This window comes from Ancylomarina sp. 16SWW S1-10-2, assembly GCF_009669305.1.
Classification (GTDB): domain Bacteria; phylum Bacteroidota; class Bacteroidia; order Bacteroidales; family Marinifilaceae; genus Ancylomarina.
This window is the reverse complement of sequence record NZ_SADB01000017.1, coordinates 57,672-99,073: the sequence shown is the minus strand read 5'-3', so window position 1 is coordinate 99,073 and position 41,402 is coordinate 57,672. Positions and strand designations below refer to the sequence as shown.

Below are 41,402 nucleotides of genomic sequence, written 5' to 3'. Positions count from 1 at the left end.
AATAATGCAATGGCAGAAAGATTAAATGGAAAAATACAAGAACTTAAATTGACAGCGAGAGGCTACAGAACCTTCTCTAATTTTAGAAGCGCAATTCTCTTTTTTTACGGTGGTTTAAGTCTCTATCCACTAAAATGGTAGTAGAACCATTTAAAATTATTATTTTCGTAAGACTAATCAGTACACAATCATATGCTAAAAAAAGAACGCTTTGAAAAGATGATAACTTGGTTTCAAGAGAACATGCCTATTGCTGAAACCGAGCTCCGTTATACCAATCCATACGAGTTGCTTGTTGCTGTCATTTTATCAGCACAATGCACCGACAAGCGAGTGAATATGATGACGCCAGCTCTTTTTGAGAAATACCCTACGGCATTCGATTTATCTCATGCCACACAAGAGGATATCTTTAACTATATACGTTCATGTTCGTATCCAAACAATAAAGCAAAACACCTACTAGGAATGGCTAAAATGCTTGTTGAAGATTTTAAGGAAGAAGTACCTGATGATATCAAAGAGCTTCAGAAAATGCCTGGTGTTGGTCGAAAAACGGCTAATGTTATTGCTTCAGTTGTATTCAATAAACCTGCAATGGCTGTAGATACACATGTTTTTAGAGTATCAGCACGTATTGGATTAACTACTAATGCAAAAACACCTCTTGAAACCGAGAAGCAACTCGTTAAATTTATACCCGAAAAATTGCTTCCAATTGCACACCATTGGTTAATTTTACATGGTCGTTATGTTTGCATTGCTCGTAAACCAAAATGCAAATCATGCGGTTTAAAAGATTTATGCAAATACTATATTAAAGAAAATAAGAAAAAACAATAATGTACAGCTACAAATACCCACGTCCAGCACTAACGGTTGATTGTGCTATTTTTTGTCATCACAACAACATCAACTATGTCTTATTAATTGAACGAGCACAAAATCCTTTTGCAAATCACTGGGCTTTTCCAGGAGGCTTTGTCGATATGAATGAAGATATAGAACACGCAGCTTACCGCGAACTTAAAGAAGAAACTGGCTTTGATGATTGTGAACTCGAGCAATTTAAAACCTACGGAGGTGTTAATCGAGATCCGAGAGGAAGAACAGTATCAGTCGTGTACAAGGGAGAACTGAAACATGAAAAACTCCCATCAGTAACTGGTATGGACGATGCTAAAGAAGCTAAATGGTGGCCCATAGACGACTTACCAAAATTAGCCTTCGACCATGATTTAATTATGTCAGAACTACTAAATTTGTAATAAATCATTTGAGGATGTGATAATTAATATTCATCCTCATTTTTTTACTTTTTCCTTTACACTTACCTTTCTTCTCCCGAATACTATCGGAATTCACTTTTTTATTTCTTTACTTTTCCACCTTTCCAATCTTCCTCTTTTGACTTTTCAGGACTTTTTCACTCTTTATACTTTTTAACTTTTTCACCTTTTCACCTTATCCTTTAACCTTCAATCCCTTTACACTCTGTTCTAAATACAACTGACTATCAGGTCCCAGATTAAAAAGTAAATCTAGAATACTCAAGTTCTCAATAAAGCCAAACTTATCACTAAATACTTGGTAATATTCTTTTGATTCAAAGGAAGGATCAATAATAGATTTTGAGGCTTTAGGATGAATTCCGTCACGAAAATCAACAAGGTTTCCTACATCTTCAATATAATCATCAGTCGTCCTTATTGTAGATTCTAAGTCAATTAAAGAAATAACTTGATTTTGAATTTCCATATTAAAATCTAGAAGAAAATCCCACTTTCTATCGAAAAAGCGAGCAAAATCGTCAATATAAAATTCGTAAAAAGGCGATGAATTATAGGCTGATTCTATGCCTTTCCAATGTAATTTTTGCCAATTGGTATCATAAGAAATTCGCACATCCTTAGTCAATATTTTCTTACTACTTGCCTTTAGAACTGGCACGGATAAGGCTAAAGCTCCATTTGCAGCAAATATAGTACATCGATTTCTATAGGACTGTTTCGAATAATTCTCAAATTGCTCAATTATCACATTAGGAAATTGAATCAACTTGCTATAATATTGAATTGGAGCAAAGTATGCAGTAGATAACAGGACAGTATTTTCCATCTTCTTTTTCTTGATTTTGTGCGAAGCTACAAAAATATGAAACTGACACAAAGAACATCTACAAATTATCACAAATTTTAATTTGGTATATATCTTGCACCCACATATTAAAAAAACCGGCTCAAATTAAAATTTGAGCCGGTTTTTTATATATTTCGATTAAGCCTAAGCTTTCTTATTCAATTCCCATAAAAAATCGATTCCATCTAATCTTACTCAAGAATGATTTGTCTTTATCAAGAGATAACCAAACGAAAGATGCTTTTCCTACAATATGATCTTCAGGAACATAACCCCAATAACGAGAGTCAGCTGACATATGTCTATTATCTCCCATCATCCAATAATAATCCATTTTGAATGTATAAGATGTAGCTAATTGATCATTAATATAAATACCATCATCCTCAACCTCAAGTTTGTTACCTTCATAAGCAGAAATTACACGATCATATAAAGGCAAGTTCTTTTTAGTTAATTCAACGGTAACACCTTTCTTAGGCAATACAAAAGGTCCAAAATTATCACGATTCCAATTGTAATCCTTGCTAAATGGAAACACATCTCCATACATTCCTTGCGGATCAAGTAAACGTGTAACCGAAATAACATTATGAAGTTTTTTAAGTTCTTCAACATCGGCAGTCGTTAAGGGTAAAACATATTCAGTCGTACTTATTCTATGTCTATCATCCTTTGCTATATTAAATTCCTCAAGTTTTCTAGGATTTATTGAAGTACCATTCGTTTTAACATTATAGTTAAACTGCATATTCTCAATACTTCCTTGAGGTTTGCCATTTACATACATCTGTGCATCTATAGACAACAAAGTATCTCCTGGTATACCAACACATCGCTTAATATAATTCTCACGCTTATCAACTGGACGAGAACGAATATCGAAACGTTGTCTCATATATTTAGAAGCTATTTTTTTATAAGCTCTATCAGATTGCAATAAACGACCTTTCATCATATCATCCTTCTTAAAATCGTTACTTAATGAACGAACTTGAGAATGATAATCAGGATTTTCAAATCCAACTCGGATTGTATCTCCTGCAGGGAAATTAAAAACGACAACATCATTACGCTCCACATCACCAAATCCTGCTAATCTGTGATAAGGCCATTCTATCAATTCTGAATAAGACTTAGTAGACGTTGTTCCTGGCATTGTATGGTGAGCAAATGGAAATGATAGTGGTGTGTTAGGCACCTTAGGTCCATAAGCCATTTTACTTACAAAAAGATAGTCACCTACCAACATCGATTTCTCCATAGAAGAAGTCGGAATAGTGTAAGCCTCGATAAAAAACATACGAATAAGCGTTGCTGCTACAACTGCAAATATTAAGGCATCAATCCATTCTACTACGAAACTTTGCTTTTTAACGCCACGCTTTTTCCAAAATGCCCAATGCACTTTTTTACTTATATAAACGTCAAATAGAATTGGAAAACCTAACAAAAGCCAAAAGTTACCAATCCATAACATCATTAAAAGATAGGTAAAAGCAGCTAATGAAAACTTAAACCATTTATTCTTTAAAAGTCCCTTCATAGAGCAAATATTTTATTTAGAAGTTTTATTTCAATTTGATTTTGTGCGAAACTACAAAAATTAATCTTTAGAGCTTTAACAAATCCTTCATTCCAAAGAAACCCGTTTTTCCAGGCATAAACTCCGCAGCCAATACAGCTCCAAAGGCAAAACCCTTGCGACTGTAGGCTTTATGTTGAATTTGAATTTCATCAACTTCGGAGTGCCAAGTAATACTGTGAGTTCCTGGTACTGCACCATGACGTCTAGCCACAATGCTCATTTCTGAATCCTTAGTACTCAAACCTTCAATCCAAGAATCCTTTACAGGATTATTCTCAAATACACCTTCTGCCAAAGTCAAAGCAGTTCCACTTGGTGAATCCAATTTATGAATATGATGAATCTCTTCCATGTCCACATCATACTGATCAAAACCAGTCATTAGTTGAGCCAATTTTTTATTTAACTCGAAAAATAAGTTGACACCCAAACTAAAGTTCGAAGCATAAAAGAAACTTTTGCCTCCATCACATCGTGATTTAATATCTTCAATTTGATCTAACCAACCTGTTGTACCAGATACAACTGGAACTCCGGCTTCAAAGCAGATCATATAATTATTATAGGCTGAATCAGGATTAGTAAATTCGATTACGACATCGATTCCTTTTAGATTTTCAACAGTTAAATCAGACTGGTTATTCTGATCTATAATTAAAGCAATCTCGTGATTACGATCTAAAGCAATACGTTCAATTTCATGCCCCATTTTTCCGTAACCAATCAGTGCAATTTTCATATTTTCTTAAATTTAAACCCCATTCTATGTTTCATTGGTTTAGAATGAGAAATGGCTAATAATTTTCATTTTAAGACCCTATCTAATTGTAATTAATACAAAATTAAAGAACAAGCCCATACTTATTATAATAAACATCAAAAATAACAAATCAAAACAAGATTGCTATGTTTTGAATGCTTAATAAAACTTAAGTTCTCAAGTTTTTCGACAAGTAGGGCTTATCACACCTTGAATGAAATATTTAGCCTTTGAAATATTTCTAGTTCTAATACACATATTTTGAAGCATAAATCTTATATTCAAAAGGTGAAATAATAGTACGATATAGTTTATTGAATCATTTAAAATTTCAATTAAATGATTCCTTATAATTAGACTATAGATTTAAATCAAAATCAAAAAAATGAACCATACAATAACTTGCTTTCTTCCTGCTGGGAATCGTGAAGAAACCCTATCCACTATAAACGAATTAAAAGATTCAAACCTGGTATCTAATATTTACCTAATTGGTCAAGTTGATTATAAAATTGATAAGGTTGAATTTCTGAATTCAAAATCCTTATTCGCTGGAGAAACAATTCATGAAATTGCTGCAAAATCGAACGCTGACTTTACTTTCATCTACACAAAAACAAGTTCGTTAAAATTAGGTCAATTCGCTCTTAATCGATTTACACAAGTTGCTAAAGATACCCAAGCAAGCTTCACCTATTCTGATTCTAAAATTATTAAAAATGGTAAAACAGAGAATCACCCTGTAATCGATTATCAGGAAGGAAGTTTGAGAGATGATTTTGATTTTGGTTCATTGATTTGTATCAATACAAAAGCTCTAAAAAAAGCAATTACATCAGTCGACAAAAACAACAAGTATGCAGGCTTTTACTCACTCCGACTAGCACTCTCGGAACAAGCTGATTTGATTCGAATTCCAGAATATTTATATACCGAAGCAGAACTAGATACGAGAAAAACGGGTGAGAAAATATTCGATTACGTAGACCCAAAGAATCGTGCTGTACAAATAGAAATGGAAGAAGTTTGTACTGAATTTCTTAAGCGAACTAATGGTTATTTGAAACCAGAATTTGTCGATATAGATTCTAAATCTGAACATTTTGAACTAGAAGCTTCAGTTATTATCCCTGTACTCAACCGGGTTAAAACACTTGAAGATGCAATAAAATCAGTTCTCTCACAAAAAAGTGATTATCCATTCAATCTAATCATTGTCGATAATCACTCAACAGATGGCACAAGGGAGCTCATTCAAAAATATGCGAGTCAGGATAAGCGAATCATACACCTAATTCCTGAACGTAATGATTTAGGAATTGGAGGCTGTTGGAACGAAGCCGTACACCACAAATCATGTGGACGATTCGCCATTCAACTTGACAGTGATGACTTATACGCTGATGTAACAACTATTCAACAAATTATTGAATGTTTTCACAAAGAAAAATGTGCGATGCTTGTGGGAAGCTATCAAATGGTCAATTTTAAACTAGAAGAAATACCTCCAGGTTTAATCGACCACAAAGAATGGACACCTGAAAATGGGAGAAATAATGCCTTACGAATAAACGGACTTGGTGCACCACGAGCTTTCTATACGCCCGTTATACGAGAAACACCATTACCAAACGTTAACTATGGTGAGGATTATGCATTGGGTTTAGCCATATCAAGGAAATACCAAATTGGTCGTATTTATAAGTCTCTATATCTGTGCCGTCGTTGGGACGAAAACTCTGATGCTTCACTTAGCATTGAAAAAATGAATGCTCATAACACTTATAAAGATCGTATCAGAACCATTGAATTGAAAGCTAGAAAAAATATTAATCAATAGAAGCATGAGTGAAAAATCATTAAATAAAAAAATCCTATTAATCTATGGAATAATAGCCTCGGTAATGGGATTTTTCACAAAACTCATATTAAGGCCATTAGTTCATCAATATGAAATTAATGATTTTGGTTTCAACGGATATGGCCCCAATTTATTCATGGCAATTGGGATGACGATGTTTGCAGCTTACTTCACTAAGAAAAAACCTATTGTTACAATGGCATCTGTATCATTAGGTATCTTAGCATATGAAACAGAACAAATATGGACAAGCAAGACTTTCGATTATGCCGATATTATTGCAACTCTACTAGGCTTTGGACTATCAGTATTAATTTTAAATGTAACTTCTAAAAAATCAAGGATCAAGCTTTAATAAAAAAGTATGAAAAATAGATATTTATTACTGACTACTGTTTTCTTCTTATTCCTAGCTTCTTGTCAAGCTAAAATGGAGAAAAAAAATATGGGACAAGAACTAACTGAAGATTGCCAAGTAGATTCTATTGATTTAGATATTTTGAATTCATTAAATCAAATAGCTAAGAACTTACAATACGATTCTTTGACAACTGAAGATCAAATTATTGAAATTGGTAAACTGTTTCTACAAACACCATATGTTGGAGGCACATTGGAAAATAATGTAAATGAAGAACTAGTTATCAATCTCCATCAACTTGATTGTACCACTTATCTTGAGAATGTATTAGCCTTGTCTCAAACACTTAAACAATCACAAGTTAGCACATCTAATTTTTCTAAGAACATAGAATTAATTCGCTACCGAAATGGACAACTAAATGATTACACATCTCGATTACATTATTTTACCGATTGGATTATCAACAATGAAAAGAAGAGATTAGTCAAAAATATCACTCAAGAAATTGGTGGAGAACCTTATTTTAAAACAATCAATTTTATGAGTTCACATGTCAGCTCGTATCCGGCATTAGTTAAAGACTCATCTCTCATCGAAAAGATAAAAGAAACGGAAAAAAGACTTAATTCACAGCAACACTTTTATATTCCTGAAAATAAGATTCAACAAGTAGAAGATAAAATTCATAATGGCGATTTTATTGCTATCACTACAAGAATAAAGGGTTTAGACGTTTCTCACACAGGAATTGCAATTCATATAAACGAGCGTTTACATTTAATGCACGCTTCAAGCAATGCAAAAAAAGTTGTTATTTCAGAATTACCATTAGCTGAAAAGATTCAGAAAAACAGCTTGCAAACGGGGATTATAGTCGTGAGAGTTATATCGAAACAATAAGTACTGACTTAATTATTTTCTCTTAAAGAGAATCACCAATATATAAAGGAGAATTAATGCAAAAAATCAATAAGGAAAATTTACAAAGCTTCTTTCAAGAACAAAAAGAAAATTGGCCTTTAGCCAAAAACAACTATAATGGACTAGAAAAAGTAGAAGAAAAAGAATTTCAATTTGAAGGATTTAAAATAAAAGTTCAATTCAACCCTGAACGAATAAAATCTACTTCTGCCAAAGTCGACAAAGAAGCCATTGAGAAAAGAGCCTGCTTTTTATGCGAAAAAAACAGACCCGAACTTCAAACTAAAATTGAATTAGAAAATGGCTATTCTCTTTTGGTAAATCCCTTCCCTATTCTAAAACAACACTTCACAATTCCCCAAAATGAGCATATCGATCAGAATTTTATAAATCATATTGGTGATATGCTCAATATGGCTGAATGCTTAGAGGGCTATTCTTTCTTTTATAATGGACCAAAATCAGGAGCTTCAGCACCCGATCACATGCATTTTCAAGCTGGTGAAAATGGTTTTATGCCAACAGACTCAGAATATATTAATCTTAAAAAAAATAATGGGAAACTAATCACTTATAATGATCGCATTAAAGTCTATAGTTTCAATCATTACCTGAGAAAGATGATTAGTATTGAAGCAGATAGAGCTCAAGATATTGTAAGTACTTGTAAAATACTATATTCTTCTTTCGAAAAGCTTCAAGCTGAGGAGAAAGAACCTTTATTAAATGCGATATGCATTTACAAAAACAAGAAATATTGCCTTCATATTTTTCCACGAAAATTGCATCGACCATCTCAGTTTTTTGCTGAAGGAAATGATCAATTATTGATTAGTCCTGGAGCCGTAGATATGGGTGGCGTTATTATCACACCTCGAAAAGAAGATTTCGATAAAATCACAAAAGAAGATATCATTGATATTTATAAACAAGTTAGTTTAGATGATTTCGCTTTTGACAAACTCTGTCAGAATTTCACAAAACTAGTTATGCTTTAAATTGAAACAAACCACATGCAAGAACCAACAATACGAGTAGGCATTATGTATAAAAGAGAGATTTCATTCCAATTGAATGGAACTTACACGCTTCTGCAAAATAATAAAGCTTACACTGGCAAACAGAGCATTAAATATCAAAATGATAAAATAGCATTCGACGGTTTAACTTTTGAACCAGAAGAACTTATTTTTATACCTAAGGACTATGTAAACAGTTCTTTTGAATTATTCGATGTAACTATAGGCATAAATTTTCATTGGGAACGTAAAGAAAACCAATCATTCAAAGGAAGTATCCATTTCATTTGTGAAGATGATAAACTAACGGCTATAAATGTTCTGAAACTCGAAGATTATTTAGTTAGTGTCATCTCTTCTGAGATGAAAGCAACAAGTAGTTTGGAACTTCTAAAAGCACATGCCATAATTTCTAGATCGTGGCTACTAGCCCAAGTTTTAAAGAGTGAAAACATACATTCTTCAACTCAAACTTATCAATCTGTCACTGAAAATTCTAATGAACGAATAAAATGGTACGACAGAGAAGACCATCAAAACTTTGATGTATGTGCTGACGACCATTGCCAACGCTACCAAGGTATAACCAAACAATCAAGTCATGCTGTTATAAAAGCTATTGAAACAACACGAGGCATCGTTTTAACAAGTGATGGAAATATTTGTGATGCTCGTTTTTCTAAATGTTGTGGTGGTATTTCAGAAACTTTTGAGAATGTTTGGGAACCCAAAGCTCACAAATACCTTCAAGCTATTAGAGATGGAAAAAAAACTGATCTAAAATTAGATTTAAAAAATGAATCTACGGCTAAAAGTTGGATTCTAAGCTCACCAGATGTTTTTTGCAATACGATCGACAAAACCATTCTATCTCAGATTTTGAATGACTATGATATGGAAACGCCAGACTTTTTCCGCTGGAAAGTTCGCTATACTCAAGATGATTTATCTGAACTAATCAATAGAAAAACAGAAAAAGATTTTGGAAAAATAATCGATTTAATTCCAATTGAAAGAGGCTTATCTGGACGAATTATCAAACTAAAAATCGTAGGTGAAAAAATGAATTTTATAATTGGTAAGGAATTAGAAATCAGAAAAGTATTATCAGAATCACATCTTTACAGTTCAAATTTCATCCTCGAAAAGGAACACTTAACAGGTGATTTTATTTTAAAAGGTGCTGGATGGGGACACGGCGTAGGTCTATGTCAAATAGGTGCAGCTGTGATGGGAGCCAATGGGTACAGCCATAAAGACATACTGTTGCATTATTTCACAGGAGCTGAATTAGAAAAAAGATACTAATATGAAGAAAGATACGAGATCCCCTTGGGCATGGATTCCATCACTTTACTTTGCAGAAGGACTTCCTTATGTCATCGTATTGACAGTAGCTGTTATTATGTACAAGCGTTTGGACATTTCTAATACAGATATTGCCTTATACACATCTTGGTTATATCTTCCATGGGTAATTAAACCTTTTTGGAGTCCCATTGTTGATATTATAAAAAGTAAACGCTGGTGGATTGTTGCCATGCAAACACTTATTGGTGCGGCACTGGCTGGAGTCGCTTTTACCATACCCACAACAAATTTCTTCCAAGCTTCGCTAGCTTTCTTCTGGCTTTTAGCATTTAGTTCAGCCACACACGATATTGCTGCAGATGGATTTTACATGTATGGCCTAGATAAACACAAGCAGACTTATTTTATAGGAATAAGAAGTACTTTCTATCGTATTGCCATGATTACAGGACAAGGACTCTTAATTATTCTTGCTGGCTATCTTGAAGAGATAAAACTATTTGGACAAACCGAGAAGAGTATACCTTTAGCATGGTCGTTTACCTTTATAATTATCACAATTGGCTTCCTAATTATAACCCTTTATCACAAGTTTGCTTTACCTAAACCCATTGATGATAAGGATAAAAACATAAAAAGCTTTACTGATGTTTTCAATGATTTTGGAGAAACCTTTAGATCTTTCTTTGCAAAGAAAAACATAATGACCACTATTGGAATGATCCTTTTCTATCGACTGGGAGAATCGCAATTAGTAAAAATGGCATCACCCTTTTTACTAGATGGTAAAGATGTTGGCGGTCTTGCTTTAACCACATCCGAAGTCGGTATTATTTATGGTACAATTGGTATTATAGCTCTAACTATAGGTGGTATTTTAGGTGGCTATCTAGCATCAAAACAAGGTTTAAAATTTTGGATCTGGTGGATGGTTTTAGCCATTAATCTTCCCAATCTGGTTTACGTATTTCTATCGCAAAGCTTACCTGATTCATTTTTGCTTATTAGCATATCGGTAGCCATTGAACAATTTGGCTATGGTTTTGGTTTTACAGCCTACATGCTTTATCTGATTTATGTTTCAGAAGGGAAAAACAAAACAGCTCATTTTGCATTTTGTACAGGCTTTATGGCTTTAGGAATGATGTTACCTGGAATGGCTTCTGGGTGGATACAAGAAACTATTGGTTACCAACATTTCTTCATTTGGGTTATGCTGTGTACTATTCCTAGTTTTATAATGGTGAAAATGATTAAGATAGACCCTAAATTTGGAATCAAAACCCAATAGAATCCTCATCTTGTAGAATAATAAAAAATAAATCTTAATGTTTTACTAATAACAAGAGTACTTATTTATGAATCCTCTCTTTCAATACATCATAGGCGAATCAGTAAAACATCAACTTAAAGATAAACATCAAGCCACATCTTCTAAGGAAATCGACAATATACTCATTAAGACTAAAGTAGAATACACGCACTTAATTAGAGAAAGTATTTTCATCCTAATTGGTATAGTATCTGCATGTTTCGGTCTAAAAGGTTTTCTTCTACCCAACGCATTTATAGATGGAGGCGTTACAGGCATATCACTTATTATAAGCGAATTAACCAACATACCCTTATCAATCTTATTAGTTGCCATTAATATTCCATTCTTACTTATGGCTTTCTCTACCATCAACAAACAGTTTGCCATAAGAAGTATTATTGCCATTTTCCTGCTTGCCATATCGGTTCACTTTATTCCTGTTCCGACTATCACCGATGATAAATTATTAATTGCTATTTTCGGAGGATTTTTCCTAGGAGCAGGAATCGGATTGGCAATACGTGGAGGTTCAGTCATTGATGGAACTGAAATACTAGCCATATTTATCAGTAAAAAATCATCATTAACAATAGGAGATGTTATCTTAGTTTTTAATGTATTTATATTTCTAATAGCTGCCTATATATTTAATATTGAAACAGCAATGTATGCCATGCTAACCTACTTGGCAGCATCAAAAACCATAGATTTTATTGTATCTGGAATAGAAGAATATGTTGGTGTAACAATCATTTCTGACAAAAGTGAAGAAATTCGACTAGCAATAATAGAAGAACTTGGGCGAGGATGTACCATTTACAATGGTAAAAGAGGATTTGCACCCAAAGGACAAAAGTTAGAACCTACAGAAATTATATACACACTCGTAACAAGATTAGAACTAACACAACTTCAAACAGAAATAGATAAAATTGATAGTAAAGCTTTTACGGTTATGCACAGCATTAAAGATGCTAAAGGCGGAATGATAAAAAAAAGAGCTTTACATTAATTCAATTTAGTCTTCTACAATTTTACTCTTTCAATAAAGTTTCAGTAACTTAGATATACGCTACTGAAACTGAGAACAGAATGAAGTCTAATTTATCTTATAAAGAAAAATGTGATTGTGTACGAAGTAACTTTTGCACCTATGTGAATCATGAGAAAAGTTTCTCCTCTAAAGAAAAAATATACTTAATCCAGATCATCCTTAATGATAATATATCGGGAGTATTATACGTTAGCAGTATTCTAGCAGCTTGGTCATTAATTGTTACCATAATAGACTTTATTCTATTCCCTGGAATAATCATATATGCCATTTATCACGGTGTAATTGACTATAAAGTACTCACTCCTCCTATCTTATTTTTAGTAGGGAATGTTGTCGCAAAATTCATCTATATCTCTGTCAGCTTAAAAGGGAAAGTTATGTATTACGATATCATTATATCTATACTACCATACGCAGGATCAGCTTATCTTCTCAAAAAATTTCTTATTAAGGACAAGCTCTTATCAAAAGCAGTTTATGACTTTCTTAAAATGAAGAAACAAAGAATTAAGAATCAATTCGTCAATTTTTTCAGAAAGAAACACGCACCAATACTTCTCGAATAAAGACATAAAAAAAGGACTTGCTCATGAGCAAGTCCTTTTCAAAGTAAGATAATCTATAATGCTATTTAGCTCCTTGAGCTTTTCCCACTACAGCTTTAAAAGCTTCAGGGTGATTCATTGCTAAATCAGCCAAAACCTTACGGTTAATTTCGATGTTAGCTTTATGCATTAATCCGATTAGTTGTGAATAAGAAAGACCTTCTAGTCTTGCAGCAGCGTTAATACGCTGAATCCACAATGCACGGAAATTTCCTTTTTTTCTTTTTCTATCACGGTAAGCATACTGCAAACCTTTTTCCCATGTATTCTTAGCTACTGTCCACACATTAGCTCTGGCACCAAAGTTACCTTTAGTTTCCTTAAGAATCTTTTTTCTTCTAGCTCTAGATGCTACAGAATTAACTGATCTTGGCATAATTTTAAATTTTAGAATGTTAGCGTTCCCATTGGGACTCTTTGTGCTAAATCACTCGGTTAATAAACTTGTAAAAAATCAAAAAATTGATTTTTCTACAACATGTTAAGCATTAACTTAACATTTTTCTGGTCTGATTTATGAACATCACCAAAATAAGTAAGATTTCTCTTTCTTTTTTTGCTTTTCTTAGTCAAAATATGACTTTTGAAGGCATGTTTTCTTTTGATCTTTCCAGATGCAGTCAAAGTAAATCTCTTCTTTGCGCTGCAGTTTGTTTTCATCTTAGGCATTGTACAAACTTATTGATTATATACTAAATTACTTTTTCTTTTTAGGCGTAATAAACATGGTCATACGCTTACCTTCAAGTCTTGGTAATTGTTCAACTTTCCCAATCTCTTCAAGATCTTGAGCAAATTTCAACAATAAGATCTCTCCTTTATCTTTAAAAAGAATTGATCGTCCTTTGAAAAACACAAAAGCTTTCACCTTAGCACCTTCACCAAGAAACTTGGTAGCGTGTTTAAGTTTAAAATTATAATCGTGTTCATCAGTGTTAGGTCCGAAACGAATCTCCTTAACAACAACTTTAACGGCTTTTGCTTTAATCTCTTTTTGTTTCTTTTTTTGTTGATAAAGAAACTTATTATAATCGATTATTTTACAAACCGGTGGATCGGCGTTAGGTGATATTTCAACCAAATCTAATTCCTTATCCTGAGCAATTTTTAATGCTTCAGCAATAGAAAATACACCTGATTCTAAATCGTCACCGACGATACGAACACTACGAGCTCTAATCAACTGATTAATCTTGTGTTGAGCCTCGCGAGGCTTAAAAGCACCTCTTCTGTTTCTATGTTGAAATCCAGCTATGGCTAGTTCCTCCCTTAGTTAGTTAGTAATTTGTGATAGATGACATTTGTCCCTCTACCTCTTTATTTATTAAATCTGCAAATTCATTAATCTGCATAGTTCCCATATCACCTTCTCCTTGTCGACGAACAGAAATCGTATTTTCAGACGCTTCTTTTTCTCCAACAATTAGAAGATAAGGAATTTTTTTCAATTCATTATCACGTATTTTACGACCAATCTTCTCATTTCGATCATCTAACACGGCGCGAATATCGGAATTATTTAATGAATTTAAAACTTTTTTCGCATAATCATTGTATTTTTCGCTAATCGGCATAATCACCGTTTGCTCTGGTGTTAACCACAATGGAAATTTACCGCCTGTATGTTCAATCAAAACAGCAACAAAACGCTCCATTGAACCGAAAGGTGCACGGTGAATCATAATAGGACGATGTTTCATATTATCGCTACCTACATATTCCAAATCGAAACGCTCAGGCAAGTTATAATCAACCTGTATGGTTCCCAATTGCCATTTACGACCAATTGCATCCTTAATCATAAAATCAAGCTTAGGACCATAGAAAGCTGCCTCTCCATATTCCACAACTGTTTTTAATCCTTTCTCATCAGCAGCTTCTATAATTGCTGTTTCGGCTTTTTCCCAATTTTCATCACTTCCAATATACTTAGAACTCTTTTCTTTATCACGTAAAGAAATTTGTGCTGTATAATCATTAAAGTTAAGAGCCTTAAAAATAATAAAGATAATATCTATCACTTTCTTGAACTCTTCTTTTAACTGATCTGGAGTACAAAAAAGGTGAGCATCATCCTGAGTAAAACTTCTTACACGAGTTAAACCGTGAAGTTCTCCACTTTGCTCATAACGATAAACAGTTCCGAATTCAGCATAACGAACAGGAAGATCCTTATATGAACGTGGCTTAAATTTAAAAATTTCACAGTGATGAGGACAATTCATTGGTTTCAACAAATACTCTTCACCCTCTTGTGGTGTTTTAATAGATTGAAATGAATCTGCACCATACTTATCGTAATGTCCAGATGTTTTATACAAATTAATATTACCAATATGTGGGGTAATAACCTGCTCGTATCCGAATTGCTTCTGTATGCGTTTCAAAAATGTCTCAAGACTTTCTCTCAATTGAGCTCCTTTTGGTAACCACATTGGCAATCCTGCACCCACGTTTTGAGAAAAAGTAAAAAGTTCCATCTCTTTACCCAATTTACGATGGTCACGCTTTTTAGCTTCTTCCATCATAACAACATACTCGTCCAATAATTTTTTCTTTGGAAAAGTAATACCATATATACGAGTCAGTTGTTTTCTATTTTCATCGCCTCTCCAATATGCACCAGCAACAGAATTTAATTTAATTGCTTTTATATATGATGTATTTGGAAGGTGTGGTCCACGACAAAGATCAGTAAAGTTACCTTGCTCGTAAAAGCTAATGGTACCATCATCTAAATCGTTAATCAACTCAACCTTATATCCTTCATCTTTTGAGCTAAAAAATTGGAGAGCTTCTGCTTTCGTTACATCCTTACGAACGTACTCATTTTTCATACGAGCTAACTCCAACATTTTCTGCTCAATTTTTGGCAGATCTTTATCTGTTAGCACACGATCGTCACCTAAGTCAACATCGTAGTAAAAACCCATATCAATTGCTGGACCAATACCAAACTTAACACCTGGGTACAATACTTCTAAAGCTTCGGCCATTAAGTGAGCTGATGAGTGCCAAAAAGCATGTTTACCTTCTTCATCGTTCCACGTATGAAGCTTAATTTTTGCGTCTTCATTAATTGCGCGTGTCAGATCATACAACTGTTCGTTCACGGTAATTGATAAAACTTCTTTTGCCAATCGACTTGAAATGCTTTTTGCAATCTCCAAACCAGAGATACCAACTTCAAATTCTTTTACTGTTCCGTCAGGAAATGTAATTTTAATCATCCTATTTTGTTTAATTTTTATTCACACCGCTACAAACCAGCATGATATACTTATAATAGAAACTCAAATTTCGAAAAACAATCTAAAATGATTGACTTGTTTCTTATGAAACGAGTTATTTCAAAATTTAGTAAACAAAGATATAACTTTCTATATAAAATAGACTCTTTTATCTCGACCAATTCATCAAGTAATAAAAACTATACTTTAATGACATAAATCCTTTTCTATGATTCAAAAAAATTAAATCTTTGGGGAACAATTATAATCAGTTCATTTTTCCAAACAATAAACTGACTATAGAACAATCTTAAACAAAAATAAAAACATGAAAAATCTCAAGCAACTGCTTGCCTTAGGCTTATTCTTATGCTTTTCGATATCACTCCTCGCCCAACAAGCTGAGAAAAAAATAAGCATGGAAGATATTATTACAGATTACACTTTCGGGCAAAAATCGGTATATGGTCTTCGTTCTATGAACGATGGAATTCACTACACAACATTGGAAGCTGGTGGAACCAAAATTGTAAAATATGCTTATGCAACTGGAAAAGTTGTAGCAACTCTTTTAGATTTAAGCGAATTAAAATCTGAGGATTTAAAGAGCAGCTTTGATTATGAATTTAATGCTGACGAAAGCAGAATCTTATTAATGACTAATCGTGAACGCATTTATAGACGTTCATTTACAGCAAACTATTTCATATTTAGTTTTAAGAACAAAGAACTTAAACCACTTTCTAAAAATGGAAAACAACGTTTAGCAACTTTCTCTCCTGATGGAAGAAGAATCGCATTTGTTCGCGACAACAATATTTTTATTCACAACATTGCTTTTGGTTCAGAAAGTAAAGTAACTAAGGATGGGGAATTCAATAAAATTCAGAATGGTACACCAGACTGGGTTTACGAAGAAGAATTTGAATTCAACAGAGCATTTGAATGGTCTCCTGATAGCAAGGCACTTGCTTATATGAAATTTGACGAAAGCGAAGTTCCAATGTTTAACATGAACAAATTTGAAGGAACAAACCCTCAAATTAAAGAGAATGCTTTGTACCCTGAGAACTACGCTTACAAATACCCCAAAGCTGGCGAAAAAAATTCAGTCGTTGAAGTTTTCGTTTATAATATAAACGACCGATTGACTAAAAAGATGAATGTTGGTACTGAAACAGATCAGTATATTCCACGTATTAAATGGACAGCTGATCCAAAAATTTTAAGTATTTCTCGTCTTAATCGTCACCAAAACAAACTAGACATCTTATTGGCTAACTCGAAAACTGGTAAAACAACAACTTTACTTACCGAGGAAAACAAATACTATGTTGACAGTAATACTTTAGATGACCTAACATTCTTAGCAGATAACAAACATTTCATTTTCTCTAGCGAGAGAGATGCTTATCTTCATTTATATTTATTCGATATGAATGGCGAGGAAATTCAGCAGATTACAAAAGGCGAATGGGATGTAACTAAATTCATTGGTTATGATATGAAAAAGAAAATTTGCTACTACCAATCGGCAGAAGTGTCACCAATGGAACGCAATATCTATTCTATCAGATTAAATGGAACATCTAAAAAGAACCTAACACCTACAAAAGGAACAAATGATGCTTCTTTCTCAAAAGGATTTAAGTATTTTATTAATGACTTTTCGAGCGTTTCGCAACCCAAAACGGTTAAACTTTACAATGCAAAAGCAAAATTAATTCGTACACTAGAAGATAATAATGAGTTAGTTGAAAAACTAAAAGACTACAAAATTGCAAGTAAAGAATTCATTCAACTACCTGCTGCTGATGAGATCACTCAATTGAATGCTTGGATTATTAAACCTGTAGATTTTGATGCTTCTAAAAAGTATCCTGTTTTAATGACTCAATATAGTGGTCCTAACTCCCAACAAGTTTTAAACAAATGGGGAATAGACTGGTACAACTACTTAGCTCAAGAGGGTTATATCGTTGTTTGTGTTGATCCCCGAGGAACTGGAGCTAGAGGTGAACTCTTCCGTAAGTGCACTTATATGCAACTAGGTCGCTTAGAGTCTGACGATCAAATTTCGGCAGCTAAAGCATTAGCAAAGAAAAACTATATCGACCAAGATCGTATTGCAATTTGGGGTTGGAGCTTTGGTGCTTTCATGTCGTCACTATGTTTAGAAAAAGCTAGCGATGTGTTTAAATCAGCAATCGCTGTTGCTCCTGTAACCAACTGGCGTTATTACGATAGCATTTACACAGAACGTTTCATGAGAACTCCTGCTGAGAATCCAACAGGTTACGACGATAACTCACCAATTAACCATGCAGACAAGTTGAAAGGTAATTTATTATTGTGCCATGGTACAGCAGATGATAATGTGCATATTCAAAACACATATGAGTTTTCTGAGCGCTTAGTACAAGCTAACAAACAATTCGAGATGCAGATTTACACAAACCGTAATCACAGTATTTATGGTGGTATGACTCGTTTACACCTTTATAACAGATTCAATAAATTCTTGAAAGATAATTTATAGAATACCAACTCACAATATTAAGAAAGAGCTTATTCCATTGGAGTAAGCTCTTTTCTTTTATTCAGGTAATTAAACAAGTCCATCGACAAGATTTACTTATTGACTATCATCACCTAACGCAGGTATCGTAAGATATTTAAAAATTCAAACCGGTTAGTTTATCGTGTAAAAATAAAACAATATATAACGACCTGAAACCCTATAAATCATACACATTGTTGGCGGTTCGTTATTCGTTGTTCAATCTGCGAATCCAATTGAATACAGTAATCTCTTATTTCTGTAATGTATAAAATTACATCAAGATTAGATAAATTAGAAGCTTCATCATTGTGGTGGAGTATATTATTCCTTTTTACAATAATCTGATTAATAATATCTTTTCGATTATTAAAGGCATCAACATTGTTTAGGTCTATTCCAAACATAGTAAATAATTCACGTGTTCGAAATGGGTTACCAGATATAAATGGATCAAGATCTTTCTTTTTAATTTTAATTTCAAGATCTTCATATCGTCCTTTTTTCTTATCAAGTAAGGCTTGAATTTTCGAATCATTTTTATCCTTATTTTCAATACTCCACCTGATTAGATTGTACGGATATTTTTCAGCCGAAATTCGTTCGTTATAATCATTAATTAACAATTCAAGCACGTCTTTTATATATGTTTCTAGATATCCGCACAAACTGATCAAAAATGATTTTGTAAGAAAATTTGAATTCTCGTAAACAAAATTCAACGGACTGTCTGAAATAATTATTTCATTGCAACTTGTTACCGTAACTTTTAGATCATCGAGAATGTTCTCAAAATTTTTAAAAACTTTAGTAACCATTATATTTCATTTAATTTATTTTCCCAAAGTTCTCTTCTTTTTAAAATAGCAGATTTCTGTTGTAATCCCCCAGCTAAGGTTTTACTGAACTCTGGTAATTGGCACAATTCAATAAATTTTTGATTTAATTCATCCTTATGTTGTTCTATAAATCCATCAGTTAAACTGCTAAATGAATGCATTAAAAGATCATAATATGTAACACTTTGTCTTGGCTTCGCTAACGTCGTATCAACAAATGGTTTTTCAAACGTTTTCAAACACCTATTTAAAGTGCCTAAAAATAATTCTTTTAGGTCTTTCCCTCTTTTCTCTTCCATACTTTGCTCATCAGCCATATAATCATCTAACAAAACAGATAGTTTACCGCTATAGCCTATTAGGTCATTATTAAGAGCGAAAAATCTCAGTATCAATTCCTCATTACTTCGATCATCCTTACTTTTACTATTCTGAAATTCTGAAATAAATTCATGTTCACCTAATTCTGACAATAAACTATCTAAAACTCCTGGATATATTGCATGTCTTATTTCTTGATCTGAAAGTTTAACCGCTCCCTGATTTAATCTAGCAAAAATCTCTCTTACTAGCTCCTTGGGATTTTCTTTACGAAGAACAATACATCTCATAGTTGTGCTTTCAAGGGCACTCTTAAAGTCTCCTAATTCTGAGAACTTTTTACCATTTAGTTCTGGATAAATTGTTAATCCTTCAAGCATAAAACCATCCGCAAAAAAATTTTTTATCGTAGTTATACGCTGAACTCCATCTATTACATTATGGTAGTTGTTTTCATTTTCTGCAAGATAACAAGCAGGAATAGGGATTCTCATTAAACAAGATTCTATAAATCTACTCGCTCTTACATTTCCATCTTTATCCCATTTGTATTTTCTTTGGAAATCTGGATTCAATATTAGTTTCCTAGGATTAGATTCTGCTCTAGACACTAATGTTTCAAATGGATAATCAATCGGATATAAATTTAATATTTGTCTGTTTGTATTCATATTATTTAGTTTAATCTAAACTTCTATTATTTTAATAACGACCAACGTAAAGGCATTTTATCCTTACGTTTGCCGAAGTTAACAAAAAAAAGAGTATAAAGATTTCCTCACATTCTCTTTTATAATAGAGAAACTTACAAATAAAACATAGTTGGACAATGCCGCTGAACCTATAGATATTCTATAGATTTTTTTTCATATTGAAAGTGACATAATCCAACTTAGTCACTTTCCTCAAAAAAATCGAATAGGTATTTATCCTGATACTCTACATCAAACTTCTGAAGAATTTCCAGATATTCCTCTTTAAAACTTTTCTTCCGATGATGTTCTTCCTGATTTCTCACATAGTTTGCAATAGTGTCAATTTGAGAACGTGAATACGAGAAAGTGCCATAGCCATTTTGCCAGCTAAAATTCGCCATCGAAAAGCCTTTATCCTTCACCCACTGATTACTGGAGGTCTTAATTTGCTCTACAAGCACAGGAATCGTTTGATTCATATTGTAACCAATAAAAATATGAATATGGTCAGGCATTGAACCAATAGCAATCAGTTTGTGTCCATTATTTTGAACGATGCCTGTTATATATTTCTCTAAATCCTTTTTCCAAGATTTATGAATAAGTCCTCGACGATTGCGAACGGCAAAAACAAGGTGCACATAGATTTGTGAATACGTATTTCCCATAATTCATACAATTAACAATTATGAATTTATCAATATTATTCATCTAATGCAATTTTATATTACCGTACTACAAATATTTGGGCATGCCACATCATTAAAATATTACGGTGCACTGCACCTATCGCTATTATTTAAACATGGTTCTACCAAGATATTGGTGCTCTGCATCAAAAAGAAATTTCACAAACAGATTAAGGCAATGACGGGTGCATAGCACCCAAATCTATGTAGACAACAATATCACAAACATATTGGGTGCAGAGCACCAAAATCTATGTAGTCAACAATACCACAAACACGTTGGGTGCAGCGCACCCTAATATCTGTAGCATCGTAACATGATTGTTCAATTTATTTTATTGCAACCTGGTAAATCGAGCGCGTAGTTTTTGTTATTTTATAACGATCATCCATTCTATGACCAACAAGCCATATAATATTGTGACCCGAAACAAGAAGCCAAGCATTTTCTTTATCAGTTAAAGAAAATTTATTATTGATAAAATAATCAGATACTTTCTTTCTTCCTTTCATGCCAATAGGGTGAAAAATATCTCCCTTCTTCCATTTTCTCAACTTCAAAGGAAAAATTAATTCATCCGCATCAAAACAAGCAATTTGGGGATTGGTAGAAAATTTAAAATCCTTAGGTCGATCAAATATCTCACATTTAAATTCCTTTTCGCTAATTACAAGTCGAGTATTCTCCATTAGCTCATATTCTCCATCCTCTTTTTCAACTATCTTAGATAAAACGAGATATTCTCTATCGCGCAAAATCTGATACGCCTCAGAATAGAATAATTTCCCTGAAATGGAGTCTACAGATTCGATGATACTAATGACATCTCTTGAATGAAAACCATAAGGTTTTAACAACTCAAACAGATGAGAATTTTTAGCTGGTATTTTTTTAAGTTCTGAAACAGAAATCAACAACTGCTCATCTTTCTCTTCTACAAAGCTTAGTTTCTTTTCTTCAATATCATTATTATAAATTAGCTCAACATCAGAAAAACGAGCCACATTCTCATTCATCGTTTTCTGAATACTAGGGTTTATTTTTTGCAGAATAGGAATAATTTGATGACGAATTTTATTCCGAACAAAATCAGTTTGAGCATTAGTATAATCTTCTCTAAAGCTTAATTCATTTAGCTTAGCATAAGCTTTTAGCTCCTCTCTTGAGAAAGGAAGTAATGGACGCACCAAACGCCCCATCTTCGCTTTTATTCCTGTTAAACCATGAATACCTGTCCCGCGTGCCAGATTAATCAAAACCGTTTCAATTACATCATCGGCATGGTGAGCAGTAAGAATATAAGAACATTCGGTTTCCTGACAGATTTTTTCAAACCATTCGTAACGCAGATCACGAGCAGCCATCTCGATAGAAATAGAATTTTCTTCTGCAAAAGCAACAGTATCAAAAGCTATGGTGTGAAAAGGATAATTGTATGTCTCAGCCAACTTTTGAACAAAAGCCTCATCACCTTCAGAATCTTTTCCTCTCAATCGAAAATTACAATGAGCAACAACACAGTCCATCTCCATTTTAAACAATAAGTGAAGTAAAACAGTAGAATCAAGACCTCCACTAACCGTAACTAACAGTTTTTCGCGTCTTCCAAACAGGTCTTCTTTTTCAATATGATGGATTAATTCTCTTTGCATATCGGTTCTGGTTATCAGTTATCGGAAAACCGATAACAATCGTTAAATATTAATCATTTTCTAAAACTTGCTTTATAGCCTTAGCTTTCAACAAGCATTCTTCATACTCTTTTTCAGGATCAGATTGCATCGTAATTGCACCACCAACCATAAACGAAAGATAATTATCTTTTGCATTATATTGTATACTGCGAATGACAACATTAAAATCGAAATCGGCATCAGGCGAAATATACCCAACAGCTGCTGAATATAAACCACGCTTGGTCACCTCGTATTTCTCAATTAATTTCATAGCGCTAACTTTAGGAGCTCCTGTCATCGATCCCATAGGGAAAGTCTGTTTTATGCAATCCACAAAATGGATTCCTTCCTTCAAGTTCGATACGACTGTTGATATCATTTGGTGAACTTGCGGAAAAGTATAAAGACCACAAAGTTCTTCTACTCTAACGGTTCCTTTAGCAGCCGTTTTTGATAAATCATTGCGAACCAAATCCACAATCATAATATTCTCTGCACGTTCTTTAGAATCGGTAGCTAAAAAGGCTTTAATCTGATTATCCTCATCGAGAGTTTCGCCTCTCTTGGCAGTTCCTTTTATGGGTTGAGATATAATTTTTGAGCCTTGTTTCTTAATATATCGTTCAGGTGATGCAGACAAAAGAAATTTATCGCCCAAGGCATAATAACAAGAATATGGTGTAGGTGAAACATCTCTTAAACTTCGGTAAGTTTCCAATGGATCAATTTGTGCATTCTCAGCAAAAAACTCTTGGCAAAAATTGACCTCATAAATATCACCTAAGCGGATATGATTCTTCAAGGCAATTACAGCCTTAAGATACTCTTCTTTACTAATTCGATGTTTTATATTTAAAACTGAAGAAGATTGAATTTCAGGTACTTTTACATCCAAAATTTGTTCAACCAACGTCTTAGCCTCTTCACTAGTATTCTCCTTTTCATGAAAATGAATTTCCAATTGATCTTCATTGAGAACGAATACCCATCTTGGTTGAAAAAAATGAAGGGCTGGCATTTTCACACCATCAAAATTATTAGAAGAAAGATCCTCCAATTCATTTTTCAAATCGTAGGTCAAAAAGCCAAACCACCAGTCTTTATTAGCATCATAAGTTTTTTTCAATGTATCAAAACAGTTCTCTTCAACTTGAATTTCAGTTAAAACATCAACTCCAGCAAGCAACTCATATGAGTTGTATTCTTTTTTTGAATTCTCTTTTTTGTTTACATCATGACTATCGAGAATAGCCAGCCTTTTAAATGACTTAGACCAAAGCAATAATTGCTCCTTAAATTTAGCCGTATTCGATATATGAAAACTTAGAATCTTACGCATGGCGCAAATTTAAGTAAAAGATACATAGAATCACATGACCTCAATAAAATCAGAAGATTATTATAATCACAAAAGCTTATTAATATTTTTAGAAAAAAAATTACACTTTCAGGATAGTTTTCTCCAGTATAGGCTTAATCAAAAACAATCATTTTGCTGAAAAAACTTCTTTTTTATTTCCCAAAAACTGTTGTATTAATGACATCAATTCATTTTTATTAATAGGCTTAGTTAAGTATCCATTGCAACCAGCTTCGATTCCCTTTTTCGCATCACCAGTAAGAGCAAAAGCTGTTTGTGAAATTATAACAACTTCTTTATTAAACTCACGTATTCCCCTTGTTGCTTCGTAACCATCCATTTGGGGCATTTTTATATCCATCAGTATTAGATCTATATCAGGATTATTTTGACAAAGAGTTATGGCTTCATACCCATTTCGTGCATATAAAATTTCTTTACTTATATCTTTAAGTATAATTTCTAAAAGTAAAGCAGATTCTTTAGTGTCTTCAACCACTAACACCTTTAGATTATTAATTTGACTATTAAATTCACTAACCGTAAACTCACTATGATTATCAGCAACTTCTTGAGACTTAGAATTACTTGGAATTGTAAAATAAAATCTTGAACCTATTCCTTTTTCACTCTCAACACCCAATTTTCCACCTAGCATTTCGACATATGCCTTAGAGATAGCCAAACCTAAACCTGCTCCTTGGCGAGCTTGTTTGTCTGCAATATCCTCTTGAACGAATTGTTTAAAAATGGCTTGCTGTTGATCTTGTTCAATTCCTATACCCGTATCCTTCACATAGAATTCTATGTAATTTTTCTTCTGAACATAGCCAAAGTCTATAGAACCTTTATCACTATACTTAATCGCATTTTTCACTAGATTCGTAAGTATCGCAAACAACTTCTCACGATCTGTCTTTATAAATACGTCCTCTTGTGGCAACGAATTATTATAGGTTAAGGTCATTCCCTTAGCTTCAGCTTCGGGCTTAAAAAACGTATAGATATATTGAATTTGTTCGTTAATGTTCGATTCCTTAATATAAACTTCCATTAAGCCAGCCTCAATTTTAGAAATATCAATAATATCATTAATAATATTAAGCATACGTAAACCACTATCCTCAATTATGCGGATATAATCTTTCTGTGTTTCAACATCCAATTTAGGTTCTTTTAAAAGATCAGCAAAACCAAGTATACCATTCATAGGCGTACGAATCTCGTGACTCATATTAGCAAGAAAAGCAGATTTTAAAGCATCGCTTCTTTCAGCTTTATCTTTAGCTGCTATCAATTCGATTTCATGTAGTTTGCGTTCTGTGATATCTTTTGCCATAGAGATAAAAAGCCTTCTTCCATCGTCAAAACTGCCTAAGGATGCTGAACTAAAATCCCAGAAAATTTTCGCTCCCCACGAAGTAAATATTTTATACTCACCCCCTTTTATCCTACAATTAATAAGATAAGATTCTCTAGGATATTTCTTACCCTCATTATTTCCTTGCCTAAAAGCCCTTTCTGTCCAAGCTCCAATGGTTGGTATATCCTCAATGGCATAACCTGTTAAGCTAGTCCATGTTTCATTTATTGATATCACTTCTCCATCTTCAGCATGTATCATTATGGGAAATGGTGCTGCAATTAATGCCCGACTCAATTTCTCTTCACTCTTTTTCACATTACTTATTGCAGCTCTTACTTTAAAACGAAGTAAAACAATAAAAAGAATCAGAATTGCCAACAAAACAACAACTAAAGAAATTGTATTGTTTAACCAAACAGGAGTAATATGAATCGTGTTAATTTTTTCATGTAACCATTTTTGCCTTGCTACATTATACACAGAATTACTTTTATACTTCCACTTTTTTAAATAACGATCTAAAAGGTCAATTAGATAAGCATTCTTATTTTTCTTAACGGTAAAATAAATATTAAAAGGGTTAAAAACGATTCCACTAGAGCGAAGACCATACTCTTTAGATTTCGGAGATCCAAACACATTATTTACAACCCCACAATCAACCTTTGATGAAGAAACTTCCTTAAATACATCCTCAAAATCATTTTTTTCGATAAATGTACAATTAACTGAAAACTTACGTGTTAACTCTTTTAGGTTCCAAGCATTCATATCATTTTTCATGATAGCTATCAGCTTACCCTGCAAATCTTTAATCCCATCTATTTCTGAATGATTACTAATATAAACTTCCCCCCATACTGTGAGTAAAGGCGTAGAACAATAATCCATATATTTGGCCCGCTCATCAGAATAAGCGACACTAACCATTATATCAATTTCATCATTCTTTATTCTAGTAAGTCCCTCATCCCAGGAACCAAAAACATATTCAAATTTAATATTCTCCTTCTTCTCAATTTCACGAAGTGCATCAACATAAAAACCCTTTATCTCACCATCAGTATCTTTAAAAATTGCAGGATAAAAATTAAATGCTCCAACGCGAACAACACTTTGTGCATGTATATCTATTATTAATAGTAAAACACAGCATATCGTTAAGAAGATTTTTTTCATTAAGCATTGTATTTAGATAAGAACAATAAATATAACAAAATATTCATGATCAAAAAATAAAGGCAGCCTATTGGCTGCCTTTTCTATTCTAATTTATGCTCAGTATTATATCTTCACAATTACTCTACCTCTACTTTTCTTTGCCAACATTAAATCAATATATGGATCTAACTCTTCTAATGTCGTTTCGATTACCTGCTCTTTATTGTTGTATACATTCCAATCTTTCGCCAATTTATTCCATACTTTTTGTCGCAATTCCATTGGGCATTTTTGAGAATCCACACCAATTAAACTGATTCCATTTAGAATGAAAGGATAAACAGTCATTGCCAAATCACCAGAACCAACATTACCACAACAAGTTACATTCCCCATTGGTTTACATGCCTTTAATAAGGTGTGTAAAGTGTTTCCTCCAATAACATCAATAGCTCCTGCCCAAAGTGGTTTCAATAGTGGTCGTCCCGATTTATCATCAGTTATTTCACTTGTTATTCTGCATTTAGCACCCATTTCAAGTAACTTTGTCTCATCCACTTCACTATCAAAAGTAGCAGCAACCACGTCGAAACCTAAACTCGCCAATATACTAATAGCCACACTTCCAACTCCACCTACAGCTCCACTAACTACAACGGGGCCCATTTCAGGAGTTTGACCAGCTGCCAACAAACGAAAAACAGATAATGCTGCAGTAAATCCGGCTGTTCCATATATCATAGCTTGTTTATAAGTCAAACCAGCTGGTAATGCCACAACCCAAGCTTCAGGTACACGAATATATTCAGAAAAACCACCATCGGTATTCATACCTAAATCGTAACTCGTAACAATGACTTCATCGCCTACTTTATAATTGCCACTAGCCGAATATTCCACAACTCCAACAGCATCGATACCTGGTGTATGTGGGTAATTTTTTGTTACGCCTTTATTTCCAACACAAGAGAGAGCATCCTTAAAATTCAATGAAGAATATTTTACACGAATAAGCACATCTCCTTCAGGCAAATCTAACAACTGACGTTCTTCAATTCTTCTGATATATTTTCCATCCTCTTCGTGTACACGCAAGGATTTAAAAGTTTTAGTTAATTCCATAATAAGTCTCAATTTATTTGTTCTATATTATCCTTATCTTGTACAAAGTTATAAAGAGTTTAACTATCAATCAAGAACTTACATTTAGGTTCGCCACTAACCTTTTGTTCGGAATTACTGATTATCAACACGTAAAAACTTTTAAATTTTGAAAAAAGGAGATTGTCCCATCGATACATTCATTAATTTCGTTAAAGGAAAACGAAAAGCAACTATTGTTTTGCACTTAATGCAAGGCACAAAACGCTATAATGAATTGGTAAAGCTTTTGCCAGACATCAGCGATAGAATGCTAAGCAAAAACTTAAAAGAATTAGAAGAATCAGGATTGGTAAACCGCAAAGTTTATCCAGAAGTACCACCTAAGGTTGAATATAGCCTTACCGATTTGGGAAAGAAAATTCATCCTATTTTAAAAGCCATGTTTTCAGGTGGGCAATTGTTTGAGAAAAGTTTGGAAGATTAGTTCAAAAATATATTTTTCGAACGATTCCCAAATAAACCCGTTTCACCCTACAATTCATAGTAAAATTCAAGATGTACCATCCAACAGCTATAGCCATTAATGTAGGTATATAGTTCTCAGTTACAGGAATAAAATCCATATTTACAAGCAACACGGCTAGTAATATTAGATACAGAAGGTATTTATTCACCTTCACATATTTCATATATAAGCCTTCCTCAATTTCAATTTTTCTATTCGAGACCTGATCATCACTCTTTCCTCGTTTTTCATAAGCCAATATTAGCTTATACTCTTCTTTAGTCAAATTTTGCTTTTGAAGCAATTCCATTTTTAAGAAGGTGAAGATGAGTAGATCATCAGCATAATCGACATCACTCATATCTTTATCACACAAAAAAAGTAAGCGCTGATCAACGACCTGTCTAGCTTTAACAAATTCATTAAGCTCTAAATAGGTTCGGACAAATATTTCATACAAACATTTAATTTCTTCAGAGCTAAAACCAAACGTATCAATTTTACCAATAATATGTTCAAACTTGAGAATTGAATGAAAATACTCATTGTAAAAAAGAGTTTCAATTTCCTTATACAAATCTGCAGAATTGAACTTATTAGCTAATATCATATTTAAAGCGTAATCAAAATTAAAGATTCGAAGATAAATAAAATTTTAAAAGGACAATAGAAGTTGACGGAATAGACTTTTTATCTCACTTAAAATAAAACACTAGGCTAGTGAACAAACTTAATTATCATCAATTCAAAATAAAAAAATGGCACACAAATCATTGTGTACCATCATTAAATATCTGTATATTAGACTTATCTCAATGAGATCGATTCAACTACTTTTAGAATAACATCAACAGCTTTTTGCATAGAATCAACGGGTACATATTCATATCGACCATGGAAATTATGACCGCCCGCAAAAATATTAGGACATGGTAAACCCATATAAGATAAACGACTACCATCAGTTCCTCCACGAATAGGTACAATCATTGGTGTAACACCTACATCTTTCATGGCTTGCTCTGCTATATCAACAATATATTTAACAGGCTCAATTTTTTCACGCATATTAAAATACTGATCTTTCATTTGAAGAGAAATACTCCCCTCACCATACTTAGAACGAATATCTGCATAAAGCGATTCAAATTTATTTTTACGTTCCTTATAGGCATCCATATCAAAATCACGAATAATATATTGCAATTTAGAATTTTCAACAGAACCTTCCATTCCTATAAGATGGTAAAATCCTTCATAATTTTCTGTTCTCTCAGGAACTTCATTCGGAGGTAACTGCGACATAAACTCCTGCATAATATGCATTGAATTAATCATCTTATCCTTAGCCATTCCTGGATGCACATTACGTCCAACAAAGGCAACTTCGGCATAAGCTGCATTGAAATTCTCGAACTGTAACTCGCCTATTTCACCACCATCGAGCGTATAAGCAAAGTCAGCACCAAATTTCTCCACATTAAAAAAGTCAGCACCTTGACCAATTTCTTCATCAGGTGTAAAACCAATATGAACTGGTCCATGCTTAATTTCAGGATGCTTAATTAGATACTCCATAGCTGTCATAATCTCAGCTACACCGGCCTTATCGTCAGCTCCAAGTAAAGTTGTACCATCAGTTGTAATTAAAGTTTGACCTTTATACATTTTCAAATCAGGAAAATCAGCCACTTTCATTACAATATTTTGCTCTTTATTAAGAACAATATCTTCTCCATCGTAGTTTTCAACAAACTGAGGTTTTACATTTTTCCCTGTAAGATCAGGACTTGTATCCATATGTGCTACAAAACCAACAGTTGGAATTTTCTTATCCATATTTGAAGGCAATATGGCCATTACATAACCATTTTGATCAAGTGAAATATCACTCATGCCCATTTCTTCTAGCTCCTTAACCAATTCTTGAGCCAAAAACATTTGTCCAGGAGTACTCGGTGTTAAGCCTGTTTGAGTATCAGATTCAGTATCGAACTGAACATATTTTATAAATTTATTTACTACTTCAGTCATTATATATAGGGTTTTGTTGTTACACTTGTTAATTTAAATATCATCAGATTTAAACTGAAAACCTAAACGTTTACCCGTTTTGATTTTTGCATTATGAATTTTTTCATCAATATCAGCTACAGATAAAATTTTAACATCATCGTAAGGAGGAACTAATAAATCAAAATTCAACGAATAGTTAATAGCAGTCTCCACAATCTTTTTCAAACTATCCTTATCACTTATAGACTGAGAGAGATCATTCTCGAGCAATCCCATCTGACGTTTTCCCTCAACGATATAATGGTTTTCCCTATTAATGAAGATACGTGCAACCAAGTATCCTAAATCCTCAGATCGCTTATATTTTAATGAGTCCGATAAGAAATTATAGATATTGATAACCCCAGAATAAGCATTATTTGGATTTTGTTTCACGTAATCTTTTTTCCAAACGGGATGATCACGATCGAATTGAAAAACATCTGAATACATGCTGAAAATTAGAATATCTGAGGCTATTCTTATCTGTACTTCAGATGCTCCTCTATCTTCAAATTCTAATTTTACAGCATCAGGCTCATCAATAAGCTCCAAATTATAATCTTTCACCAGATTTTTAAGAACCTCCTTGAGATCTAAAAAAACCTCTACAGTATTCTTATAAACCAATTGCTTTAGAATAGACTTTTCGCGTATTGTTTGCAATATGGCAGATTTTGTATTGAGTATATTCATAGTATAGTGTTTAAGCTTAATTAAAATCCTTAATCTAGATTTATCTGATAAAGGTAAAAAAAAACCGTCTCCGAAAAATCGGTGACGGCTATTTATAAATATATTTTTCGTTAAAAAACGAAAATTAATAATCCTCAATAATTGGAAATATTAATATGATTTTGCAAACACAACACGTTGTTTCGATGGTTTTCCTGTAACCATACAAACACCTTCCTCCTGCTCATTATCAAAAGGAATACAACGAATTGTTGCTTTTGTTTCATTTTGAATTTTTTCTTCAGTCTCAGCAGTACCATCCCAGTGAGCCAAGAAAAAACCGGTTTTAGTATTCAACAGCTCTTTAAATTCATCGTAAGAATCAACCTTAGTTGTTTTCTCTGCTCTAAAATCAAGTGCTTTTTGGAAAATAGTATCCTGAATTTCTACAAGAAGATTCTCAATCATATCTTCAACACCTTCAATTGCAACAGTTTCTTTAGTTAAAGTATCACGACGAGCTAACTCAACAGTTCCATTCTCAAGATCGCGAGCTCCTATAGCTAAACGCAATGGCACACCTTTCAATTCATATTGAGCAAATTTCCAACCTGGCTTGCGGTTATCGCTATCATCAAATTTAACCGAAATACCTTTAGCTTTAAGCTTAGCAACTAATGGATCAATCACCTCAGCTAGTTGTGCTAACTCAGGTTCTTTACGATAAATAGGTACAATTACAACTTGAATTGGAGCCAATTTTGGAGGCAAAACTAAACCATGATCATCAGAGTGAGCCATTACTAGAGCTCCCATTAAACGAGTAGACACACCCCAAGATGTTGCCCAAACATAATCTTCTTTACCTTCTTTATTGGTAAATTTCACATCGAAAGCCTTAGCAAAATTTTGACCTAAGAAGTGAGACGTTCCGGCCTGAAGTGCTTTACCATCTTGCATTAAAGCTTCAATACAATACGTATCAATTGCACCAGCAAAACGCTCAGATTCAGTTTTTGTTCCTTTTAGTACAGGAACTGCCATCCAATCTTGAGCAAAATCGCTATAAACATTAATCATCTTTTCAGTTTCAACCAAAGCTTCCTCTCTAGTTGCATGAGCAGTATGCCCTTCTTGCCATAGAAATTCGGCAGTACGAAGAAATAAACGTGTACGCATTTCCCAACGCATGACATTTGCCCATTGGTTAACTAAAATTGGCAAATCTCTGTAAGATTGAATCCAGTTCTTATAAGTACTCCAAATAATAGTTTCGGAAGTTGGACGAATAATTAATTCTTCTTCCAAACGTGCATCAGGATCAACAATAACACCTTTCCCATTGGGATCATTCTTTAAACGATAATGAGTTACAACGGCGCATTCTTTTGCAAATCCTTCTACGTGATCAGCTTCCTTACTTAGAAATGACTTGGGAATTAATAAGGGAAAATAAGCATTTTGATGTCCTGTTTCCTTAAACTTTGCATCAAGTACAGCTTGCATTTTCTCCCAAATAGCATAGCCATATGGTTTAATCACCATACAACCTCTAACTGCAGAATTCTCTGCTAAATCCGCCTTAATTACTAAATCGTTATACCACTGCGAATAATTTTCGCTTCTACTGGTTAAAACTTTTGCCATTTTATATTGTTTTGGTATGGTATTTGCTATCTTAATAATACTTAAAAGTTCTTAAAAAAAATCTTTTTACTAATTAAAAAATAAGACTTAAGCCCTTAATTTTGGCTACAAAAGTATAAAATATTATTAGATAATCATATTGGTAGTTAGACATGAAACTTACTAGATTGAATATTTAAAAACACGAAACAAAAAAAAGAAATAAATTTCAATCAAAATAAAAGATATCTAACGTAAACCTTTAAAACATATCCAGATGAAAGCTTACTATAAATTATTAATCGTAACCTTGCTAATAGCAACGGCCTGTTCCCCATCTTATGTGGGAACATCAGCATTTCAAGATGACATTTATTACGTTCCTGGAGAAAAATCTCTAATTGATAAGGAAATGGCAGTCTATACGACGGAGCCAGTCAGGCAAGAGCCTATTATCGAACAAACAACAAAAGTAGAACCTACAAGTAGAGCTACTTTTGGTGACGATAGAAATTTCCAACAAGTTCAAGAAGAGTATAATCAAATGCTTAACGATGATTCTGTTGGACCAATAGATACAACATATTACAATGATGAACAAGGCTATTTTATTGGCGAATTTAATGGAACCGATTCTGATCTTGACGATATTGATAGATTAAGAGAATGGTATCCTCAAGGCTTTGGTTACTACGACAACAGCGGTTATAACTTAGCTATGTGGTTAGCTGGTGATTCTGATTGGAATGTTTATGTTGAAGGCGACAAAGTATGGTGGACACCAAGTTGGACCAATTACAATAATTATAATTCATACAGATTTTCACCAGTTCGTTATGGTAGACAGTTTGCTTATAACTACCCTAGCTATGGATCAAGCTTTGGTTTTGGAATCGGAATAGGTTATGGTTTCTACGATGACTTCTATTGGGGTAGCAATTATGGATGGGGAAACTCATACTATGGTTACTATTCAAATTATGGATATGGTTATCCATATTATGGACACAACCATTACGGTAATCACTATGCACATACAAACCATTCTAGAAACTACTATGGACACAGAACAAGTGTAGGAAGCAAATCTGGTACTAATAAAACATATACGAAAAGAAGCGCAGCAACTAATACACAAAGTACAGCTCGCCGTGTTAATCGTTCTGCAGGCTATACTAAATCAGGAACTTCAACACGTCGCTCGGCAGTTACAAATCAAAATGCGGTTAGAAGAAGTACTGCAGCACAAAAATATGGTACTCGAAATAGCAGAAGTTCATATAGCAATAGAGTAGGTACAAATACAAGAAGAACAAATACAACTGGAACAACAACACGATATGGTACGCAAAACCGTTCGTCGTACCAAGGAACTAAAGCAGGAACAACGACTAGAAGAACTAGTAACTATACAAAACCTAGTAGCAGCTCACGTCCATCGTACAATCAATCGGGAACTAGACGCTCATCAACTGTTAGAAGTACAGGTACAAGATCTTCAAGATACAGTAAGGTGAAAAGTACGCCGACATATAGAAAGAGTTCTACACGAAGTTCTTCAAGTTCATATAGTCCTTCAAGATCATCTTCATCACGTTCTTCAGGAGCTGTTCGCTCTTCAAGTTCTTCATCTAGATCATCAAGCGGTAATAGCCGCTCAAGCGGAGGTTCAAAAAGAAGATAAGTGTTTCTTAAATCTGGATATTGATTAAACTATTTTTCTTAACCTACTATTAATACACATAACAATGAAAAAATATATCTCATTATTATTCCTTACTGTTTTCACTGGAGTAATATACGCACAAACAGCAGATGACGCTCTTCGTTATTCTCAGCAACATTACACAGGAACAGCACGATCAATGGCTATGGGTGGAGCTTTTGGTGCTTTAGGTGGCGACTTTTCAAGTATTGGAATCAATCCTGCTGGACTTGGAGTTTTCCAAAGCTCAGAATTCACATTTACACCAACAATGGAAATGAGAAAGAGCACTAGTGGTAACTTAGATGATGATAAATTCACTTTTGGTATTAGCAATATTGGTTATGTTGCTACAATTAAACCCAGAATGATATCTGAGGATGGTTGGCAAAATTTCAATTTCGGAATTGGCTATAATCGCATCAACAACTTTAGAAAGTCATCTATGTCTCAAGTTTTAAATTCGAAAACTAGTCTGCTAGATGTATTTGAAGCAAATGCTGATGGAATTATATACGATAAACTGAACCCTATGACAGAGTATCTGGCTTACGAAACCTACTTATTGAATCCTCAGGATGAAAATGAACTAGATTACGATCTTCCTATATTTTCTGGTGAAAAAATGAATCAGAGAAAGACTATAGAAGAAAAAGGTTCTATGGGTGAGTATAATATCTCATTTGGAGCCAATTATGCGCATAAATTATATATTGGTGCATCACTTGGAATTCAAAGCATTAATTATAAGTCAACAGCACGTTTTACTGAAAATACATTAATTGACAGTGGATCTGACTTAAGCAACTATTACCTTGAAGAGTATGTTAAAACAACTGGAGTTGGAGCTAATTTCAAAATTGGTATGATTTACAAACCAAATCAAAACATCAGATTAGGCGCTTCATTACACACGCCAACATTCTTCTCAATGGAAGATGAGTTTAAAAATAAAATGGCTTCACATTTCAAGACTGCACTTGATGGTTTTTCAAACTATGCTGATGAAACTAAGTTATCAAATTATAAATACAATTACCGCACACCAATGAAATTCACTTTAAGTGGTGCAGTCGTTTTATCAAAAAAAGCTATTATAAGTTTAGATTATGAGTTTGTAGATTATTCAAACGCTAAATTCTCTGATGGTGAAGATGATTTTGATTTCAATGGAACAGCTGAATTTCCTGAAACGAATGATATCATTAAATCATCTTACGAAAGTGTAGGCAACCTAAGAGCAGGATTAGAATACAGAGTTTCGTCGGTATTTAGCTTACGAGGTGGGTTTGCAAATTTTGGAAACCCATACAAAGCAAAATCAATTGATGAGTCTTACAATATATACTCTGCAGGTTTTGGTGTTCGTCAAGGTAACTTCTTTTTCGATGCTGCTTATAGCTATTCTGACAAAGATGAATCGTATAATTACTACGCAGATTCTCAAACTGTAAAACTTCAAGATAAAAACCACCAAATGAGATTGACTTTCGGATTCAAATTTTAATTGAAACAGAATTTGACCAAACAAAAAAAGCTCCCAAAGGGAGCTTTTTTTTATTCTATATATTAACTAGATTTATCTAATCATACCTGCAGCAACAGTTTCATTTGTTCCTTCATCAATTAAAATAAAACTACCTGTATTTCGGTTTTTATTATATGAATCGAAAAATAATGGCTTCGCTGTTTTAAAGGTTAAACAAGCAATATCATTTAAGCCTATCACCTTATCATTCGTTCTTTCTTCTAAAGAGTTAATATCAACTTTGAAGTTCACATTTCGTACAACACAACGGGTTTCGTTTGTAGTATGCTTAATGGTATACTTACCTCCAGGTATCATAGGACGCTCATTCATCCAACAAACCATGGCATCAAATTCTTTCTCAATATGAGGAACATCATCTGCAGCTACAATCATATCGCCTCTCGAAGTATCAATCTCATCGCTTAATCTAAGCGTAACAGATTGAGGTGAAAAAGCCATATCCAATTCTCCATTCAACGTATCAATCGCCTTAATTGTTGTCTCTTTTCCAGAAGGTAAAACTTTTACCTTATCTCCTGGTTTAAAAACACCACTAGCCACACGACCAGCAAATCCACGATAATCATGATATTCATCGCTTTGAGGACGAATAACATATTGAACAGGGAAACGAGCATCTTTATGATTTCTATCATCAACTATTTCAATAGTTTCCAGAAGATTCAATAAAGTTTCACCCTTATACCAATCCATATTTTCAGAAGCATCTACCACATTGTCACCAAATTTGGCAGAAATAGGAATAAAACGAACATCTTTAATATTCAATTTATCAGCAACTTTCTGATATTCATTCTTAATACCTTCATAAGTCTCTTCTGAGTAACTCATCAAGTCCATCTTATTGATACAAACAATAAGATGAGGAATTTGCAATAAGTTTGCAATATAAGAATGACGTAATGTTTGCTCGATAACACCATGACGAGCATCAACTAAAATAAGAGCACAGTTAGCTGTAGAAGCACCTGTAACCATATTTCGTGTATATTGTACATGACCTGGTGTGTCGGCAATAATAAATTTACGTTTTGGTGTTGCAAAATAACGATAAGCCACATCAATAGTAATTCCTTGCTCACGTTCAGCTCTTAAACCATCGGTAAGTAAGGCAAGATCAACCTCTGTGTCTCCACGCTTTTTACTAGAAATTTCGATAGCCTCCATTTGATCTTCAAAAATGGCTTTACTATCGTATAATAAACGTCCTATTAGGGTACTTTTTCCGTCATCAACACTACCTGCGGTAGTAAAACGTAAAAGCTCCATATCTAAATATCCTGATGTTTTATCTGACATATTATTTTTTTAATAATCAATGATTAATGATCCGAAATCATTTAGCACCAAACACTAATAATTATTAATAATTTTAAAAATACCCTTCTTTTTTACGATCTTCCATAGCCGTTTCAGAACGTTTGTCATCATGACGTGTACCCCGTTCAGTCGTTCTAGTAGCAGCTACTTCGTCAATAATATCTTCAAGAGTATGAGCCTTTGATTCAACAGCACCTGTACAGGTTGCATCACCAATAGTTCTAAAACGAACGATTCTTTTTTCAACCTTTTCAGTATCTCGCATTGGAATAAAATCGGAAACGGATAATAAGTTACCATGGCGTAAGAAAACTTCACGTTCGTGAGAAAAGTAGATTTTAGGAATGTCAATATTTTCTAAATAAATATATTGCCACACATCCATCTCAGTCCAGTTCGAAATAGGGAAAACTCTAAAGTGCTCGCCCATATTTTTCTTACCATTAAAAAGGTTCCAAAGTTCTGGTCTTTGATTTTTCGGATCCCACTGTCCGAACTCATCACGATGAGAGAAAAAACGCTCTTTTGCTCTAGCTTTCTCTTCGTCACGACGTCCACCACCCATAGCACAATCCACTTGTAATTCTTCAAGTCCATCAAGTAGAGTAACCGTTTGAAGCTTATTTCTACTTGCATCAAAACCTGTTTCTTCAACAGCTTTTCCTTGGTCAATTGAATCTTGAACGTAACGAACAATGATACGAGCACCTGTCTCTTTCATCAATTTATCACGAAATTCAATTGTTTCTGGGAAATTATGACCCGTATCTACATGCATTAAAGCAAAAGGTACCTTTGCTGGTGCAAAAGCTTTTCTTGCCAAATGAAACATGATAATAGAATCTTTTCCACCCGAAAATAACATTACAGGATTCTCAAATTGAGCTGCAACTTCACGAATCACATAAATCGATTCAGCTTCCAGTTCTCTTAGGTGATTTATATTGTATTCATTCATTCGAAAAAAATTTATTTACTCTTCTGTGACTAAACACAATAAGCAGTATATTGTTTTTATTATTATTTTAAAATTAAGCTTGCTTTATATCTGATAAAATAGCTTTTACCAAACAATCCACAGATTCTTCAATCGACATGTCAGCCGTTTTTATTTCTAAAAAAGCATTTTTAGGTGCTTCAAATGGAGCATCTAAACCCGTAAAATTCTTAATTTCACCATTACGAGCTTTTTTATACAAGCCTTTAACATCTCTTTTCTCACACTCTTGGTATGATGCATTAACATAAATTTCTCTAAAGTCAGCATCTCCAATAATCTCCTTCGCTTGTTCGCGAATAGCAAGAGTAGGACTAACAAAACAATTAATAGTTATGATGCCACAATTAACAAATAGCTTTGAAACCTCAGCAATACGACGAATATTCTCAAATCTATCCTCTTCTGAAAAACCTAAATTTTTATTAATTCCTGTACGAATATTATCGCCATCAAGTATTTGAGTTAAAAAACCTCTCTTCTGAAGTTCTTTTTCGACCCCAATAGCAATTGTTGTTTTTCCAGATCCTGAAAGTCCAGTCATCCAAATAACTCGTGCTCTTTGTTTTAAAAATAGTTCCTTCTCTTCTCTACCAATAATTCGGTCGAAAACAGGATGAATATTAGTTGCTATGGTACTCATTAATTTATTTTAGATGAATCAAATTTCATTCTACCAATGTTATCCATTTGACAAAATTCGATTGAAAATTCTTTATTTATCGACTAAAGAGGATTAAAAAGAAATATAATCAAGTCCCTCAAAAATCAGACACAAATGTACAATTTCTAAGGTAATTATAAAAATTATAGACTAGGAATACCTAGGCTGTAACTATACAGTAAAAAAAACTAAGTTTTATCTTTCAAACTCTCTCTTAAAAGTAATTTTCATAACAAAAAAAAAGAGTCTCCTTCAAAAGGAAACTCTTTATTTACATCATAAATAAATGACCTATTGACAGTCACATTTATCATCAAAACTTTTATTATACTGCTGCATAGCTCTAAAACTCATTCCCATATTTGAAAATCCTCCATCATGGAACAAATTCTGCATGGTAACTTTCTTAGTTAAATCTGAGAAAAGAGTAATACAATAGTTAGCACATTCTTCAGCATTTGCATTTCCAAGTGGAGACATACGTTCTGAAAAGTCAATTAGTTTATCGAAACCTTTCACACCACTACCAGCAGTTGTCATTGTTGGCGACTGTGAAATAGTATTTACACGAACACGTTTTTCACGACCATAAATATAACCAAAACTTCGTGCAATAGATTCCAACATAGCTTTTGCATCAGCCATGTCATTATACTCATACATAGTTCTTTGGGCTGCTGCATATGTTAAAGCAACAATAGATCCCCATTCAGACACAACATCCATTTCTTTAGCTTTCTGAATCACTTTATGAAATGAAACAGCTGAAATATCTATAGTTTTCTTAAGATACTCATAATTCAACTGGTCGTATGAATTCCCTTTACGTACGTTTGGAGACATACCTATAGAGTGCAGAATAAAATCTACAGGACCACCAAAATGTTCCATTGCTTTTGTATATAGGTTCTCTAAATCTTCAGGATTTGTCGCATCAGCAGCAATTACTGGAGCATTACATTTTTTTGCAAGCTCATCGATAGTTCCCATGCGAATAGAAACCTGCGTATTGGTTAAAACAATCTCTGCTCCTTCAGCAACAGCCAACTCTGCAACTTTCCATGCAATTGACATATCGTTTAAAGCACCAAAGATGATTCCTTTTTTTCCTTTTAATAAGTTATAAGACATAATTCGTAGTTTTCAATTTTGTGGTTGTAAATTTAACCAATATTATTTAGAATAAATCAAAAAAATAACTCTTATTAAGACTAAATAAACTCTTTAGTCAGAAATTCTAAACATTTCTATTTAGATAAGAGGACTTTAGCATTTTCCATAGCTGCTTGAGTCAAGTCTGATCCACTAAGCATTTTAGCTAACTCTTCTATTCGACTTTCTTTATCAAGAAGCACTATATTTGAATAGGTTTCCAACTCATCATCAGCTTTATAAACTTTATAATGATAGGTTCCTTTACTAGCAATCTGAGGCAAGTGAGTAATACTAATCACTTGTATATTTTCAGCCATCTTTTGCATAACAACTCCCATTTTATCAGCGATTTCACCAGATACACCGGTGTCTATCTCATCAAATACTATAGATGGCAAGGCTGTGGACGCAGAAATGAGATACTTAATACTCAACATTAAACGAGAAACTTCTCCTCCAGATGCAACTTTTGAAATTTCTTCAAGTTGTCCATTCTTATTTGCAGAGAATAAAATTCTAATTAAATCTTGGCCCAAATACTGATATTCGTTAATGACAGTCTGCTCAAACTTAATCTTAGCATGGGCCATACCCAATTGAATCAACTGAGATTCCAATGCTTTTTCAATTTCGGGAATTACGGATTTTCTACTTTTACTTAGTTTTTGAGAAGCTTTTGATAGTTTAGACTCTTGCTTTTGCAATTGTAATTTTAATTTTTCAATCACGTCATCACTAGATGAAATCCGCTGAACTTTTTCATCCAAATCTTCCCTTACTTGAATTAGCCCCTCAATAGAATCTACACGATGTTTTTGTTGAAGACCATAGATTGTATCCAATTTTTCATTCAGAAGACTAATTCTAGAAGGATCAAACTCCATAGATTCGTAACTTTTCTCAAGTTCAGAGGCTAAATCTTGCAATTCGATACATGAGCTTTCAAATCTCTTATAGAACTCCTCCCCTTCTGTAAACACATTCTTCACTTGATCAATAGCCGTACGTGCTTCCTTCAATAAAGATATAATAGTAACATCACCTTCATTAAGTAAATTTGAGGCTTTAAATAAATTTGTCTTTATTTCTTCAGCATGATTAAGCGTCTCAAGTTCGGATTCTAACAGAGCCTGTTCGTCTTCAACTAAATTTGCATCAAGTAGCTGCTGTAATTGAAATTGGAAATAATCTAAATCCGATTTTTCT

At 33.5% G+C, this 41,402-nt stretch carries 38 protein-coding genes (1 of these 38 only partly in view); 15 read left to right on the top strand and 23 right to left on the bottom strand.

Features of this window, described 5'->3' with window-relative positions:
- The first annotated feature begins 9 nt into the window (after positions 1-9).
- From EMN46_RS20470 to EMN46_RS14105, 3 genes are read left to right on the top strand one after another with little or no spacing between them, the layout of a single operon-like run.
- Positions 10-141, top strand: a complete 132-nt coding sequence (locus EMN46_RS20470; RefSeq protein WP_368667549.1) for a hypothetical protein — start codon at positions 10-12, stop codon at positions 139-141.
- Between the two features lie 51 nt (positions 142-192).
- Entirely contained in the window at positions 193-843 is a 651-nt protein-coding gene (nth, locus tag EMN46_RS14110) for an endonuclease III (protein ID WP_154201462.1), read from the top strand.
- The gene (locus tag EMN46_RS14105) at positions 843-1,268 is read left to right on the top strand and encodes an NUDIX hydrolase (protein ID WP_154201461.1); all 426 of its coding nucleotides are present in this window, start codon (positions 843-845) and stop codon (positions 1,266-1,268) included. The genes nth and EMN46_RS14105 overlap by 1 nt, the downstream gene beginning before the upstream one ends.
- 196 nt (positions 1,269-1,464) lie before the next feature.
- On the opposite strand, the gene EMN46_RS14100 is transcribed toward EMN46_RS14105, so the two are convergent.
- The 3 genes from EMN46_RS14100 to dapB all read right to left on the bottom strand — a co-directional run bounded on the left by EMN46_RS14100 (position 1,465) and on the right by dapB (position 4,466).
- The gene (locus tag EMN46_RS14100; protein ID WP_154201460.1) at positions 1,465-2,118 is read right to left on the bottom strand and encodes a WbqC family protein; all 654 of its coding nucleotides are present in this window, start codon (positions 2,116-2,118) and stop codon (positions 1,465-1,467) included.
- Positions 2,119-2,293: 175 nt separating this feature from the next.
- Entirely contained in the window at positions 2,294-3,685 is a 1,392-nt protein-coding gene (lepB, locus tag EMN46_RS14095; protein WP_154201459.1) for a signal peptidase I, read from the bottom strand.
- Between the two features lie 67 nt (positions 3,686-3,752).
- The gene (dapB, locus tag EMN46_RS14090) at positions 3,753-4,466 is read right to left on the bottom strand and encodes a 4-hydroxy-tetrahydrodipicolinate reductase (RefSeq protein WP_154201458.1); all 714 of its coding nucleotides are present in this window, start codon (positions 4,464-4,466) and stop codon (positions 3,753-3,755) included.
- Positions 4,467-4,872: 406 nt separating this feature from the next.
- Here dapB and EMN46_RS14085 point away from each other — a divergent pair, with 406 nt between their 5' ends.
- The 8 genes from EMN46_RS14085 to EMN46_RS14050 all read left to right on the top strand — a co-directional run bounded on the left by EMN46_RS14085 (position 4,873) and on the right by EMN46_RS14050 (position 12,901).
- Positions 4,873-6,327 carry a glycosyltransferase family A protein gene (locus EMN46_RS14085; protein WP_154201457.1) on the top strand — a complete coding sequence of 485 codons (1,455 nt, stop codon included), beginning with the start codon at positions 4,873-4,875 and terminating at the stop codon, positions 6,325-6,327.
- 4 nt (positions 6,328-6,331) lie between these two features.
- Positions 6,332-6,703 (top strand): hypothetical protein, encoded by a 372-nt coding sequence (locus tag EMN46_RS14080; RefSeq protein ID WP_154201456.1) that lies wholly within the window; start codon positions 6,332-6,334, stop codon positions 6,701-6,703.
- Between the two features lie 9 nt (positions 6,704-6,712).
- On the top strand, positions 6,713-7,612 hold the full coding sequence (locus tag EMN46_RS14075; protein ID WP_154201455.1) for an N-acetylmuramoyl-L-alanine amidase-like domain-containing protein: 900 nt from the start codon (positions 6,713-6,715) through the stop codon (positions 7,610-7,612).
- 56 nt (positions 7,613-7,668) lie between these two features.
- Entirely contained in the window at positions 7,669-8,631 is a 963-nt protein-coding gene (locus tag EMN46_RS14070) for a DUF4922 domain-containing protein (RefSeq protein WP_154201454.1), read from the top strand.
- 15 nt (positions 8,632-8,646) lie between these two features.
- Positions 8,647-9,960 (top strand): SpoIID/LytB domain-containing protein, encoded by a 1,314-nt coding sequence (locus tag EMN46_RS14065; protein WP_154201453.1) that lies wholly within the window; start codon positions 8,647-8,649, stop codon positions 9,958-9,960.
- Between the two features lies 1 nt (position 9,961).
- Positions 9,962-11,254, top strand: a complete 1,293-nt coding sequence (locus tag EMN46_RS14060; RefSeq protein WP_154201452.1) for an MFS transporter — start codon at positions 9,962-9,964, stop codon at positions 11,252-11,254.
- Between the two features lie 67 nt (positions 11,255-11,321).
- Positions 11,322-12,290 (top strand): YitT family protein, encoded by a 969-nt coding sequence (locus EMN46_RS14055; RefSeq protein ID WP_154201451.1) that lies wholly within the window; start codon positions 11,322-11,324, stop codon positions 12,288-12,290.
- 80 nt (positions 12,291-12,370) lie between these two features.
- A complete protein-coding gene (locus tag EMN46_RS14050) occupies positions 12,371-12,901 on the top strand; it encodes a hypothetical protein (RefSeq protein WP_154201450.1) in 531 nt (176 codons plus the stop codon).
- A 61-nt stretch (positions 12,902-12,962) separates the two neighbouring features.
- Here the strand turns inward: EMN46_RS14050 and rplT are convergent, their stop codons facing one another.
- The 4 genes from rplT to thrS form a co-directional block, all read right to left on the bottom strand.
- Positions 12,963-13,316 (bottom strand): 50S ribosomal protein L20, encoded by a 354-nt coding sequence (gene rplT, locus EMN46_RS14045; protein ID WP_154201449.1) that lies wholly within the window; start codon positions 13,314-13,316, stop codon positions 12,963-12,965.
- A 95-nt stretch (positions 13,317-13,411) separates the two neighbouring features.
- Positions 13,412-13,609 carry a 50S ribosomal protein L35 gene (gene rpmI / locus EMN46_RS14040; protein ID WP_154201448.1) on the bottom strand — a complete coding sequence of 66 codons (198 nt, stop codon included), beginning with the start codon at positions 13,607-13,609 and terminating at the stop codon, positions 13,412-13,414.
- 28 nt (positions 13,610-13,637) lie between these two features.
- Complete coding sequence (gene infC, locus EMN46_RS14035) at positions 13,638-14,195, bottom strand: translation initiation factor IF-3 (protein ID WP_368667548.1); 558 nt, start codon at positions 14,193-14,195, stop codon at positions 13,638-13,640.
- A gap of 22 nt (positions 14,196-14,217) precedes the next feature.
- Positions 14,218-16,170 carry a threonine--tRNA ligase gene (thrS, locus tag EMN46_RS14030; protein WP_154201446.1) on the bottom strand — a complete coding sequence of 651 codons (1,953 nt, stop codon included), beginning with the start codon at positions 16,168-16,170 and terminating at the stop codon, positions 14,218-14,220.
- A 328-nt stretch (positions 16,171-16,498) separates the two neighbouring features.
- Between thrS and EMN46_RS14025 the strand changes: the two genes are divergently transcribed.
- Positions 16,499-18,709 carry a S9 family peptidase gene (locus EMN46_RS14025; protein ID WP_154201445.1) on the top strand — a complete coding sequence of 737 codons (2,211 nt, stop codon included), beginning with the start codon at positions 16,499-16,501 and terminating at the stop codon, positions 18,707-18,709.
- Positions 18,710-18,915: 206 nt separating this feature from the next.
- Here EMN46_RS14025 and EMN46_RS14020 read toward each other — a convergent pair whose 3' ends face one another.
- From EMN46_RS14020 to EMN46_RS13990, 7 genes are all read right to left on the bottom strand, one after another.
- A complete protein-coding gene (locus EMN46_RS14020) occupies positions 18,916-19,548 on the bottom strand; it encodes a HEPN domain-containing protein (RefSeq protein ID WP_154201444.1) in 633 nt (210 codons plus the stop codon).
- A complete protein-coding gene (locus tag EMN46_RS14015) occupies positions 19,548-20,561 on the bottom strand; it encodes a DUF262 domain-containing protein (protein ID WP_154201443.1) in 1,014 nt (337 codons plus the stop codon). The genes EMN46_RS14020 and EMN46_RS14015 overlap by 1 nt, the downstream gene beginning before the upstream one ends.
- A 221-nt stretch (positions 20,562-20,782) precedes the next feature.
- Positions 20,783-21,253 (bottom strand): IS200/IS605 family transposase, encoded by a 471-nt coding sequence (tnpA, locus tag EMN46_RS14010; RefSeq protein ID WP_154201442.1) that lies wholly within the window; start codon positions 21,251-21,253, stop codon positions 20,783-20,785.
- A 351-nt stretch (positions 21,254-21,604) separates the two neighbouring features.
- Positions 21,605-22,927: a tRNA lysidine(34) synthetase TilS gene (gene tilS / locus EMN46_RS14005; RefSeq protein ID WP_154201441.1), complete on the bottom strand. Its 1,323-nt coding sequence runs from the start codon at positions 22,925-22,927 to the stop codon at positions 21,605-21,607.
- Between the two features lie 49 nt (positions 22,928-22,976).
- Entirely contained in the window at positions 22,977-24,290 is a 1,314-nt protein-coding gene (locus tag EMN46_RS14000) for an anthranilate synthase component I family protein (protein ID WP_154201440.1), read from the bottom strand.
- A 148-nt stretch (positions 24,291-24,438) separates the two neighbouring features.
- Positions 24,439-26,856, bottom strand: a complete 2,418-nt coding sequence (locus EMN46_RS13995; RefSeq protein ID WP_154201439.1) for an ATP-binding protein — start codon at positions 26,854-26,856, stop codon at positions 24,439-24,441.
- A gap of 105 nt (positions 26,857-26,961) precedes the next feature.
- The gene (locus EMN46_RS13990; protein WP_154201438.1) at positions 26,962-27,960 is read right to left on the bottom strand and encodes a YhdH/YhfP family quinone oxidoreductase; all 999 of its coding nucleotides are present in this window, start codon (positions 27,958-27,960) and stop codon (positions 26,962-26,964) included.
- A 148-nt stretch (positions 27,961-28,108) separates the two neighbouring features.
- Here EMN46_RS13990 and EMN46_RS13985 point away from each other — a divergent pair, with 148 nt between their 5' ends.
- Positions 28,109-28,426 carry a helix-turn-helix domain-containing protein gene (locus EMN46_RS13985; protein ID WP_154201437.1) on the top strand — a complete coding sequence of 106 codons (318 nt, stop codon included), beginning with the start codon at positions 28,109-28,111 and terminating at the stop codon, positions 28,424-28,426.
- Between the two features lies 1 nt (position 28,427).
- On the opposite strand, the gene EMN46_RS13980 is transcribed toward EMN46_RS13985, so the two are convergent.
- The 4 genes from EMN46_RS13980 to proS form a co-directional block, all read right to left on the bottom strand.
- On the bottom strand, positions 28,428-29,057 hold the full coding sequence (locus tag EMN46_RS13980) for a hypothetical protein (RefSeq protein ID WP_154201436.1): 630 nt from the start codon (positions 29,055-29,057) through the stop codon (positions 28,428-28,430).
- Positions 29,058-29,254: 197 nt separating this feature from the next.
- Complete coding sequence (pepT, locus tag EMN46_RS13975) at positions 29,255-30,481, bottom strand: peptidase T (protein WP_154201435.1); 1,227 nt, start codon at positions 30,479-30,481, stop codon at positions 29,255-29,257.
- Between the two features lie 33 nt (positions 30,482-30,514).
- Positions 30,515-31,198 (bottom strand): hypothetical protein, encoded by a 684-nt coding sequence (locus EMN46_RS13970; RefSeq protein WP_154201434.1) that lies wholly within the window; start codon positions 31,196-31,198, stop codon positions 30,515-30,517.
- Positions 31,199-31,348: 150 nt separating this feature from the next.
- Complete coding sequence (gene proS / locus EMN46_RS13965; protein WP_154201433.1) at positions 31,349-32,824, bottom strand: proline--tRNA ligase; 1,476 nt, start codon at positions 32,822-32,824, stop codon at positions 31,349-31,351.
- Between the two features lie 256 nt (positions 32,825-33,080).
- Between proS and EMN46_RS13960 the strand changes: the two genes are divergently transcribed.
- Both EMN46_RS13960 and EMN46_RS13955 read left to right on the top strand, forming a co-directional pair.
- Entirely contained in the window at positions 33,081-34,487 is a 1,407-nt protein-coding gene (locus EMN46_RS13960; RefSeq protein ID WP_154201432.1) for a hypothetical protein, read from the top strand.
- Between the two features lie 64 nt (positions 34,488-34,551).
- Entirely contained in the window at positions 34,552-36,015 is a 1,464-nt protein-coding gene (locus EMN46_RS13955; protein ID WP_154201431.1) for an OmpP1/FadL family transporter, read from the top strand.
- A 72-nt stretch (positions 36,016-36,087) separates the two neighbouring features.
- Here the strand turns inward: EMN46_RS13955 and cysN are convergent, their stop codons facing one another.
- From cysN to recN, 5 genes are all read right to left on the bottom strand, one after another.
- Positions 36,088-37,359: a sulfate adenylyltransferase subunit CysN gene (cysN, locus tag EMN46_RS13950; protein WP_154201430.1), complete on the bottom strand. Its 1,272-nt coding sequence runs from the start codon at positions 37,357-37,359 to the stop codon at positions 36,088-36,090.
- Positions 37,360-37,432: 73 nt separating this feature from the next.
- Positions 37,433-38,338: a sulfate adenylyltransferase subunit CysD gene (cysD, locus tag EMN46_RS13945; protein ID WP_154201429.1), complete on the bottom strand. Its 906-nt coding sequence runs from the start codon at positions 38,336-38,338 to the stop codon at positions 37,433-37,435.
- Between the two features lie 73 nt (positions 38,339-38,411).
- On the bottom strand, positions 38,412-39,020 hold the full coding sequence (gene cysC, locus EMN46_RS13940; RefSeq protein ID WP_154201428.1) for an adenylyl-sulfate kinase: 609 nt from the start codon (positions 39,018-39,020) through the stop codon (positions 38,412-38,414).
- A 312-nt stretch (positions 39,021-39,332) separates the two neighbouring features.
- Entirely contained in the window at positions 39,333-40,172 is an 840-nt protein-coding gene (locus EMN46_RS13935) for an enoyl-ACP reductase (RefSeq protein WP_154201427.1), read from the bottom strand.
- Between the two features lie 116 nt (positions 40,173-40,288).
- A protein-coding gene (gene recN / locus EMN46_RS13930) for a DNA repair protein RecN (RefSeq protein WP_154201426.1) crosses the window boundary here: on the bottom strand, positions 40,289-41,402 show its 3' portion. 542 nt of this gene lie beyond the right edge of the window; the window shows 1,114 of its 1,656 coding nt (coding positions 543-1,656); its start codon lies beyond the right edge, outside the window; the stop codon is at positions 40,289-40,291.

Coding starts and splice junctions, on each gene's coding strand:
- EMN46_RS14100 (WP_154201460.1), bottom strand. CDS start 2,118: ATGGAAAATACTGTCCTGTTATCTACTGCATACTTTGCTCCAATTCAA.
- EMN46_RS13970 (WP_154201434.1), bottom strand. CDS start 31,198: ATGAATATACTCAATACAAAATCTGCCATATTGCAAACAATACGCGAA.
- EMN46_RS13955 (WP_154201431.1), top strand. CDS start 34,552: ATGAAAAAATATATCTCATTATTATTCCTTACTGTTTTCACTGGAGTA.
- dapB (WP_154201458.1), bottom strand. CDS start 4,466: ATGAAAATTGCACTGATTGGTTACGGAAAAATGGGGCATGAAATTGAA.
- tnpA (WP_154201442.1), bottom strand. CDS start 21,253: ATGGGAAATACGTATTCACAAATCTATGTGCACCTTGTTTTTGCCGTT.
- EMN46_RS14000 (WP_154201440.1), bottom strand. CDS start 24,290: ATGCGTAAGATTCTAAGTTTTCATATATCGAATACGGCTAAATTTAAG.
- pepT (WP_154201435.1), bottom strand. CDS start 30,481: ATGACTGAAGTAGTAAATAAATTTATAAAATATGTTCAGTTCGATACT.
- EMN46_RS14080 (WP_154201456.1), top strand. CDS start 6,332: ATGAGTGAAAAATCATTAAATAAAAAAATCCTATTAATCTATGGAATA.
- EMN46_RS14065 (WP_154201453.1), top strand. CDS start 8,647: ATGCAAGAACCAACAATACGAGTAGGCATTATGTATAAAAGAGAGATT.
- EMN46_RS20470 (WP_368667549.1), top strand. CDS start 10: ATGGCAGAAAGATTAAATGGAAAAATACAAGAACTTAAATTGACAGCG.
- rpmI (WP_154201448.1), bottom strand. CDS start 13,609: ATGCCTAAGATGAAAACAAACTGCAGCGCAAAGAAGAGATTTACTTTG.
- EMN46_RS14060 (WP_154201452.1), top strand. CDS start 9,962: ATGAAGAAAGATACGAGATCCCCTTGGGCATGGATTCCATCACTTTAC.
- cysD (WP_154201429.1), bottom strand. CDS start 38,338: ATGAATGAATACAATATAAATCACCTAAGAGAACTGGAAGCTGAATCG.
- EMN46_RS14075 (WP_154201455.1), top strand. CDS start 6,713: ATGAAAAATAGATATTTATTACTGACTACTGTTTTCTTCTTATTCCTA.
- tilS (WP_154201441.1), bottom strand. CDS start 22,927: ATGCAAAGAGAATTAATCCATCATATTGAAAAAGAAGACCTGTTTGGA.
- EMN46_RS14105 (WP_154201461.1), top strand. CDS start 843: ATGTACAGCTACAAATACCCACGTCCAGCACTAACGGTTGATTGTGCT.
- nth (WP_154201462.1), top strand. CDS start 193: ATGCTAAAAAAAGAACGCTTTGAAAAGATGATAACTTGGTTTCAAGAG.
- EMN46_RS13935 (WP_154201427.1), bottom strand. CDS start 40,172: ATGTCTTATAACTTATTAAAAGGAAAAAAAGGAATCATCTTTGGTGCT.
- lepB (WP_154201459.1), bottom strand. CDS start 3,685: ATGAAGGGACTTTTAAAGAATAAATGGTTTAAGTTTTCATTAGCTGCT.
- rplT (WP_154201449.1), bottom strand. CDS start 13,316: ATGCCAAGATCAGTTAATTCTGTAGCATCTAGAGCTAGAAGAAAAAAG.
- EMN46_RS13980 (WP_154201436.1), bottom strand. CDS start 29,057: ATGATATTAGCTAATAAGTTCAATTCTGCAGATTTGTATAAGGAAATT.
- EMN46_RS14015 (WP_154201443.1), bottom strand. CDS start 20,561: ATGAATACAAACAGACAAATATTAAATTTATATCCGATTGATTATCCA.
- proS (WP_154201433.1), bottom strand. CDS start 32,824: ATGGCAAAAGTTTTAACCAGTAGAAGCGAAAATTATTCGCAGTGGTAT.
- EMN46_RS14050 (WP_154201450.1), top strand. CDS start 12,371: ATGAAGTCTAATTTATCTTATAAAGAAAAATGTGATTGTGTACGAAGT.
- EMN46_RS14055 (WP_154201451.1), top strand. CDS start 11,322: ATGAATCCTCTCTTTCAATACATCATAGGCGAATCAGTAAAACATCAA.
- EMN46_RS14070 (WP_154201454.1), top strand. CDS start 7,669: ATGCAAAAAATCAATAAGGAAAATTTACAAAGCTTCTTTCAAGAACAA.
- EMN46_RS14085 (WP_154201457.1), top strand. CDS start 4,873: ATGAACCATACAATAACTTGCTTTCTTCCTGCTGGGAATCGTGAAGAA.
- thrS (WP_154201446.1), bottom strand. CDS start 16,170: ATGATTAAAATTACATTTCCTGACGGAACAGTAAAAGAATTTGAAGTT.
- EMN46_RS14020 (WP_154201444.1), bottom strand. CDS start 19,548: ATGGTTACTAAAGTTTTTAAAAATTTTGAGAACATTCTCGATGATCTA.
- cysC (WP_154201428.1), bottom strand. CDS start 39,020: ATGAGTACCATAGCAACTAATATTCATCCTGTTTTCGACCGAATTATT.
- EMN46_RS13960 (WP_154201432.1), top strand. CDS start 33,081: ATGAAAGCTTACTATAAATTATTAATCGTAACCTTGCTAATAGCAACG.
- EMN46_RS14025 (WP_154201445.1), top strand. CDS start 16,499: ATGAAAAATCTCAAGCAACTGCTTGCCTTAGGCTTATTCTTATGCTTT.
- EMN46_RS13990 (WP_154201438.1), bottom strand. CDS start 27,960: ATGGAATTAACTAAAACTTTTAAATCCTTGCGTGTACACGAAGAGGAT.
- cysN (WP_154201430.1), bottom strand. CDS start 37,359: ATGTCAGATAAAACATCAGGATATTTAGATATGGAGCTTTTACGTTTT.
- EMN46_RS13995 (WP_154201439.1), bottom strand. CDS start 26,856: ATGAAAAAAATCTTCTTAACGATATGCTGTGTTTTACTATTAATAATA.